The sequence below is a fragment of the Vibrio sp. D431a genome (genome assembly GCF_030248655.1).
Taxonomy (GTDB): domain Bacteria; phylum Pseudomonadota; class Gammaproteobacteria; order Enterobacterales; family Vibrionaceae; genus Vibrio; species Vibrio alginolyticus.
The window spans coordinates 1-46,845 of sequence record NZ_JAHGAP010000022.1; the positions used below are offsets into that span (position 1 = coordinate 1).

Here is a 46,845-nt window from a genome sequence, read left to right on the forward strand (position 1 = left end):
TGCTTTACTCGGTCAGCATCAAAAAGGCGACCTCTAGTCGCCTTTTTAGTATGAGCATAGATGAGCTCTTGCTACCAACCACGTACCTACCAGTCGCTTTCAACGCCTAAATTTTTTCATGTTCGAGCGATCTTACAAGTTTCTCACAATTCACATTTTACCTAATTGTGGCACTATCGTTACGATAAGACATCTTTTGGCGTTGCAATGGCAATACATCTAAGTATAATCGAATTTATAGAGTTGGTTTCTCTTATCTGGTTTTAAAATAATAGGTTAGGTTATGTCCTCAGCACAGACTGAACAAGGTTATATATACTTTACGAAAGGCGGATTTGGTGAATTCATTCGAATCGCGAGATCAATGTGTAACGACTATTTAGATTTCCAATTCGAAACAGCATTACACATTTACCAACAAGCGTTAGATAAAGGCGTTACTACGCCCAAAGATTGCATTCTAAAACTCTTCGACGTAGATCAGGGTGGATTTATACAAGAGTACCGCGCAAAAGGATTCAAAGAGGTTCAGGATATGTTTCTGTCCTATTCTGAACTAACCTTCTTGCTTCATGAGCTCTATAGAGACAAGAACGGCTCTATCTATAAACCCCGTAAGGCTTCATACAAACACATTAAGAAAGCAGACAAGTCTTTTTGCATTCAAATGGCAGAGGGGATGCTTAAATTCAGCCATGACGAGTTAAGAGTGGATTGGTCTGTATCAGAAAACAACCACTCCGTTGAGAGGGCTTATGAACACCCTTTAGCGATCCGAATCTTTGACTTCTTGGAAAATGAATACGTTTGGCGACAGAGAGAGTCTGGCGAATTTCAGCTTTGGCACCAAGGCATGTCAAAGAATTACAACAAGGAGCTCTCCCACTCCCGTCCTGTAGCTGTTAGCAAAAGATTCGGTGAAAGAACTAAGCTGGACGAAAGAGAGCCTACAGCGGCACTGAGCACGTTGTGTGGCCAACTTGGTAAAACTCATTCAATATCCCATCCAGTCACGCATCTCATGTAATCTCGCCCGATTTGAGAGCGTTAAGGCGGACTTACTTTTTAGCATTAAGGAAAATTCGATGATTAATGAAAACATCACCTTGAATTACCAAGATTGGTACGCGATTAAAATTAACAACAAAATAGTCAAAGCACAGTGCATCTTTGCAGGAAAAAACGAGGTTACCTTTGAAGATGTACAGGGCAATGTGTATGAAATCACTGACAACTCGCTAGTAGTTGATATTGCTACTCCCCCTAACGCATTGGAAATGGCAGCTGGAAACCTTCTTGGTATTAATCGCCTAATCAACAAAACGGTTGGTTATCCAATTACTTATATCATCATGTTAGTTGCAGCAACTCTAGTGCTTACGTTTCTTTATATGTAGCAGGAAGCCTTCATGCAAGAAAACAGAACGCCTTACAGGACATCTACAGATTATAAGTGGTTGTATGAGAGGCTAAGTTCCGGTGATACTCTGTTAGGATATATCGATTCACGTATTATTGGTTTTGAAATCCCATTTAGAGATCCATTAATGATTGAACTTCACAATGGCGAGATTAATGGATACGTAAGAGGGAGAACTTACATCAAAATCACTCAGTTGAGCGTTGATTTATACAATTCGTTTAACGAGTGTGGAAAAGTAGACATGAAAACTTTGTTTCTAAAAGAATGCTCATCTCGAAATCTTACTTGGGTCGTTCCATAGTTTTCAATTGTTTTTAAAAACACTTTACTTTGTTCTATTGTCCGGTAAAATAAGCGCTATTGGTTGAGGTGTGGTGCCTCAACTGCTTAACACAGGCAATAAAAGTTATGACAAGTCAAATTCAATTCAGTCTTCCATACAGCACTTTTGGTAGTATGGATTTCACCTTAGAGTCCCCTATCACTCTTAATGATGATGTTGCCAAAAACATTGTCGAGTCTCTTAAAGAACACAAAAAACTGCCTACAGCTGAGTTTTTTGATTGCCATCGTTGGGACTTTGATTACAAGAATGACAAAATCCTGCGCGAAATGATTCTCGCATCAAGAAATGCAGAACAACACTGCCGTGAAAACAATGATATTGCAGTTTTTGCTGAAGTTAATCGTGAATACGTAGCGAGCATCCTTGAAAAACATAGTGTTAACTATTGTTCTCAAGAAGAGTTTTACCGTAACTCCGTTCGAGAGGAAATCGACGGATTGGGTGATGGTGACTTTATTGAGCGCCTTACGGACGAAGGATTAATTGTTATTGAAGAAGAAGGTGATTTTGAAGAAACTCTTTTGGAGATGTTAACCAAAGCAGTTCACGAAGCTGACGACTCATCTATTAGTGATTTGTTTGGTGGTCGCAACTACATCATGGAGCTTATCTACTCACCCACTCTAGATTGGGACAATTGCGAACCTTCGTCTTCAAATTCATTTGTAGAGGTTGATTCAGACGGAAGTTTCACGACCCAAGGTGTGCTTGAGTTATTGATGATGGCGAATGTAAGCTCGGGCGAACTTAAACAACACATCAAAGACAAAGGCTATGACCTTTACGATGGTGAACGCGAATCCATTGAAAAACTTGAGTTTGAAGCCGACCCAAGTAAAAAGAAAGTATCAACAGCTGAATTAGTGTGGGCTACAATCAATAACGCTAGTAATGGTGGTATTCCGGCATTCACCTGCTATGTGAATGTCAATGAACTCCTAAACCGCGACGTAACCAAAGAAATCACCTTCGACAGAGGCGTCTTAGGCTTAGAAGACACTGTATACGGTTCGGGACACAATGAAACAATCGTGGGCAACTTCACAATGCCAATTGGGGCGAATAATTGGTATGTGCTAAGTAGAGAGCAAGCTCTTGACAATGTTTATTTGTTCGCAAGCCAAGCTCTAAAAAGCTCAATTAATCAGTAAAGCCTAACACCTATAATGCGCCACTTAAAACCGCACTTTAAGTGGCTGTTTTATTGGAATAAACAATGCAGAAAACAAAGACGCCTCTCTATCGGAGAGTGAATACAAAAGCGCGTGGCGTTCACCACAAATTTGGTGGAGAGTACCGTTTCACGAGAAACTCAGCAAAACGAAACGCACCAAAAATGAAAAAAGGTGTGCGCCGTGGACTTGATTACACACCTCTGTACAAGTTTTTATTATCGAAAGTCGGGGAACCGTTCGACGCGGTGTATAGTGAGGCAGTCAGTCGTCTTGACAGCCCAGAGCCGATCGCTTCCATGGTTTGCTCATTAGACAATTCTATTCGGAGAGAAGACGCCGATGAACGACCTTATTTCAGATCTGGCGAAAGTACTTATTTCAGCCTTCTGTTTGTTGATGAAAATGGACTTTTGCAGTTTGTTAACCCGACCATAAATGCAGGCAACTTCAAACCCTCTTGCGGATGTTGCACTCATACATTTAATGGAAAAATTGTAAAGAAGAAGCTCCCGCAAGCATAAGCCTTAATTGGTTTAAAAAAGGCGCAGCAACTAGCTACGCCTTTTTTGTTAAAGCATCTTGTTCATTTCAACACATGATTCGTAAATACCATCCAAAATGGTCTCACAATCATCTCTGACAGCCTTTTCAGTGTTCTTTTGTGTCAAGACCTTCTCGCAGAACTCAAGTCTCTTAAGAACCTCGTACAGTTCGCCAGATTCGCTATCAGTAAGTTCGCCAGTGGCGTAGACTGATTTAATTGTCATTTTAGAGAAGGCAATTTTCTTTTCTTTAGTCATGGAGCACCTTATATTTTTAACTTATTGTTGTTTTGCACCTTGTTTTCTTGCGAACCTTTTGCGACAACCTTTGAATCAATAGTTTTTGCAAAAAGTTCATTATTTTCAGCCTGAATACCAACCACTTCCTCAACTTCGGCAGCTGGCGCGTTTAGCTCTTGAGCTCCCATTTGTTGAGATAGAGATTCAGGCTCAGCAATAGCTAAAGTATCATTAGAAACTAATTGGTCGAATGACAAGTCCCCTGCTTCAATTTGAGCTGCGGTCGGAGCTTCTGGAGTTGAAGGCTTTATATGGCTCTCAAATGTCATCCCCTCAGGGATACTATTGTCAACCTTATCTAGCAGTGAATCTAGACCGTCAGGAGTGTTTAATATTGCATTAAACTCATCACCTAGGGACTTCATTATTTCGAAGCGTTTTGATGCATCAACACCAGAATCAGCCAACGTTTCCCCTTGCATCTCAAAAGCCATATCAACAGCATTCATAACAAACAATACAGATTTAGTGCTGTTTTGCATGACCTCCTGAAATCTCGGGTCTGGATTATCTCTTTGATTGTCTATTGCATTCATCAACGGAACTATAAAAGGCAAAGTGTAATGATCTACAAGATTAGGTGGAACTTGGTTGCCAGTCTCTTGAATCATAGGAACAACTGCGGACTCAAAAACCCTTGTCTTTAATTGGGTCGCCTTTAAATACTGCCACTCGTTATCTGACAAAGATGAACCAAGTCTAAGTAAGGCAAAACTATCTGCAACAGTCTCGTCAAATGTAACTTCTGCCCCAGTCTCGATAGAAGACACTGAACCGATCGCCTTGATTTTGTCAGACAATGGCACATCTTCTCCTAATTTCATTTTGTAAAGAGTGCTGTCGACTTCAGTTGCCCCTACTCTGTCTGCTGATGTAGCGCCATAGATTGATTTAACGGCAATCTCACCTGTCTTGTTCAGCATACTTTCTTGAGGGAATGTATGAGCAAGTTCGTGAAGCAAAACCTCCGTCCTGTAGATCCTGTCACCGTCAGCCTGAGATACTTGTGCAACCTTAGCTATGTCGACTCCTGCATCTGACAACAAAGTTCGTAAGTTAGAATTCATTCTCCAACCGAACTCCTCTTGTCTTTCGCTTTTCATGTCATCGATCTTGGATTGAAATCTACCATCAATATCCTTGTAGCTGTCCTTGGGCAGGTAGAGGGCAGATATGGTCACTTCTGACACCTCTCCTGAAGGAGTTTCTACTGAAAAGCTATGGGCGTGACCTGCAACATGAGCACCATGCTCGGTATCAAGTTGTTTGTCTGACACCTTCGATATTTTTTGGAGTATAGGGTCATTGCCTGCATCTAAATCAGTGACTTTGTGCCCTTCTGGCAAAGAGTCCTGCAATGTCTTCATCAATATGTCATGGTAACTCTCACCTCCGTCTGACTGAGGAATCACTGCTACCTTTTGACGTTCTTTAAAACCAAAGGGAGAATCAATTAGCGTAGGTTTTTCGGCGTGCATTATGTCATCAAGTCGGTCAATCAACTCCTCAGATACGACACCTGCTTTTAACCCTGTAGGTGCCGATATGACATTTTGATAACCCTCAAGCTCACCTTGCTTAAAACTCAGATAGTTCTCAATCTTTTGACTAGCAAAGGTCTCTTGCTCAAAAGAATCATATTCTATTTGGGTAGACTGGCAACCAGCCATGCTAGCCACCATTGCTGCGCTAGCTATTATTTTCGCGAACCGACTCATTTTACTTTAAGGATACTTTTTCGCTGTTAATACATCAAAGCGAACAATGGTGTTGCAATGCCAAGCTATTGTGGTATTATGGCTACATGTCGAAGGATGGTTACCTTCAATTCAACATAGGTTAAGGAAATATGTTATGGCTACAACAAACAAACTAGGCAACGTTCAACATTCTGTGGACACTTTCTATCACAGTCTTGAGATCGAAGAGACAAGGTCAGGCGGTCTAATTGTGCATAACAACAAGAACGGCGAAGGTTTCTCTATAAACGGAAATGCGCTTAAGGGACTAATTGCTAATTCCGGAATTGATGCCCTAAAGACTCTTATTTGCCTATTCGGACTCAATGTCCCTAAACTACAAGAAGGTTTGTCAGAGTCTATTTATTCAACAATTGAGCACATTCACACATCATTAAAGCGAGTGTTCGTACTAAATAATCACAGTGATGTTTGTTTGTTAACTGAGTCTCTAACATACGCACGTTAATCTCGCCGCTAAGCGCATCGCTACGGTGCGCTTAAACTTTATCGAAAATATTAACTTTGAAGCATTCTAAGAGGCGTTCTATCATCCAATAAAAATTAGATGAACATACGCTCAAAGACACTTGCTCTAGCACTGCTGCTAGCTCCCAATGCAATATTCGCCGCAACAAAAAGCCTGCCGGAACCGACCCCAGAAATACGAGTTAAATTTGGTGGTTGGTCTAAACACCTTCATGAACTCCCAGACGTTACAAAGCGCAAAATTCAATACAACGAATCCCACAATGGAATTGGCGTAGAATACATACTCAAGAACGCCACCAGCAACACCTATAAAGGCGTTGGCATGATGTATATGAAAGACTCTTTTGATAAGCCAGCTTTCACTCTTGGGGCGAGCTATGGCTTTTATGCAGAACCATTTAAAGACTTATCTGTTGGCTTCGGTGGGATTATTGGGCTCCAAGATCGCTCTTACATAGAAACGGTTGCCCATCACTACATGGACACAAAGAGAACCATCGTACCATTCGTGGCACCGGAGATTACTTTCTCGTATAAAAGCTTGGGGATTTCAACAATCGTATTCCCACACGTAGTTGTTGAAAGTGGAGAATTGGAGTTTAAAAAGCCTGTAATTTTCACTCAAGCATATATCAACTTCTGATACTTGGAATTGCAATGTCAGATGTGTGTGGCATTATTACTATTGAGAGGCATCGTCTTGCCTCTTTGTATCAACTTACAAATTAACGACTAGCAACAAGAGATCAAGATGAAAGAAGTGATCATGAGTGCTCTAAAGTCGCTTTCGGATAATCCAAAATACTACCCGAAGCACGATGCAATAGAGCTTAATGATAAAGCTGAATTTGAAAAACTTTGCCTCAAGGATATTCTGAATTTTATCAAGAATGAGGAAGTGTTAATCAGCGACATTTTGGAAGACAAGAGTCTAGCCAGACTTTTTGTTGAGCATGAATCAGGTAGCATTGATGCATACTTTGATGAAGAGTTTACAGAGTTTGAAAGCAACCTCTCACAAAAGATCGCTGATGCTTGCCGCGCTCTAAATATTGAAGTTGAACCTCCACATAACATTGCTGAAATATACACAGAAACAGCACAAGGGCTTGTGGAGGCAGAACTTATAGAGCTTTGCGAGGTTAACAATGGAATCACCGCCAAGAACATCCCCGTACACGGCGAAGTCCGTAAGTTTGACGACTTCTATGAGGCGTCATCATTCTTAGCGGGGCACCAAGCATTGTTGGTTTTTGCATACGTAAAAAAAGTGAACAACATTTCCACCCGTACAAACAATTATGATGCCTGCGTTCTAGTAAATAATGGTTCTAAGATCTTTGCCATCAACCTTTCACGCTGTGAATGTCGCAAGATTAAATATCTTGCGTCATTTAACGTCAAAGAATGTGATTCGCGCCCTTTAGTCGCAACTGACCTTAATGCAGTTATGATGGCTGCCCTAATCAACCAAACAAACTATTTGACTGGCGGAAAAGACAGTAAGAAAGTTGCATTTGGGTGTCAAAATAAAAAACAACTCCCTAGCGTCTTAAAAACCACTCTTGCGACACTGAATCCCATTAAGACTAACGATGTACTTTACTCGAACTCAAACCCTAAGTATGCATGGTTGGATAACCACATCGATCAGAACAACCTAGAGCAAGTACTGAACTTGCGAAAGAAAAATAGTGAAGATGGTAAATCCGTCACCTACGCAATTAAAGAAGGATCAAACGGTAACCCAAGAGACATAAGTGTCATGGAAATCACCAACTATGATAGTTACAAACATGGACATCACCATTCACTACTAGCACTTGATCCTAGCATCATGGACTCCGAGGAAAATATACGAGAGAGTCAGTTAAAAGTCGCACGCTTTAATAAAGCGGTAGTTGCCGAGCTGTGCCTAAAACATGTGTACAGCACTTGGGAAGGTATTGGGGACGAACTCGAATTAGTGCTTAACACGCTAACCCCGAGTGATGTAGTTTCTGCTCTGTCCCCTATCATAAAGAACGAAGCCTCTCAGAAGCTACATCGTGGACTGAAGCAACAGCTGTACAAACAGTCCGCGCTCCTGTTTCACTACACAGGCTTGGGTATTAATAACCTGATAGAGAGTGCATCAAAATCAAGCGTTGTTAATTATGGAAGTTGGAGAGATACCAAAAAAACACCTCTTCTGACTGTTAATGGAACAAGCCTAAATAAACAATCTGGTGCGGCTTTAAAGTCGGAGAGATGCGCAATCAATGGCAGAAAAGCAACGCAATTCATCGGCGTATCATTAAATGATCATAGGGCGCTATCGGCTCTTGTAGAAGCTCTACCTGAAGAAAGTGGTTTGAAGTTGCCTAATATAGCTAAATTGCTAACAGCAACTAAATACAAACCTAAGTTTGAGAACCAGTCGTTTAACGCTAATAGCATCGTAAGTCTTAGCGACTACCCTACCAACCGAGATGTCGAAGACTATATAAGAAACCCTTTCTTTATCGACTGTATTTTGGTTATCCCGTTATCAAACGCTGGCGGAAAAGAGCTTGGATTGTAATCAGAAGGATGGCACAAATGCCGTCCTTTTTTTTGAAATAAATAAGATTGGTGTTGCAATGCCAAGTGTTTGTGTTAATATACTTAACGTACCAGAGAGGTGGTCTTTCTGGATGAACTCAGGTTAAGGTTAGAACAATGGAACTCTCTCTTCGAGCTACAGATTGCTACAGTTACACAGAGATCAAAGTCCTTCTAGATTCAAAGGTCACTGTACTTTCATTCCGTATCAAACTACTTTTAGGACTAAGCACCGATCTTACTCCGGAACTGGAAACACAAATCCAAGAAACGGCTCAAAACGCACTAGAGAATACAGAACTCAACCTCTCAAAACACTTCACCTCAGAAAGCTTTGCAGAAGAATCTATCCAACTGGTGGAAGATATCCTTCTTAAGCGAAAAGAGAGACAAGACAAGCTCATTAGCATGATTGATGAAGCGCTTGAGGAAGGCTCTTTTAAAACCAAGTCGGCACAAAAAAACATCATTGATTCGACGAATAGGCTGCTAGACAATACAAATCTTACGAAGTCTTTAAGGCTTATCGTTGATTCAGCAAGAAGTGAGAGCAGCTCAACTGTTTTAACTGAACTATACGACAAACTACCTTACAGTATTTATGTGCACCAATTTGAAGGCATCAAAAAGAAACTCGCTGCCTCAAGAAAGAAGGCTGAAAAGAAGAAAGACCAATTAGCCCTAGATGCAATTGATAAAGCGACAGATCTGGCTGCACAATACGATGAACTTATCGCTAAAGCCTTAGAAACAAAAGCTCTTGATGTTATTGCTCGCAAATCTAAGGCGGAGCGTGAAGAAGAAGAACGAGTCGCGGCATGGAAAAAATTACCTGCACCATCCAAAAAGGTTATCCAAACTATCCTAGATTCTTCAAAGGAAGCACTTGAAACTCGAAAGAACGAACGAATCAAGAAACTCACGGAGCTTTCTGAGCAATACAATAACAAATTGAATGCTTTAAGAGAAAAATACAACAACGTGTTAAGTCGAGACATGCGAGCTGAGCGAAAAGAGCTTGATGAGGTCTACGCGAGAACTTTCAACGCAGGAATCCTGATTCTAATTCGCAATGGCGAGAGTGCTATTATTCGCGCAATGGAAGAAGAGTTTAAAATGGAGCTCCTTAAAATTGAGATGAACACGTTGAAATGGGTTCGCGATGTAGAAGTGGAATCAGCTGAATGCATCAGCTTAACTACAGGAATTGACACCCTAGAAGGTTCTTGGAAACTATTTAACAAGAACGGACAATACAGAGTGTTTGAATGGCGCGGTATTTTAGCTGGTGGCTACAACATCCAACGACTGCACGTTCGAGTTCTACACGATATGTCAGACTTAATTGCCGTCAAATAATCAATACTCTAGAGCCAGCTTGGCTGGCTCTAGCTTCAATATTAGGGATTGTGTCTTGCCAATTTTAAACGTTGCTACCAGATTTATCTCTGAAATGCTCAATGCGCCGATCGAGAACGTACAACAACTAGCCATCATCCAGAATCTTTGCTCGACCAAAGGAGAGATAAAGTTCAACTATTCCGCAGTTTTTTGTGTGAATAGCGAATCAGGACGCTCTTATGTACATTGCGATGCTTTTTCACCTTGCTCTACGCGAGACATAACGCAAACTGAGGCTTATGCCATGGTCAGCAAAGCCATTAAACAATCAGAAGGTTTTAAAGGAAAATCTCATATCTGCCCGAATGAATTATGGCTCTCACGAGAGACTTTCATTGAGCTCGGACTTGAGATGAACCCATTCACGACCTTTGTCTTAAAAATGAGTGAATCAGGTGAATTTGAGGGACTAGAATTCGAGTCTGGCGACCTCGTTTACTGTTCGCCGCACCAACACAAAAACGCGTCAAACTTGTTGAAAAATTCAAGCCACATAATGGTAGTCAATAGTTTCATCCCTGAAACAAAACCTCTAAACGCTTGGTGCTTCAATTCACTCAACAAGTCTTGGCGGAAGAAATAAACCACATTTAAGCGTTATAAATGCAAAAACTTGTTGTTGCAATACCAACCCGTTGTGGTATTATATCTCTCGTGGTCAGGGAGGTGGTTCTCTTTGATTTATCTGGCTAAGAAGCCACCACAACAGGTTAAGGTGAAATAAATGTCTATTGAAATTGCAAAAACAATTCTATCCCAAATCAAGAATAGCAAGGATGAAAAAGGTGTCTCTGGCACTCAGCTAATCATGTGTTGGGGAGCACATGATTTTTGTGCCTACCCTCATGAAGAGAATAAACACTACGGCGGTATTACCTTTAAAGTCCAAGGTCACTACCACAGAGGACGTGTTCGAATTACTTTCAATGGTTCTGATACATACGACATCGCTTTTCTAAGTGTGCGCGGCAAGGTTAAACATGAAGCTAATGGTATTTATTGCGATATGCTTTTAGAAGTCATCGATTCCTACGTGGAAACTAATCGAATGAATGACCATAACGAATAAAAAACTCAATGGCGTCTCCTTGTGAGGCGCTATTTTTCATCACTTCGTTTTTTGCTCTTTCAATTTAGATCAGAAACTCTTACCTTATGAGCAAAATAATTTTCAAAAATGAAAAAACTACTACCTTTATCAGTACTGGCATTAACTGTAACAGCAAGCAGCGCGTTCGCAAACACAACAGAAGAGAAGATAGAAAACACACTAGAACCGAGTAGCTTCCTTGTGCTCGGCACGCAATTAGGCGGGGACGCTGGTGATCTAGACAAGTCCTTATCTTCATCAGCTGGTGGAGTAAACAACTTCGGCAAATTTGGGTATCAAATCAGCTCTGTAGGCGCTTCGTACGTTGAAAAATGGGCGCATGGCGGTAATTCTTACGTCGAAAATGTGATGATATTCAAAGGCGGCACAAACTACCGAGTCAATAAATACCTATTCCCATATGCAGAAGCGGGATTTGGTCGCACCTCAACAGAAGGGACAAGAGCTTCAGGCTCGCACTCATACTTTGTTGGTGAAGTCGGCTTGATGGTACGTCCACTAAAATATATCAACATCACTGCTGGATACATGTTTGCAGCAACGCCGGATGAAGTTGAGCCGCTCAACAGTTTTTCGGTAAAAGCAGGTATTTTCTTCTAAAAAACACCCCCAACACATCAGCTTGGTATTGCAATGCCAAGTTGATGTGGTATTATAGCTCTCGTTTAAATCAAACCAAAGGACTCTACGAGATGCCAACAAAACCCCTAAACGAATCTCAACTAGCTGTAGTTAATGAATTCTGCCAAATCGTCTCACAATTAGTCAAAACCGAAGGAATGGAAGCTTATATTGATGATTCACAACCAAGTTCCGTTGGTAATCGTCACATTCGCCTACGCCCTTTGAAGGTATCCGACCTTGTCGTGATTGAGGACGTGATTTACTCGGATAAATTGAAGTCATTAATTGAAGAAAAAACCTCTCACCTTGAGGTATCGCACCTTTACCCTTCAAGCTCTTTGAATGCAAATTGCGTTGTCTACTTCACAAAATGAATCCAATAAAAGGCTTTTATTATTCGGTCGCAGGCGCTTATCTGCTTGCGATCCTCATGTTTTTTGTTAGCACAAACTTGTTTGCCACATGCTGCTTAATGTTTGTTTGCACGATTGTTTTTAAAGAGGCATTCAGGCTATCAGCGCCTTCGCAAGTAAGCGTTCACCTTCAAGTTTTGTTTGCAATACTAACGGTTCCATTCCTAGGATGCTTCGTGGGCATCGTTGTCATTACGTCGGCAATGTTCAGCTTTATCATTATGGTCAGCCTTTGCTCTGTACTCTTTGACACCACGAAATTAAAATTACGCACGATCGTGATTTTTACTTCAGCGATTGCGGTATATATTGCAGCCATTAAAGCCACCCCAATCAACCCAGTAGGCACGATGAAAGCTATCCATGGAGCTTTCTCTCCTGATTTACAAAGATTCACTTTTTGGGAATCTTTGAAATCACTCAAACTATGGTCAGCGTTCTCAATTCTCATTGAGTTAACGGTAATTCTTGTTGAAATGATCACCAAGGTTACGCGCATTGAAAAAAGTTTAGATAAATAACCATTAGGTGTTGCAATGCCAAATGCATGTGGTAGTATGCCTCTCGTGGTTACGGAGGCGGCTTGCAACCGAATAACTACATGATTAATAAACACAAAAAAATCGATCAATGGCACTTATTTGTCTCACAAATCTTAAGGCGTTGACCGATACAATATGTTCAACCTCAACCTAAAGCTAGGTATTTATAGATGTTAAAAAAACGACTGATGTTACCAATTCTTGCACTTCCAGCAGCTCTTACTCTTGTTGGTTGTGGCGACCAAACAAATGCAGGGTTCGGTGAAAACCACAATTACGGCGGCGAAGATATCAACTACGAAGAGTCTCAACTTTTCTATGTTAATGACACAAAAGGAACGCTGTTTGACAATGAAACAGCCGAACACTTCAAGCATCTTGGCGCAAGCTCTTACCTAATCTATGGCGCAAAGAACGCTGAAGATTTTGAACTAGCAAAAACAGAAATCAAAGAGATCCGAGAGGCTCTTAACACTCTACCTGTCCCAGCTGACCTAAAGGAAAAGTACGAGTCTGATCTAACTAAGGCTGAAGAAGTACTACCGAAAATGTTTGAGTACTACAATGGAATGTACACTGGCAGCCTAGACAAAGCCTTCCGCACAATCCACCCAGAATACTTTGTCGAGCTTGATAAAGTTCAAGCCAAGATTGATCAGCGTGTGGCATTTTTAAGCGAAAGCCAAGCGGCGTTAAACAAGGTCTCAAAAGAGCTTAACGCAAAGAAAGATGAACTTAAAAAGCTTGAAACAAAGCACGACGAACAAGCAGCTAAGTGGGTTGTTGATAATTCAATTTTGATCCCTACCTCGGAAATCTCTTTCGACGTATACAACATCTACAACAACTACTCTGACACTAAAGCTGAGTGTGATGGTGTTTGGAACTCAAACGCAAGTGTTTGCTTTAACTACTTTGTGCACGAAGAGAATCTAGGCATTGATTCTGACTACCTTGATGAAATGTCAAAAGAACAGTCAGCTCAATACAAAAAAATGGCAGCTCAGTTCTACGAGGACGGCAAACCACTAGCGACGGCAATCTCAACGCTTAAAAAATCTCTACGTGATGCTGATAACGCCCACGACAAGCAGGTTCTATTAGCCGATAACCGCTTTGGCACCGAGCGACAACTAAACAAAGAGCTGTACGATGCAAAGCGTTCATTACGCTCTAAATCTAAAGGCTCATACAGCCAAAACGGCAAATTAGTCGAACCACGTAAAGGTCGCTACATTCCGACACAGCGCACTGTACTTGATGCTTACGCAGAGCAGCTAGGTATTAAGAAAATGCCAGAAGCTACAACTTTCACCCCAGAAAACGCTTACAAGGTGTTCGAGGCACTGAACAAAGCAACTATGGAGAAAGCTGTAATTCTTGATATGGATGACGAAGGTCAATTCAATATCGAAGATGGTGTTAAACCGGAAAACATGTACCTAGTTATGAGCGTGAGTTCTGGTAAGGTGATCGGCGAAGTTAGCCTTCGCAATAAAGAAGAGAAAACCGTAGCATCAACATACTTTGTGAACTCAGGTGACAGCTTGCTTAATGTCGAGTCTGTATTAAAGATGTTTAACCCCTCTTTTACAGCGCAGATTGAGTCTAAGTACCACAACCTGAAGGCTTATGCACTTCGCAATCTATAACCTAATGACCAACTAAGTATAAGGCTCCTTCGTGGAGCCTTTTTTATATTTTATTTGTTCGATATTTTTTCTCGTACAAGCCTGCTACACGGTACGCAAATTAATTTCAATTTGGTGTTGCAATGCCAAGTGGTTGTGGTAATATATCTCTCGTGGTCAGAGAGGTGGTTCTCTCTGGAATTTTGAGTTCAGCTCAACAAATTAACAGGTTTAGGTGCATTATCATGGCTAAGAAAAAACAACTACTTATCGCTCGTATCTTCTTTGAAAAACCATCAACTCGTTTTTCAAACTCCTTGGCTCGAATCGGCATTCACTTTAGTTACATTGAGAATAAAGAGTTTAATGAAACGCCGTCTTTCCTAACATCTTTTGACTTAAAACCAATTCAACAGGGTTTAACCAATATCATGATCCGCTCAACCTCTAGTACGACTGAAGTGTCGGAACAAGGCTTGAAAGCATTCGAGCATTCGCTTCAATACCGAATGAATAGCACTGAACCTTCTATCAGTGAGGCAGAAAACTTCACAAAAGCAGCTAAGAGTTTGTGGCGTAAAGTCGAGAAACTTGAATCTCCTGCTGTATATAGCGTTACTGGACAGTACGCCAAAATCTTAGAAGCAGCAAAAGTCGATGCCGTTACATTTGAGACTCATGCTGAGAAAACGGAAATGAAACGATTTAAGCTATACACACCAAGCGAACTTGAAGATTTATTAAAAGCAGCTGTTTCATATTTCTAACCAAAAAATCACTGAAGGATGAGCTCGACACTCATCCTTTTTCATCTTCATTAAATGGTTTGTTCTAGGTGGTTTGTGTTGCAATGCCAAGTGGTTGTGGTAATATAGACGTGTTGGCAATGAATGGTTTTTGTCAGCAATCACATGTTAGGAATAAAGAAATTTAATGCCCAAAGCTATACAAGACAAGAATATAAGCCACTTGTTAGCTCTATACCCCTCTCCTCTTGAGAGTGGTAAGTTTGAGTTAGGTCGTGTATCGATAAAACACCCAAGTGGGCGAAACTTCATACTGGACACAGAAAACCCAAGAATTCATGGTGTTCAAGAAAACATAGTTGTTTCCAAGTTTTTACCAGTGCAAGAAGTTAAGAACAAACAACATATGGAGAGGTTTAACTTCGAGATTAGTCTAAAAGATCTGTTATCACGTAAATGCGAAGTTTCAGCCTTTTGTGGAGATCCCGAAATTTTCATCATCCCATTTAGTATTGAAGTTATCTTTGCTGGTGATAGTGGTATGCAGTTTAGCCTAAACGTGCAGCCTGTCACTTAACATTGGCGACCTTGTGTCGCCTCATCTGGAGGTTTAATGGAGTTCCTTAATTTCACAGGCAAAAGCATCAGCTCTGTTATGGTTGGATTTGTTGTGGCACTCTCGCTGCTACATCTTTTTCGTCTAGTTGTTATATCAGTATCCCTGCTCCGTGCAAACTTCAAAGCACAAAAAGCACATCCCGAAGCGGTTATCATCGGCAAAGAAATTCAAGAACGTTTCATGTGGCGCACACAATTGTTTTTCATTACAACATTCAACCTAGTAGCACTTAATAGCGTTAATAACGGATTTATTAGATCTGAGTTCTTCACTATTGATTGCACAAAAACTATTCCAAAAATCACAATAAAATGATCGCTTGGTGTTGCAATACCAAGTGGTTGTGGTATTATACTTCTCGTGGTCAGGAAGATATCCTTCTTGAACAATTCGGGTTGGTAACCCATCACACACACAGGTTAAGGAACAAACATGAAAACTAACTGCCTAAGCGTTCGCTCTGATTACTACAATCCGTATATCTTTGATGGTGTAGATGTTAAAGAGATCTGTTTTTATAAAGATGGTAAGGTGCTAAAAAATTGCTCGCTTAAAGCTGGCTACTTCCCTAGTGCGATTGCAATGAACCGATTGAGCGCACCTGAAATTGAATCAATTAAGATCGTCAAGCAACGTACTGTAGAGGCAGGTCTAAAGTCGGGTAACGCTTTTTTTATCAAAGCCTCTCAAACTGTCTATTTCAACGTAGACTCATTCAAACACTTTGAATTCCTAGGCAAGCAGAAAGCAATCACTGTAAACAACGTCGATCGCTTCGCATACTTCTTTGAGATTGAAACTTCGCTTGATGGCGTTGATGGCATCCATAGAATCCAGTGTAGCTTTTACATCCAATAAGCGATTCCAGTCGGAAAATATGTAGCGTGTATTTCTTAGGTAAATTTTGTTTATCCGAGAAATACCCGTTGATGGTTTAAATTAAGACCAGATTATTCTCAAACGTTCGGCGATAGATCAAATCAACCCAAAAAATGAGCTTGGATTATGAATAACTTGATTAGATTGGCAAAACGATTTGCAAACAAACCAACAGAGTTCAATAAAGTGCAATTTCTTGATGCATTTAACGAGCTTGAAGATGATAACCAAATGGAAGCCGTAAAGAAAGGTTCAGAGCTATCAAGTGTCCTTATTGGTTGGTGTGCTGAGGTTAGAATCGAGATGGGTGCGTCTAGTAAGTGATATGGAGTTTAAACAGCGTTTCAAGGACATACCTGACGATTGCTTGGTTGTTTTTTGTTAGTCTTGTGGCACTATAGCCTTAAGTTATCGAGTTCTCACCCCCCCTATCTGGATGGAGTTTAGTTAAATGCTTAATCGGGATGAAAAAATTTCAGTAAAAGACGTTTTCCTTATGCCTACTGACGGCTTAGAACCTGCAAAGTCCACAACGGGACACTCTATGGTCGTCGTAGAGGGGAAAGATGGTCGATTCTATGGTTACAAAGGCTGCGTAAGTAACAATGCACTAAGCAGTGCTGTTAACTTTGCTAATCGAGTACTAGACTCTGTTGAGGGGATCTCCCTAAAGTGTTGGAACAGGCTTGATTCCAATTGGGTTAAAGCTAGCTACCCTTACTGCGAAATGTCGCAATAAAACGAACAGACCAAGCTTAGTATAATGGCTTGTTTGGTCGTTAAGTATTCAACATCCACCAGCATCACATTTTTAGCTCTAAGTGATCGTACCATCCCTAATCTCAATTGATTGATAACTTGAATGTGGTACTATAGCTACTGGCTTGTAGTTATACACTTTGTTCAATATGTTAGAACTCCAGTTAGATGGTATATATCCTGATCTAGGAAAACCAATGGGCTTTGATGAGTTTAACCGCCTAATAGACGACCTTAGCAAAGAGATCGCAGTGGAGTTAGCCAATAACACTTCAAACCACTCTAGCTTGCTGCCAAGAGGTGACGCTGTCTTATACCAACTTCCAGAACTACCTTTATCGAAATCACCTAGAGTTAGGTTAATACGAAAACAACTTTGTGCTGCATAGTGATATTGCTGTTGCAATGCCAACTTGTTGTGGTATTATAGCTAACAATCAGAGGGCGCGGTCTCCCTATTTCTTCTGTTACAGGTTAAGGATTTTGATATGAACTATGCACACGTAAAAGATGCTTTCGTTATTCCTCAGAGTGGCACTCTCGCAGAAATTGACTTACACACTAAATACTCAGTAATTGCTGAAACTGTTGAAGGTCAATTCTATATGCATAGTACAATCTTCACTGAACAATCGGCTTACGGTTTGGACGCAGCCAATGACTTAGTATCAAAGGTGCTTTCAACAGATAAGATGATTAATCTCTCACTATGGAAAATTGCCAATCCAAGCAAGATTCAGTCATCCCCTGCTTACAAAACTCACCAGAAACTAAATGACAAGTTTCAGCACAAGCCTGAGCAATCAGAAACTAGATTTTACAAAGTAGATAGTTTTAAGTCTATGAACGAGCTGGCTCAACTCCTTTGTCAATCTTGTTTAGGAGATGAACTGGACGATAGCGCCATAACTTATGACTTATATTACGTCGTATACAACAAAGGATTACCGAAGCTTAAGCAGCCAGAGCTTGAGGTAAACAGTGCTGTTGCCTTTCAAAGTTTCCTTAAGCAAGCGATTTACGATTGTGCCCAACAGATAACAGTCAGTATCAGTAACCTAGACACCCTTGAAAGTATCACTTACCAGATAGCCGTTACGTCTTCTGGAATGATCGTGACAGAGATTAGTGAGACAGAGTCTTACATTGATTAAAACCAGTCTCAAGGTTTACTCAGTAAATAGCCTTTAAGGAACAACAATGAGATCTGAAATCTATAAAAAGAATCTACGATTTGTTAAGGCATTGCGATTGCCACACAAGCCTATCTTGGATGATAAAACCAAAGCTCTAGGCAACACAGATAACTTTTGCGAAGATAGCGTAAGAACTAAATTTGGTGACAAAGTAGGTTATCGTCCATTTAACCTTCACAAGCGATCTGACATTCTTCTAATGTATGCACTAGCATACCAAATAGATATTGCTTCAGATGATGATGGTGTACCAACCGCTACAGTAAAATATGGTGATAATCGTGAGCCTGATGTGTTTACCTGCAAAGGGAAAATGCATTACACAGATGTAAACGAGATGCTTCTGGATGCTATCATCTCCTATGCTGAACACAAACAGTTTGAGACGCCACAGATCTTCGAAATGAATCACTACATCAACCTTTTTCACTAACATGAGTTAACCTAACGATCGTTAGACTAAGATTCATTAGATTAGCGAAATTAGGGACTCGGCGTTAAGACTAAAACAATAAAAAATCACTCATTTGGTGTTGCAATGCCAAGTGCGTGTGGTATTATATGCCTCGTAGTCAGGGAGGTGGTCTCCCCGACTTTGGTTATATCAGGTAAGGTACAATGGATAAGACTCAAATCATGTCTCACATCAAAATGCGCAAACTTGAGAAAGAGATTAACGAAACAGCCACTAAGGCAATCAACGCCGCTGGTGGACTTAATGACGTAGTACTTTCAAATCTACTAGCTACTGCTATGAAGCAGACTGAGGGTTTTGATTCTCTATTTAAGAGCGCAGCTGCACTGTATGTTGAGTCAAACTACAATGTCGACTTGCGAATGCAGGCGGGTCTTGAAATGCTAAAGGCTGTTAGCCAAACAGACTTAGATCAAGATGCTCTAGGAGAAGTGGTGCCACTAATCCCGCTGACGACAAAATACGGGAAAGCACAGCTTGGGCAAGCGGAACATATCATCACCCACTTGCAGACCGTAACAGAACACTTCCGAAACGAAGATACGGCAGATATAGCCGCTAAAGCTTTGTTTCTTGCGATGCGACAACAACACCCTACATTGACACAATGCTTCCTGTCTAGCTTCCGTAACGCAGCTCGTAGCATCTCTGAAGACAAACGTTACCTGAATCTAGGTTATGCATTTAACGGAGCCATCCCTTTCATTTAACGTTTCATGAATCAACTCAAGGTGGCGATTGCTGCCTTGATGATTACCATCAAATATTACTCTCGACCGGAACAATAAAAGATCAACAATGTTGGTCTTTTTTTTGAATATTTTTGTATATTGGTGTTGCAATGCCAACTAGCTGTGGTATTATATCTCTCGTGGTCAGGGAGGTGGTTCTCTCAACGACTTAATTGGGCTGGTAGCCCACAACATAGGTTAAAGGTATTAGATTATGAGCAACTCAGTAACTTCAAAAGAAAAAGCACAAGAATTTTTTGACAACCTGTGCCGTGGTGATGAAGCTGTTTCAGCTGAACATGGCTTGGTTTTTGTTGATTCAATTGAAACAGAAGATGGCAAGAAGCGTATTTTCTGCATGACTGACGATGACTGCACTCGTTTTGAAGTAACTGTTGGTCAAGTGTCGTGCCCATTTAAATTCCAACGCGAAGCTGCAATTAGTAACTGTGAATGCAGAATCAAGCGCGGATTAGATGCAGAGGTTTCATTTAAGGAACTTCGTGATGCGCTAGATCTGATTGATTCAGGTGAATGGGTTTACGATTTTTAAGCTAAATTTTGCACCACTTGTCACCTTGTGGCGAGTGGTTAGCAAGATGAGTTACGATCTAAGCTAAAATTTCTACTTATTAAGGAACAGCTATGCCGAAGGTTAATCTGAGTGTCCCGAAGAGCGCATTCGAATCCCGAGTTGCTTTTGCATTCAAAGCGATTGCAAAAAATGACTTGTCCAAGAAAGAGATCGACAACGCTATGGACATCATTCTTTTCGGTCTTGATGGAGGCGAGCCAATTGAGGTTTGGAGTATTACTGAATCATACTGCCTAGAAGGCTCAAAAGTATTGGAACGCACCCAACATCGCCAAACAAAAGAAGATGCAGAGTTATTCTTGTACGCTAACGTAATCGGGTTTGTTGCTGATAACGCCATCAAGGCAGTTAACATGCAGGAGCTTGAGAAGCTGATGTCTGATGCTGGGTTTGATTATATTAAAGAACAACTTCTTGAATTCAAAACTTCGGCTAAAGAGTGTAACGATAACATGAAATACGAAATCCTTGAGTTTTCATTTGAAGAGCCACTTAATGTACAAAAGGTCATCTTTGACTACGTTACGAATCTAGACGTCATCACTGGTTGTCACTCCATTGAGTTAGTCAAGAAGTCTTAATGGCGAGACGTAACAATCAGATAGTTATTCACACTAACGTAAGGCGCAAAAAATAATTAACGCAGGAGTGAATCATGAATAATACACCATCTGAAAGTTACACATCTTATACGGCTTGTGGACAAACCTTAGTGCTTGAAGTATTTGGTGAGGTTGGTTCTGTCCATAAAATGACGCTGGGCAATAGGTTTTTTATCAAAGTTAAGTGCCATCCCCTGAATAGCGACAACGAAGAATTGGTAAGATGGTTTTTTGATTATTACAACAACTTTGCGCCGTTATTGAATTGGGATGAGCTGAAATTTGGCTGGAAGTGTTACCAAAAAGCCAAATGGCAGCGATGTGATAGCCATACAAATGCCTTCTGGAACTATCTTGATGGCAAGCGTTTAAGAATGATTGGACGCAAAGGAGCTGTCATCCAGTGGGTGTAAAGGATTCGGGCAGCGAAAGTTGCCCAAATCGTTTAGAGTATTTATTGAAATTGATGTTGCAATGCCAACTGATTGTGGTATTATTACTGCCGTTGTCCGAGAGGTGGTCTCTCGACAATCTCAAACACAGGTTAATAAGGATTAATTATGAAATTCCACTTGGTAAGCTCAGAGAACGGCGTGTATGACTTTGATGTTACAGACGCAGGTTCAATCAAACGTGTAAAGGTTCCTGAGAGCGTAAAGGCTGGAGATATTATCAATATTTACTCTGGTGAGAGCACAAAAACTGGCGCTGAATGGAAAGGAACCAAAGGTGTTAAAGGATACCTGACGGGCGATCTAGAGTTATCTGTTCGCGCTTCAAACGCCTTCCATGTTGAAATCGTCAACCAAGATGCTCAGTATTGTATTGATAGCGGCTACACGGTTGTTGCCAACAACTCAATGAGCACTGTAGTGATCAGCAACAGTGAAGATGATGAGTCCAGCATTTACTTGGATGGCTCTGATGCAGATGAGTTTATTGAGAAGGCGAAACGCGACTTTGAGTCCTTGGAGTTGATTACAATGGACGAGGCTCTTCTCCATCACGCTAAACCATATATCGAAAACTTATCATAAACTAGATTTTATTAAACCCATCATTTTGATGGGTTTTTTATTGTAAAAAAACAATTATTGTTGTTGCAATGCCAAGTAGTTGTGGTATTATAACGCCAATCCCAGTGAGTGGTTCTCACATTATTCAATAGGAAATCAGGTTATGCATAACTTTACACTAAGTACTCCAATCTCAATCGACCCACAAGATCCTAATGCAAGCTCTTCTGAATTCGAACAACTTCAACTTCTGTTTATTTTGTTAAATCGAATGAACTTTAAAGCAGATTACGAAGTGATCCAATTCTTAAGTCGCTGCAAAGAAACGATTATCGAACAAGGCAATGGTTTTGGTAATTCTGTGAGCATCCAGTTACAGAACAACGAGTTGAACTTAAATCTTAATCTTACTTATGTTGGTCGTCACTATGTACCAGATATCCGTGATGTACCAAAACACTTTGTTGTGCAACTTGAAACTTACTGCTCTACGAATCAAACAACAAAAAGAGCCCTAAGTAGCATGGACAATGTGATTGAGCTTGTTAAGACACATGCCGCTGATATTGTTCTAAAAAAAGAATTTAAGGTTACTGGGAGTGTAGTAGGCTTCACCGAAGGCAAAACATACGAAGGGAAAATTGCTTCGTTTAATGGCTTCTCTTTAGGTTATTACAAAGCCAAAAATGATAAAGGCGAGACAAACCTAATCCCTATCGACTACATTGAAATCATTCAATAAAACAAACAACAGAAGCACACTTATATAGTGTGCTTTGTCTTTGATGATAAGTGAGACTTAGAATGGCAGAAATAGAAGTAGACCTTTTCATGTATTGTGAAAACCCAGAGTGTGAAGGTTCTCCTGATGAGGCAGACTGCTTTAATGGTGATGAATCAGAAACATTCCAATGGCGATGCCCTACTTGCAAAACCGATTATGAATTCGAAGTGGAATTTGAGCCTACTGTCAGCAATTTAAGAAAGGCGAAAAAGAACGGATGACACAGCTATTGGTGTTGCAATGCCAAGTAGTTGTGGTATTATGTACATCATAGTTAGGGAGGTGGTTCTCCCTGCATTAACACAGGTTAAGAAGAAAATATGATTGATTGTACAAAATTACTTGAATGCCTACCTGCTGAATTCAAAGACTTAGATGTCTTTACCATCCAAAACATCACTAACGGCACGATTGAGCGAGTTAACGTTGCGGTTGCTGAAGGTCATGAACTGACACCTGAGTTGTGCCATGCTGCTCTAGTAAACTATTTGGAGTGGAGCATTCAGTACACCCAAAAGGTACTAACCAACGAAAATGGTGAGTGTGACAAGTTAACAAATATGGTTATTGACTTACTTTACCAAAACAAGAACTGATCAATGTTAATAGAGCTGGTGGATGATTGATTCATCAGCTCTTGTGAGGAATGTATGCAGTATTGGAGCTGTCGGTTTAATCGCCCCGACTCATTAAAGAAACATCGCACACTGCAAGCAGCCATTAGGAATGCAGGTAGTTTTGGTTGTATATATGACAAGGCGTCTAAAAAGGTTTATCAGGTGCTGCGCATGGCAGGCAGTGGTGAACTAGAGATTTACGACACTGTCGAACAAGCAGCGTCGTGTTCCCTTAATGGATTCGATATGTTAAGTGCCATGGATTCATTCGGAATTAAGAGGTAAAAATGAAATTCGCAGCAGTACGCGCTTCCGCCCTATTTCGTGATGGAAGTTATAACTTCCAAAGTAACTACATCGGGACGCCAAAAGAAGTTAACTCCGACTTCCAAGATGAAATGCTAAAGCGCGGCGTTTTATGGGCTCGATTGTACGACTGGGCTACCGGAAAGCTCATTTCGTCAATCAGTCCAGAGGTCAACCAATCAACTAAGACGCCTTCGAACTACACTGCCATTTATAATGACGGCAGAAACAGTTTCCAAATCAACTACCCTAATTCCGGAGCAAATAACACTCAGACTTTTAAGGATAAATTCCTTAATGATATGAGCATACGCAATGCTCTATGGGGAAACTTAGTGAACGAGGCAACAGGTGAAAAGGTTCTCTCGTTCCACCGTGGTGACGCCCAAGCGAACAGCCCTAAATAACCCATACACCTTTAGCTAGCCCGAAGTGACGAAACAAGAGAAACCACATGCAAGTAAAACACCCAATTCAACCTTTGCTCAAAGATGAGCAAGCGCTTAATGGCAATCAGGATAGTAGTGAAACGAAAAAAGACTCCCTTAAAACACAAACTGATCAGTGCAATGTTGGCTGTGTATTGATCTCAAGTTACGAAGAATACACAAAAGACGAACTAAGAGAGATCGTAGCGGAAGTTTCCGGAAGAGTGTATATGGAACAAACAAACCTGCCAAGAGCTGTTGAGAAGACAGCTAGCGACTTGTTTATGATGGGAGAATCAATGTCTGAACGCGCCTGCAAAGTCAGAAAGGCTCTTAGTGATTTGCGATCTGATTGTGCATGTTTCAAGTACACAAAAAAAGACTAAGGTAGAATTTCTTCATCGACCAATAGCTGAGCTTGCTCGGCTATTTTTGTATTCGGCAAATGGACTCCGAAACAGGGATCGTTATTAAAGCGCGTCCTTGCACATTGCATCCATTTCTCCAGTCTGGTTCCCCAGACAGAATCAAAGCATAGTATCAGCCAGAAACCTTGCATCGTTCAGCGGAGTGCGGAAGAAATATACTTGAATCGATTCAGCAGATCAATCTATCGAACGCTGTTTTATTGTGTCGAAACTGATACAGATCAATTTTAGAATTGTATCGAAAAATGAAATATCTTAGCTTTCAATGTGTAATGACAGATCTGGGGACGCAAAAAAAATGAAAAAAATTATCATACTGCACGGGTTGTATATGCATGGTGTTGTAATGCAGCCCTTGGCAATGCGGCTACAAAAGTTAGGGTTCGAAACTGAAATCATTAGCTATAACTCATTGTGCATAGATTTAGATTTGATATACGCAAAAATTGATCAATCCTTGTCCAATGATAAGGTGAATGTTCTAGTTGGTCATAGCCTAGGAGGTGTTCTCTCTGTGATGTATGCTGAGTTAAGAAATCTCCCAGAATCTAAACTATCTCACATCGTCACGTTAGGAAGTCCACTCGCAGGAGCCAGTATCGCAGAGCGTATTGTTGAGCTTGGCATAGGAAGTATTCTAGGAAGCTCTTATGATGTCGGATTAAAGGTGTCCCCTAGGAGGTGGAACAGTAAGACAAGGCTAGGTTCTATCTCTGGCTCATTACCACTCGGACTAAGAGGTGTTCTCATACGGGATCGTGAAGCGAGCGATGGCACTATCACTATAGATGAGACCATCATTGACGGCTTGCATGATCACATTGTTCTTAACTCTAGCCATACCAGTCTGGTTTACGCAAAAACAACAGCAACACAAATTTACAACTTTATTAGTGAAAACAGGTTTATAGGAGACTGATTGCTATTGCTGTCATTGCAATGCCAAGTGCGTGTGGTACTATCCCCCTTGTCGAGTAGAAATGCTAGGGATCTCCTCGACTTGCTAAACTGCTTTATCTTTAGCTGGTGAACAAAGGATAATAACCATGATGAATATTGAATCTAATTGCCCCCACTGTAATCGAAATACAGTTTACAGGCGTTGTGGTCGCACCAAATTTGAGCGTAACATTTCAATGCGAAAGTGGCACAAATTCAAATGTTCAAAGTGTAATAACAAAATGCTATTTGATGTAAATAACTACAATATTTCAAAAAAAATCAACTCATTCAGCTTATCAAAAGTATTGAGACGCTTAAATTTTCTAACTCTGGATAGTGCCTGTAGTTCGAAATAATGCACGATAATGAGACAGTCGCATGAATGCGGCTGTTTTTTTTGCCTTTTACTTGTTATTGGTGTTGCAATGGCAAGTGGTTGTGGTACTATAGCTTTGTAGTCAATGAGGTGGTTCTCATTGAATTAAACACAGGTAAGGCAAAATAATGGAAACTTTAGAGCACTCTAAACTCCCGTACACTCATCGAAATGGTAGAACGTTCAAAGAGTTTGTTAGTTCGTATCTTGAGGAGACAACAAAGCAAGCTGTCAACTGGATTGAAATCATCTTCAAGCAACGTTGTTTTACACACAAAGGCTCGAACATCCTTCGTTCCCCATACTGCAATTTAAACAGTGATTGGGAAGGCTTGCTTCAGATTATCACCACGAAGGGTAGCAAAATCGTAATTAAGTTTGGCGATCAAAAAACAACTTTCGATGCAATTGAGTCAAGCCAAGAAAAAATCATCAGTTTGGTAACCGAACTTCTAAAGCAAGAGACTGAAAAAAGAGCTATCTCTACTCAGCGTTACTACAACGAACAACTCGGCTTGTCTCTAATTTAATTCACTTTAATGGTGCGCCCAGTATGGCGCACCTAGGAAGCCCAATGAAAAAGCATACATTAAACATCGACTTTATTTACCGCGCACTAATCATCAAACCACGTTGCCACAAGCCCACTGAAGTAGCCGTACGAGACTCTATCCAAGTGGACATTCCTGAGATTTTGAGCTCAGATGCTCCTGTGGCGTTCCGAAACGGGTCACAAGAGTATCGACTATTCAATGATACCCTTTGGGACTTTGATTACCACACCCCTGCTCGCTCAGAACCTTCAAAGGTCGAATTTGAGACTGTCAAACAGCTAACAGCCGACATTTCAGATTACAAATGGTCATCTTACGGAGCTCAGGCACCATTCCATAACATCTGGCATGAAGTCAGCGCAGCTTGGGATGAACAATCCAAAATTTCACCGTGTAATATGTGGCTCAAAGAAGTTCAGAACACAAAGGATACGACTGAGTACCGTGTATGGTCTCAAGATAACCGCGATGATGTTGTTAAACGTATTATGCGTAAAGTTGACACTATGCTGGTTATCGATGGCTTAATGTTCACAAAAATCAACGAACCACGTTATGTAGTGCAGACATTCGGTCTCTCTGGTGCCCATGGCAGTACAGCTCTTACTGTATCAAACTGGTTTAACATCAATATCCCAAACCGATGCTACTTTCGAGCTGATGAACTTGAGAAAGCAAAAGAATATGCAGAGCAAATCTCAACTAACTTGCGTCATGATGGTTACATCTTTAACGCTGATTCCGTTATTGATGTGCTTATTCCTGAAGCTGTAAAACTTCAACCTAGTACTGATCACCCCGTGAAATAGGCAACATGATGTTAATGACAATCTCTGAACTTAAGGAAGAGTTAGAGTTCCTTGAGTTTGCTATGCAAACTTACCAAAGACCCTTTGGTGCTATCATCCTTATGGATCTATCTAAGCGTAAAAAAGATATTGATAAAGAAGGCGCTATTGCCTACCCAATCACTGGAGAAGATCTAAAATCTGCACTTGATGAATTCAAATCCAGTGACCTTGGGAAATTTCATTTGGAAGAAGACTTTCAAGCTCCTGTACTACAAGTTGTTCTACAAGTTACTCAGTAAGTGAGGCGTTAAGATAATGACCTACAAAGATACAATTATTCAGATCCTTAATAGCATCGAGGTTCCATACTCCGAAAACCGAGTGTGTTTAACCTACAGCTATGACTTTATCAACACCAATGCACTTCCACATAATTGCTCTCGCTCGGCCACTTCGCAATTACTTCAAAAAGGCTTTGAGCTACAAGGTGTTCTACAGGAAGTCGAATACGAAAAAGCAAAGGCTTTGAGTAGCGTATGTTACCTTTTTGATTATATTAAGAGCCACTACAAGTACTCTCAGCTACTTGGGTTTGTTGATAAGGCTTCATCGCTTCTTGATTTAAAAGATTTGAATGGTGGTGAGGATTTCAACTTTGACGATCCTAAACCAGCTTTCCTAAAGGAACTAACAAGATTTGTTTCCTCAGGCGGATATGATGGTCATAACTGGGATTTCTCACTTATGCCACGTAACGGTGACGTGCCGCTAAGCAATCATTTTGCCAACTACTAACGTAGAGGTGGATTTCAGCTCCCAGAAACTGGATTCATCATAGAATTCAAAGAAGGAGAGCCAGTAAGGAAAAACGCTTCTGCGTTTATTATTTCTGCCGAGTAATAGAAACTCCCCCAAAGCTCACTGTTCATAGTGAGCTTTTTGCTTACACCGTAATGAGAAGATCTATGCAAAAAGAACCATCCATCAATAAAGAACATTTTCTTGATTGTCTCACCTACTTCCCTAAAAACTTCCTTCAGATTTTCCCAGACAATTACAAAGAAAGTGATGGCTGGAAGCTCTCTATTCAAGGTCGAAACCTTAGTGATGTGCGTTTCCTGAGTGACCGTCTTTATGATTACCTTTTAAACCGAGATATAAGCTTTAAAGCAATCACAGCAAAAGGCTTAAAGATGACGAAAATCAAAGACACACCGCACAGAAGGGAGCAGATCCACAAAGTGCTAACCATTTACTGCCCAAGAGATACAGATCTAGACGAACTATGCCACTCCGTAAGGGATCGTATTACTGAATATCGCGGACACTGCGGACTTCCAGCTCCAACGGCTTATAAGCACTTCTCTGGTGGCATATTCATTAGAAACGATCGGGGGGAAGATGGTCGTTATGTATCAACGAAACAACACATTACGAATTAGCTGTCTGGTAATGGCAGCAAACGAAAACCATAAAAAGCATTGATGTTACACTAGAAATTCATTAGCTTAGTTGTGGTCTTTGTTACAAACACAGGTAAAAAAATGAAAGATACCGACTTTAATCCCTTTAAGCTTTTTGGCTTTGCCACTATCTTTGCCTTTGTTGCCTATATGTGGCTAATAATGCAGATAACAGGACTCAGTCTTTTTGATTTTATTGTTGATTACTCTGACTCTATGCGATCAATCTACTTAGCGATTGTTGGTGGTGGGTTTTGGCTATTCATCCGAAGAACAACAAACGCTTTGTTGTTTTTTGTCATCCTAGTGATCACTGTAACTTTCACACAGACAGGTGGGATTGTTTACGAGGTACAAGATAGCAACTACATCTTTCAGTTCCTGTCTAACGGATGGGGGTTAGATCTTGTTAGTTTTTGTATGTTCGCATTATTAGCTTATATTGGCTTCAAGAATCTCTCAGAGTAAAAAGTACCTTAATCTTAAAGATGCCCAGATCCCTTCTGGGCTTTTTTGTGTTTACCAATCCAACTTGGTATTGCAATGACATCTGATTGTGGTATTATAGCTCGTACTTTAAGGGGGTTGGTAACCCGCTAAACAAATCACAGGCAAAGGTTAAACTCTATGAGTCGTACATTAAAAGAGCTCCAAGAACTGATTCAAAATGAAACAGAATTTAAAAGAATTGAGGCTATCAAACAAGCTACTCTAGGTTTCGTCGATTCCCCATACCCGATGAAAGAACTGGGCTTAGAACTTGCGACTGCATTTAAGCAGCACGGTGAATTATTGGTTGATGCAATCATGCAAGAGGCAGCAAGAGATATAGCGTCAAAGAAAAAGGAAATTTGCAAAGAGCTTTATGAGTTCGACGGTATCCCTATTAAAAATGTTCATTATGGCAAACCGACTCTACAAGAAATAATTGACGTTCGAAAGACACTTGATGTTAACAGATACAAGCTAATTGCAGGCTCATTCTTTCTTTCTCTCTGCGCATAACAATCAAGTCACCCAATATGGAATTGTGGCTTTTTAGCCGCAATTTCCTATCAATCAAAATAATAGACCGTATGAGAATTCAATTAGGCGTATTGGCTGCATTGGCATGGTCGCTAACAGCCCTACTTCACATTGCTGGCATAATTAGTTTACCTAGTGATGCAAAAGTTTATGAATCGATCGCTGGTAAAAAGTACATAAACTATGCTCCGGCATATGTAATTCGTAAAAACTATTCTGCTGGATACCAAACAACCATTAGCACTTTCACAACAATCAACAAAACTTTGTACCCTCGACAAGTACCCGTAACCTACCCTGCGAGATTCAACGTAGTTATACGTATGACCAATTCAAAGCTAAGGTTCGATTGTGATATTTCCGAGAGTATGTACAATCAGCTTTCCGAAGGGCAGCGAGTTATAGGCAAGGTTGCTGATTATAACAACTTCATCACTAACTCAAGTCAATGTATCGACATTGTGCTACCAGAGCGATAACACCAAACTAGCACTGTTAGGAATCAATAAAATGAATGAGATAAACACTTGTTGTCCTGTTTGTAGTTCAAGAAGAATCACCGTTACGGACATTGCTGAAGTTCACTTCTCTGCTACATTTGAAGATGGTGTATTCACTGGTGAAACTAAGGAAGACGCTATCCCGTCATCACGACAAATTTGCAAATGTTCAGAGTCTGAGTGTGGTCATATATGGGAACCTGATACTTTGATTGACATTAGCTCTATTAAGCAACCAGAACGAGGTATAGGCGATATTGTTGATTTTGAGTGTATTCACTGTCAACAGCCGAGAACCCTGATCATTAACTCAGGAAACATGAACTTCAATCCGAACAAAGACCAATGCATCAACTGTAGTCTAGGTCTTTCCTAAGACATCTTAGACATTAAAAAGACCGGAATCATTCCGGTCTTTTTCTTAAGTGAAAGCTCTAACGTTATATATTGTCGGGCTTCTGTGGTCACGTGAGTACGTGATTGTGAACTTATACTTTGATGCCCTAGTTATATTGATGTAACCCCATCTATTTTTGTCGTTACCATCACCAATGCTGTACGTCTCACCAATCTTCCAATCAGGCAAGTAAACATGCATCGTACTTAGGTAATAACCGGGGTCCGCCCCTATTTTTACTTTAAACATCATCTGCTTTATATCGTCCTTTTTAGAGGCGCGGCTAAAATCAATCTCGCTAGGTGTACCACCCGTGCCTGCATTGTATATAGCAAAGCTTCCGCCACCAGCGTTTGCCTCGTTTTTCTTAGCTAAGTTAAGAGCTTCAACACCTTTGTCATAGGCTGTTTTGGCAGCTCTGGACGAAGCAGCTACAGAACTTGATGTTGAGGTAACAGAGTCCGACAAGGTCACAATACCTGCGGTGCCCGAGGTTGCCCCCTCTACTGTAGCCTTAAGTCTCCCAGAAACACAGCTAAGGATAGTTCCAGATGTTGTCATGGCTATCTGACCTGAATAACATGACTGTCCTGCTGACGCAAACTGACGCATGTATAGCTTATCTGTGTAAGTCAGCCCACTTTCAGCTCGCGGAGTTCTAAGGACTGTACCTGCCTTAAGTTCACCGTTTGCAGAAACGTTTCTAGTCGCCAGTAAATCTCTCGACTTAACATCTTGTGTAACATCCAAATTACCCTTAACAGCCGCGCTATTATCCATGAAGACCTTATCTAAAAATCTACCTTGCTTAGCTGTAAGACCACCATTTAATGTCGTATCGCCACCAACAACGGCATTTCCGTTTATAGTCATAGCTCCTGACACAAGAGCATTCCCTCTAATATCAGCACCTTGCTTGGCGTAAAGAGTTCTTTCAGCAATAAGGTTGTTCTTCGCGGTAATATCCCTCTCTGAAGTAATCCAACCTTTAGTGTAATGGTTCTGGTCTACCGTCAAACTATTCTTGATACGAGCAGACTTGTCGACAACTACGTTACTTTTAAAGGTGGAATCTTGACCTACGACTAAGGTTCTATCGATATTCGTGTTGCCATCAATGTCCACGGCGCTTTTGAATTGTGCATTGCCTGCAACTGTAAGAAGTTTGTTTAAGACAGCATCGTTATTTACAGTGAGTCGCCCTTTTACCGTAGCATTCTTCTCCGCTGTAAAATCACCCTTGGCAACTGTTTTCCCAGCCACTGTTAAGTCTTGACCAACTTCAGCATTACGAGCTGTGTATAAGTCTCCGTCTTTATCAACTTCAAATGCTACACCGGAACCACCACTCTTAGCTAATCTAATGAATTGATCGGCTTTCACTGCATTTACATAAGCTTCCGCAAGGACTGAGCCGCCGGAGTTAATTGCGGTCATCCCACACAGCGTTTGACTTTGATTTCCGCTGTCGTCTGTATCTTGGCAGAATACAGGTGAGAGTGTGTCATCCTTGTTCTCTGCTGTGATATATACCGAACCGACTGAGGCGTCTTTTGCATTCAAAGATAGAGCTTCTGTCGCAATATCGTATTCTAGCCCACAAGTTGATTCTATCTTCTTATTTGATGAGTCATATCGATAACAAACCGCTGGCTTGGCATTACTAGCGAAAGTGAGGCTGTTACGCATTGAGTTTTCACCGTTAACCCTAAGGTGATAATCTTCAGCGATACCTATCTTATTCAAAGTAAAGCTAGCTTCAATTCCGCACTGCTCTCTCAAATTAAAGCATCGACCAATCGAAATCTCTTTACCTGTTCCTCTATCGATGAGTTTGTAGTTATGAGCTCCTGTAACGCGCACAGCATCGTTTAACTTAGCTGAGTTGATAACACGCTCATATTGATCAAACATCTTGTTAAAGTCTTGGTCATCGGCATATAGAGTAAACTTCCACTCTTGAAGTAGCTTGTTCTCTCCTTCGCGTTTGGACTCAAGGTTGAAGCCCCTAAACAAACCTCTATCCATATTGCAGCTAACAAGTGCAACATCTCGGTTTTCATTTAGATTGGGCTCCCAACCGTCAGGTTCGCCACACTCCGGATTGTCCTTGGCTATTAACTCCTTTGTGAAGTTTTCCAAAACCTTGTTAGTGTCGTTCCATTGACCATCCCAAGTTGTACGCCCCTCAATACCATCAAGAAGAACCCGCTTATCTATCGCGGCAACAATATTGGAAATCTCTTTCCCTACAAGCCTGTATTGAGCGATCTCATTCTCTCTCTTTTCGTATTGAGCTCTCAGTAGAACGGAACTAGATACAAGGGATACAGCCAGAATCGCCTCAATGAGAACAAACCCTTTTTTGTATTTCATTTTTTCTTTAAGGATATTAATTCGGGAGCTTGGTATCAATTCAACCGATGAGTGTTATTTAAAGATTTCCTTAAAGATGTATGCAGATAAGTCCTAGTTGCTAAACATTATCGAGTGGCGTCTAAATAGCCATATTTCTCATCGCAGATGCTTAAAAGCTTTTCCCTATCCCAACCAACCATAGAGGCTTGCGCTACCACTGTCAGCTCGTTAAAGGTCGCTGCCGACATCCCCCTCTGCTTAAGTAAGTAGCTCTTAATGTTTTGGGCGTCTTTCAATGCGACGTCATGCTTAAAGCTTTGTCCAGTTGTTTTGTAACGTTGAGCACACAGAGCATATAAGTTTGCCTCAGCGACTCGTTCATTTGGAGTTTTAATCTTATTGCTTTCAACGGTCTTTCTCACAACCGAGTTATTGTTTGTGACATGAACATAAGCACCTAACAAAAGAACAACGAGACCGAACAGAGACAGGACTTTCTCGCTGCGAGTCAATTTACGCATAACTACCACCATAACTAATTTCAATGAAACAAAGAACATCATAAGTAGGCTTATATAAGTAATTAAAATCGTTATTAAAAACCGTGATCAAATCCATGGTTATAACTTATAAAACCACATCTGGTTCTATAGAAAACAGAATAAAAAAAAAGAGCCGGAAGTCCGACTCTTATATGATGTTTGAAAATTATTTCAGCTGAAAAACTGCAATCTTTGACAAGCTACCTCTAGCGCTACCAGCTGCATGTCCGTAGACATCACACCGCAAGAATGGCCCTTTCATGAAGGTGGTGATTTCTCGGCAGTTTGTCGCCCAAAATCCCCATTCCCCTGTATTCGCATTTGCATTCACATTGGAAGTCCTAAACTCAATTCGATATTGGTATTTGCCATGTATCCAACTTGAGATACCCAATCCTTTAAAGGTGATCGTACCACGCTTACCGTTACCAATAGTCATTCCCTGCCCGTCAGAACCAGCAACTTTGACCCATTTCATCCCTTTTGGTGCTTTTAATGCATTGTCAGCTTGCTTCTTAGCCTCTAGAGCTTTGTCGTAAGCCGTCTTAACAGCCCTTGATGTGGCAGCGACAGTTGTTGATGTTGATGTAACCGAGTTTGAAAGAGACACCGTACCAGCTGAGCTGGTGGACGCAGCAGCTGTTCTTGCAACGAACTTACCACTAACACAGTTAAGCATGTGACCTGAACTTGTTACTGCGACTTCACCTGCGTAACACGATTGACCAACAGACTTAAATTGCTTCATGAATAGCCTATCAGTGTAAGTAAGAGAGTTCTCAGAACGCGGCGTTCTTAAAATCTTACCTGCTCTTACCTCGTTACTTGCCACCAAGTCATTTGTAGCAGTTACATTTCTACCTTTAACGTCTCCAGATGCAGTTACATTACCTGTAACAGTTGCACCTTTATCCATAAACACTTGCTCAAGGAATCGCCCCTGTTTTGCTGTGAGAGATCCATTAAGGTTGGTGTTTCGCCCAACGGTCAAGTTGCCAGTTATGCTACCATCACCAAAAATATCGACACCACCTTTCGCTTGGAATCTCTTTTCAACAATCATATTGCTCTTAGCAATAACATCTCGCTCAACCGTCATTGTTCCTCTAGTGTGGATATTGGAATCTACAGTTAAGTTACCTTTTACTCTTGCGCTCTTATCTACAACCAAATTACCCGCTAGCGAAGAGTCTTTAGCTACATTCAACGTACCCTTTAAAGTCGTGTTACCGTCTACATTTGAAGCCCCGTCAACATCAAGAGCACCTTTAAAATGACCATCTCTAGCTACAGTGAGCATTCTGTTAAGAATTGCATCATTATCAACAGTCAGCTTACCTTTAACCCTTGCATCCTTTTCAGCAGTCAACGCCCCTTTAACTAAAGCATTCCCGTTAGTTGTCGTGTTGCCTAGTGTTGTTTGCGAGCCTTTTACAGTAAGGTTTTTTTCTGCTGTAACATCACCTTTGAGAGTTGATGTCCCGTTAGCTACGAGTGCACCATTAATTGTCGCACTTTTGCCGATGTTTGCATTGCCAGCTGTCGTCAAATCACCTTTGTTATCAACCCCAAAGGCTATGCCACTTCCACCCTGTTTAGCTAGGCGAATGTACTGATCAGCTTTCACGGCATTAACGTAAGATTCAGCATATACAGATGCACCTGATTGTACTGCCGTAATCCCACAAAGTACCTTTTTCTGCCTACCACTTGAATCCGTGTCCTGACAGAATACAGGTGAGAGTGTGTCATCCTTATTCTCAGCAGTGATGTGAATTGACCCCGTTGATACCTCTTTAGAGTTTAGTATCAAGTCTTCTGATGCTATGTCGTACTCCAAACCACACGTAGTATCAATTTTCTTATTTGACGAGTCATAACGATAACAAACCGCAGGCTTGGCATTACTAGCGAAAGTAAGGCTGTTACGCATTGAGTTCTCACCATTTACTCGTAGGTGATAGTCTTCAGCAATACCTAGCTTATTAAGCTTAAAGGAGGCTTGAATACCGCAGCGTTCTCGCAGAGTTAAACATCGTTGAGACGTTATCGACTCTTTGGTTACTCGATCTATGAGTCGGTAGTCATGAGCGCCAGTCACACGTACCGCATCTGCAAGCTTCGCCGAATTTAGCACTCTTTGATATTGGTTAAACATCTTGTCGAACCTTTCGTCTTTTGAGTAAAGAGTGAAGTTCCATTCTTGTAGTAGCTTACCACTGCCTACGCGTTCTGATTCAAGGCTGAAGCCTTTAAAAATCCCACGGTTCATCTCGCATGAAATCAATGCGACGTCTTTGTTTTCGTTTAAATTAGGGTGCCAACCATCAGCCGCGCCACACTCAGGGTTATCTTTGGCAATCAACTCTTTAGAAAATGATTCCATAACTGACGAGGTATCATTCCACTGACCATCCCATGTTGTTCTGCCTTCAATCCCATCAAGAAGAACTCTTTTATCTATAGCAGCAACTATATTGGAAACTTCTCTACCGACGAGCCTGTATTGAGCATTGTCATTTTCCCTTTTCTCATATTGCGCTCTCATAAGCACAGAGCCTGATACAAGGGATACAGCCAAGATAGCCTCGATTAGTACAAAACCTTTTTTAGTTCTCACGTTTTTCTTTTAGAGTAAAATTTTAAGGCTCTCTTATCAATTTTGGGCTAATAAACAACCGTCATATAGAAGAGAAAAAATAAATCCTCATTTGGTGTTGCAATGCCAAATGGTTGTGGTATTATACTTTCGTACTCAGGGGTAAGACCCAATAAATTAATTATTATTCAGTGGTATAGGATATATTATGCAAAAGCTAGACTTTAAAACTCTAATCTCATCAATCGACAAAAATACTCCTGCAAAACTTTTAGAATACGCTAAACAAAACCCTCTAAAAGCAATTCCCGTTGCAGCTGTTGTGGCATTGACACCTGTAGTTTTACTTTCTGGTGGTGGTATCTCTCCAGATGAAGATAAAGTAGAAGCTCAGATTATTGCTGACTACAAGGACACAAACGTTATTCCTCACGTTGAATCTTTAAGCATTGGTGACTGTGAGCAAAACAGCAAAAACTCTTACACATGCCTTGTTAGCGCTTCTATTGAGTTTGAAAGCAAGAAAAATGGCGAGATCGTTGTGGCATCAGAGATTGAAGATGCCAAGGTTACTTACAAATACCTAAACGAAGAATTCCAAAATGTGCGCGTTACACACTACCTTTCTAAAAAAGCTCTTAACGATGTAGGTTCTTACATCGTATTTGGCTCAATTTAACTTAACGCGTAATTAAACACACAAGCCAAGGTAGAAACCTTGGCTTATTGTTTTCGAAAAAATGTTCGTATTATTGCCATTTTTGTGGCGCTATAGCTAAAACTGATGGCAGTGGTTCTGCCCCAAAAAAACATAGGTTAGAGAAGTCATGGAATCAAAATCGAAAATCGATATGCTCATTAAACAACTCAACGCAAGTGACGAGCCATTCCTTAAAGAGCTTGCACACAAAGTTCATGAACAACGATTGGCTAGCGAGAGCCAATATGCTGTAGAAGTGCTGATTGACACCGACTTTGATGTGCAAATTAACGGACAATTCACCTTTAAGCGTCGTTTCACAGGCTCATCTCGTGAGCAGGCGGTGGATAACTGCATCAACTACCTGCTAAATGAAGCTAAATACAAGCTCAATGCTGCTAAAGTATCGAATTTCAAAACACATAGAGTACCCGAAATCGCTAAGTTAAAAGATGTCGATCAGGTTTCAACAGGTGCAAACTGGGAAATTTCTGGTCGCGTGATTAAACCCGTTAAAACCGATTCATTTTTTATTCAAGTCGGCGGTGTCCAAGTTACACCTTAGTGTTTAAGTTGCAAAAAAGGTTGATGTACGCGAGCATCAACCTTTTGTAGTTTGCATTACTTAAGCAGCTTTCTAGCTCCCTTTTTGTTGCCATAAGAATTGACAAGCTTAAACCAATTCTGGTGTGACAAGTCGTGTTGCTTGTACTCATAGACAGAATCGTTCGTATTCATCTTGAGCTCCGCTCTCCACTTCGTCAACATCATCATGTAACAAGCTTCTGCGTATTCCCACGGGCTTTCTTCACCAATCATAGTGAACATCAAGATGTACGCTGTAAGTTCAGCACTGGCATTGAATAGCCCTCTATAAGATGTGAACTTAATTTGACGGCGGATTTTGAGCCCTTCATAAGGGTTATCAATACTAAGAGACAGAGAAAGGCTACCAGAAGGTTTGGCTTTATGTAGCTTGATTGAGCGTAAAACAAGGTCATAATCAAGGAAGCTATAGTGCATCTTTACATCTTCGCGAGATATGCCCTTCTGCTTAATCAGACACTCTAGCTCCGAGGTAATTGATTCTGCTGCCTCTTGGCTAAGCGCCCACTGTAAACCTTCCTTTAGAGCGCTTTTGGAGTCTCTATAATTACTCTTGGCGTGTGACTTTCTTACTGCGTCACTAAGCCAGTCAGCGACATTATAGTAATTACCGAGTGAAGCTGTTGTATGGGACTGCCCTAGGTCGCTTTTTTGAGCAATACTAAGTACAAGACGGTAATATTTTACAGAGCCTTTTGACTTTTCAAGGCGCAAATACACACCATTGACGCCTATATCATAACCCTTGCCATATTGATTATGAGGGTGAACGAAATTCAGGTTGTAGTTTGTGATTGGGTGTTTCATGTCAAGCAGCAAGCCTAACTCTGCGTCACGTTCCTCAGCGACTTCTTTTGACCTATAGTATTCTTGATACTCAACCCCATCAATCCTCCTGTACACACGGAAGCACTCTACTACTTGCTTAGGGTTATAAACCTTACTACTTGTAACACTCATATAACGCTCTCAATACGGCTCAACACACAAATCATAATCCAAGATTTAGTATTGTCAATTGAATCAAGAGGAAACGAAAGAAAAATTAGTGTTGCAATGCCAAGTGGTTGTGGTAATATATCTCTCGTGGTCAGGGAGGTGGTCTCCCAAGTTTCACCAATAGGGCTAAGTGCCCATCACAGGTTAAGGTACAGAAAATGAACAACTTTGAAGAACTAAAGGCTGAAGCAGCTGCACGAAATAGCGCTAACCTAAACGAACATGTAGCACTACACAATCGTTTGGTTGAAGCTCTCAATACCTACCTTCCAAAAGTGGTAAGTGAGTTTGAAAAAGGCTTCAAGGTGAAGGAAAACAACTGTTTTTATAAGAAAGACCAAGAACGCTTCGATTCGCTTTTGGACGAACTTTGTAAAGAGTTTGGCTTCAATGATCGCTCAGACGCTTCTCTAAAAAGGACAGGTTCAAACTATGAACTCGTAGTTCGTGGCTCATACTTTGTTTTCCATGATGGCGAAAACGTACAGCGCCCTTACTCTCTCTCTGAATTTGTTTGGGATGCAAATGCTCAGTGCGCACCTGAAACGACGCTAAAAGAAATCTTGTCGACTGAAGAAGTGCGCAAGGCTTCACATGAGGCGGCAGAAATTGAGCAGCAGATTGCCGAACTTCAATCCAAGCTTTATGCATTAAACCTTCAAACCAAGCCGTTCTCATCTCACTTAGATTAAGAACTCTTAGAACGTTAGCGCACTAAAAATAGTGCGCTATTGGTGTTGCAATGCCAAGTAGTTGTGGTATTATACTTGTTATGCAGAGATGTAAACTCTTGCTGATAATGGGTTGGTAACCCGTATTAACACAGGTAAGGTAATAATCATGACTAAGAACTATAGCAATATCTTGGAGCAAGTAGACTTCAACTTGTTTCCACTAGTAAACAACCAAAGCTATTTCTCATATGCACTAAACAAAAACACTTCCCTAAGAGACAAGACTATCATCCTAAGCGTGAGCGGAGGTGAAACGTCTATGATGATGGCTGCATTCATCAAGAAATTACTACCATTCCATAATGTTTTATGCATTTACTCGAACACTGGATGTGAGAACGACGAGACATTAGATTTTATCCATAAATGTGACATTGCTTTCGGGCTTAACGTCGTATGGATCGAAGCAGTAACACATCCAGAGCACGGCAAAGGAGTTACACACCGAGTCACTGATTACACCAACGCTTACCGAAGTCATCAGTACAAAGACCCTAAACACCCATTTCATGCACATATTGCCAAGAACGGCATCCCCAATATGGCTCGCCCACATTGTTCTGATCGTCTCAAAGAACATGCTATCGAGCACTATAAAAAAGTAAATAACCTGAAGGGCTGTTCGCACTCACTCGGGATGCGTTCTGACGAACCCAATCGTACGATGCCAAAAAACATTCGCAAGCTGTTAGCTGAAACTGACATGACACCTGATATGTTCAAAAGAATGGAGCATCAACACCGTATTAATGGCTTCACTAGCTCAGGCTATGATTACACAGATAAGGAATTATCAACGCTTACGAACTACAGCAAAAAACTAGAGAGATATAACTTAGTGTATGTCCTTGCTGATGCTTGGCGAGCTGATAAACAAGATGTGAATACGTTTTGGGAGATGATGCCCTTCAGACTCATGCTTAAAGATTATGAAGGCAACTGCCAAACGTGTTGGAAAAAATCTGAGACAAAACTAAAACTACTTGCCACTGAGAAACCTATGTTGTTTGAGGCGTTCGACTGGTTCGAAAAAACTTACGCTCATGTTAAACCTCTAAGTATTGGCAATTACTTTTTCAGAGGAATGAAGAGTGCAGCGATGATCCTTGGTGAAGCTGATGCACTCGATAAGTTTATGCTTCAGAAATTATCCTCTCGCGATAATGATAGTAACGAAGGCTGTGGTAGCTCTTGTGAAAGTTACTTATTAGTTTAATGCAATTTGGTGTTGCAATACCAAGTATTTGTGGTACTATATGTCTCGTGGTGTGAGATGGTCTCGCACCCGTTATGGGTTGGTAACCCGATAAAACACAGGCAAGGAACTGAAATGAAAGCAATCCGAGATCTTCAAGGTGCAAATTACTACACTGTCGCTGGTCATGAAGTAAAAAACATCCAATTTTACGCAGAGAACAATATTCTTGAAGGGTGCTTCGTTGGTAAGGGGTGGTTTGGTGACAACCATGCAGAGTGCGCCGAAGTTGCTAATATGACAGTTAGCTTCCGCAACACTGAGCAATCAGGAATTAAAGCTGGTGGCGCGTTCTTTATTCGCAAGAATGCAACCCTTTATCTTGATGCGGACGACTTTGAATCCTTCGAGTACTTAGGCGAACAAGAATACGCTCGGACAAGTACTGAAGTGTACTTTGGTACGTACTTTGAAATTACCATGACATTGAATGGCGAAAAGAAACGCTACAAAATCATGCAGAATCAATCGTCAAAACGAGTACCTTTAACATCTCAGAAAATTAAAGAAAATCTACTATCTGAAATGAAAGACGTTAAGGATGACAAAGAACAAGTGATTGATCATTTGGTGAATAACCCTGACCTTATTGAACTACTCAAAAAATTAGCCTCTAGCAAGTAATTCCTCGAAAGGATTTACAGGCTTTAATCGATAATTCCAATTAGAAATGACGCTCTGAACTAGAGCGTCTTAAGAACCGCAAGTAAGAAGATGCAACAAGCAATGACACATGAAGAATTCAACAAGGAATATCCTGTTGGGAAACACTTCATCTATCAAGTATCAAGATTTTTACGTGGTGGCACCCCTGTCCGCTCAATCAGCAAAGCCAAAGTGATTGATGGTGAAGTGGTTATCCAAATCGATAACGAAAGTAAATCTTGGGTGCCAGTTAAAACCTTAACACCAGCTGGTTAAATAATTCTTTGGGTTGGTAACCCGCATAACACAGGTAAAAAAAAATGGATCTAAATGCAAAATGGGTTTCAGTATGGGACACGACTGAGATTGAAACAAACTGTACAGTATGTAGTGAATCAGGAGTCATCTCGAACATTGAAGCGGTTGATACTGATGTGAATGAAACATTAGAGCGTGAATACATTAAAGTTGATGTTGAAAACCGTGAAATCAGCCTGTCATTAGAACTAGATGACACAGTACCAAGCATTTGTGAAAAGAGCCTTGAGACTCTCCAAGAAGTGATTGAGTCAGAGGGTCTGATGCAGAAAAACAAAGACCTGAATACAAACGAAACCATCACACCAACCATGGTATATAAACGAGTTCTAGAGTCCGAGAATTTGCTTACCAAAATCCGTGAGATTGATGAAGAAACACCCAATTCAAAGTGGAATGTTATTGATATTGCAGACTTAATTGAATCAGAGCTTAGCATTTCAATTAACGACGATGATCCGAAAATGTGTGGGCTTCTTTTAGATTACTTCAATGGTCGACGCGCTGAATCCCTTATGCATCTAAAAATGCTCGAATTGATCAAGTAGGTATCTATGACAGTGCCCGTATTTTATCACTTTTGTGAACTGGCGATGGTGAGGGAGCGTAAGAAGTTTCTGCTCTACTTTAAACTGAAAGCAAGCAACCTCACAGATGCTTGTTGTAAGTCTCTTCAAGTCCAGTATCTACTTGAAGGTCTTGGCTTCAACCTAATGGAAGACGGTTGCACAATTAAAGAGAGAGCCTTCGGACTTTCTGACTTTGCGGCATTTTTCCCTGAGGTTAAATACAATGAACGGGGGATCTCATGGATTAATGGTGATCTAATCGGATACACCTCATCGCATTTAGGTCTTTATAGAAGCCAAGTGTGTGCATCCATCTACAACTCAAGCATTGAATTCAGAATGTAAGCAAAAACTCCCAGCTTAAGCCTCATGTTTCCATGGGGCTTTTTTTTTGTTTCCAGACCTCTGGAAAAAACTGAACATCCACCAGCATCAAACTGATGATTCCATATTGGAATGTAATTGTGCAAATATTGAGCTGTTGGTTTAATAAGGCGTATTTCTTTAGTTTTGGTGTTGCAATGCCAAGTGGTTGTGGTAATATACACACATCGCTTAAGGGGTGGTTCCCAAAGCAAGCATTTTTTAGAGTTGGGTGGTTCCAGCTCAAATCACACAGGTTGAGGATTTTATTATGTCTACTATTTCTATTCCACACATGATTCCACGTAAAGCTCAGAACAAAATCGCTAAACTACATTTAGCATTTAAAGCTGGTCTTAAAGTAAGCCAAATCACTAAAAACGCTAATCGTGACATTAAGATCTTGAGTGATAGTTTAACGAACGACGTAATTACATTCTCAGAAGAAATTGAAACAACTCGCGTTAAGTCTCTAAACGAAATGATTGAGACCCTTAAGGCTGACTTGGCAAACAAAACATCCTCACACATCTCTTTGCACAAAGAATTAGTAGATTCAAAGTTTGATTGGAATGCACCGTCTTCTGCGTATGCCTCTGTATATGAAAGCATCATTGAAGAAGCTAACTTGGAAGGCGCAGAAATTATCGATGCTTGTGTTAGCTACACATACAAGTACGGCGTGTGCCAAATTGACAAGGTAATGCACAAAGCAATTGAAGAGTGTGAAGCTAAAGGAATTCTTGTTAAAACTGTCTGCGCTTACGACGAGTCACGCGAAGAGTTTCAAGGAAAAGTGTTCTTCTTTACCACAACCAAAGGTGCGACTTTAATTCGTAAAGTTATCAAGAGTATTAAAACCGACTGGACTCTTGAATCAACAGAAACGTACTTCTTTGCGATGCCTATGAACGCAAACCCGTTCAATGAATTAGTCACCAAATCAGAGCCTTGGTCTGCACGCCTAGATTTGGGCAACGAAGCATTAATTGCTGTTAAATCAACAGACATGTTATTGAGTGAGAACGATCACTTAGATGAAGTTGGCTACTTCTTCTCTATGCGAGGCGGAAAGCGAGTAAATGGCGTATCCATTAACTACGTGACTTTTGATAAAGAACAATCCCCTTACTACCCTATCAATGAAATCACAGACGCACCTGATACGTTTGGATTGGTAAAGGAAGTTGAAGCTCTACTAGCATAACTCACAGAGCATAATCGATTCTGTATAGGGCATATATGCTATGCCCTTAATTAACTACTATAGCTTTTACAAAGGATCGACTCTATTAATGATCATTAAGATGCTGTGCTCTTGAATATCTCCCTGAGTAAATCACCCAACTGGGAATGAATTGCGGTTCGAGCCGTAACAAAAATGGCTGTGGTATTATAACTGCCAACAGTTAAAATCGGACGTTCAAAACATTTGGGCGTTAAGAACTTAGATTTCAGAGTTACATCTCTACATGAAACCCGAGAACACAGAGGGATAAGAACCATGAGTATTTCATTAGCAATCACTCAAGTAATAAAAGAAAACCTGAGAACCGACCTATTTCCGTTGATGGACGAAACACAGTTCTCAAAGAAAATTAATCTAGACCACAACTTAGTGGCAGAAATCGAATTCACATACCACTTAAGTGAAATCGCAGTATACATTACTAATGAGTACGACTGTTTCATGCTACGTGTTTGGAACTCGTTCAGTTTTGGAGATGAACTTCCTAAGTTTCTTGATCCCGAAGCAGCTAAACCACGACTTTGCGCAACAAACGAAAGCCCAGTCATTCCTTACTACGGTTACGGCGGTAATGGTATGACAGATAGCATGAAGAGTGCTTTTGATCTTCGTGATTACATTAACCAGATGGAGCGCGAACTGGTTGACTTCTTTATCACTATTAAAGATGAACACCTAGAGAAGCACATCACCCGCTGGAATGAAAAAGAAAAGGCAATGGATGCATTGCGCAAAGAGCGCCGTGCAGAACGCAAGAAGCAGAGCGAAGAATCAAAATAAATTCTAATTTGGTGTTGCAATGCCAAGTGATTGTGGTATTATAACCGTCATCAGCTAAGGCGAGAACCTAAACTGATTTTAGATTGAGAGTTAATTCTCTTCGTTGTACTCACTAGAGAGATTCGGTAACTATGAAAATGTTTAAGTTAGACGCGATTAATAGAATCTGTGCCCTGCAAATCGGATACGAAGCTGGTTTACAGATAAATAAAGCTGAATCTCTATTAGCTAAAGACGAGCTTTTAAACATGGTTGACAGTGCAATTGGCTCTTCTACCGATTGGTCACCCGACGCTACCGCATTTGCAAAGTGTTATGAAGAAATTGTCGATGAAGCCAATCGCAAGGGAGGTGAAATCTATGACACATGCGTAACTTGGTTTCACAACAATAATGGCGTCGAAATCCTGTCTGTAATCAGAGATTTAGCAAGAACCCTAAAAGGTCACAAGGTTAAGTTTAAAATTGCGTACGGACATAGCAATGAAATTAAAAATGGCACTGTGATACCAGTCATTGACGAAATAATGTGTAGCAACTGGACGGTAGACCGAATCCACTTTTACACAACAACAAAGGGCGCTGAAATCACAAAGCGCGTCTTTAATGATTCGTTTATTGGCAGTCCATACTTCATCACTTATCACGCATTAGAGATGAATTCGGAATCTATTCTAGACCTTGCTCTAGCGCACGCTAACAAAGGTATCGACATCCTTAGCAAGCAGAGCCTTGTGTCTATCACAGATAAAAGCTGTTCGCTCTATATCAATGACGAACAATACAAACTAATTGGCCGCATCTTCTCAAAGCGAGAAAAGATGGATGATGAATCGATTCATGTAGTAAAGGATACAAGTGGTGCTGCTTACCTCCCTATTCATGAGGCACTGGAAAGAACAAACATCAAAAGAATGCAACCTAACTGCCTTCTTTAATTAAACGCTTACTGCGTTAGCTCTTTAATTAAACGCTTACTGCGTTAGCTCTTTAAAAATTCGGGTCACTGTGTAATAAGGTCAGTCTGCTATCCACCAAGACCAAAACTACACTACCATGTTTGGCAATTAATCAATGTGATTTTTTTAAATAAAACCCAAATTGGCGTTGCAATGCCAAGTGGTTGTGGTAGTATATCTCTCGTGGTCATGAGACGGTTCCCATGACAATTTTATGTCAACACAGGTTGAGGATTTCAAAATGACTTCTATGTTTCCCAAAGATGTCCAAAACAAAATTGCTAAATTGCATATCCTTGCTGGTTCAGCCTCTGTACTGAATAAGTTAAAGAGTAAATTCAAAAACGACCTTAATGCCGTTAATGAGTTATCAAACTGCAAAACAATTACATCTTGCCCCTCTATCGAATCGAAACGCAAGGAAGGAATCCAAGGTCTTATCGCAAGTCTACAAAACGACTTATTGATTAAGAACGAAGAGGAAGTGAAGAGTCATCTTGAAATCCTTAAAACTCACATCGATGATAGCTATTTCATGAATGGACAGGTTCCTTCAACCTTTGCTGAGCAGTATGAAAATATTATTCACAAAGCTAATCTAGCTGGCGCTGACATCTATGATGCTTGCGTTGTGTATGGATACAACCAAAAACCCACTACTGACATCATTAGTAAGGTTGAGGAAGTCTCCAAAGAACATGAATTCAAAACAAAAGTCGTCACTACAAAAAACACCTTCGGTGGTGGTTTGAAAATTTTCGTCTACACCACTACAAAAGGTGCAGATTTTTTGAATAAAGCCATCAACGGGTACTCTGGGGATGAGTGGGGATACTCAAAGAAGCAAGTTCTTCTATACGCAATGCAATTACAAAGCCGTTCAATAGATGAAATCTTGGAATTGAGCTTTGACCATAACCATCATGAGTACAGTGCTCTAGCTCGATCATCGTTCATCCAAAACGAATCTTACTGTACAGGTAAAAGCAATGAGCATCTGATGGAGCTAGAGAAGATTTTCTCTCTCAGTTCATCAAACTTAATGCAAACAGCATATCGGTTTAAGCTAAAAACATTCTTCGTTAATGACGATAAGCTTTGTAGCACCTATTTGCCTATCGATGAAATTAAAGAGTTTTTCGAAAAATTCGACATCTCTACAGAGCTTGTTGAAGCGATAAAAGAATAACCTTAACCAACGGCTAACCACCGTATCCGAGCATGACCTCCTGTTGGGGGTCGAGCTCAACCAAATAATGAACAATAAATAAATGGTTTGATGCTGGTGGATGTTAGTTTAAAAAAGAATATCGAGGCAAACGCCTCACAAGAACAACCTTAACTATGCGACTTACCATCGCGGGATCAGCAGTCCACATAAGTGGCTGCTGACTTAACCCCAAAGCGGTTCAAGAATCCTTACCCTAGCACCTAACCAGTGCATTTGGAGAGAGCTCTCGCTCTTGGGCGCTCTCTCATTCTTTTGGGGTTACGGTAATGTGGTTCGTTATCAAAGAACAACTTAACCTGTCGCCTAACCAGCGAGCTTGGAAGCCCATCCTTCGGGATGGGCGACTAAGACCTAGCGACAGAGTGTAATACAGAACAACTTAACCT

The 46,845-nt window shown here is 40.7% G+C and carries 60 protein-coding genes; 54 read left to right on the top strand and 6 right to left on the bottom strand.

Annotated elements, in window-relative coordinates; genetic code table 11:
* The first annotated feature begins 283 nt into the window (after positions 1 to 283).
* From KJB35_RS18180 to KJB35_RS18195, 4 genes are all read left to right on the top strand, one after another.
* Complete coding sequence (locus tag KJB35_RS18180) at positions 284 to 1,027, top strand: hypothetical protein (RefSeq protein ID WP_285469525.1); 744 nt, start codon at positions 284 to 286, stop codon at positions 1,025 to 1,027.
* A 58-nt stretch (positions 1,028 to 1,085) separates the two neighbouring features.
* Positions 1,086 to 1,397 carry a hypothetical protein gene (locus tag KJB35_RS18185; protein ID WP_285469526.1) on the top strand — a complete coding sequence of 104 codons (312 nt, stop codon included), beginning with the start codon at positions 1,086 to 1,088 and terminating at the stop codon, positions 1,395 to 1,397.
* 434 nt (positions 1,398 to 1,831) lie between these two features.
* Positions 1,832 to 2,920 carry a hypothetical protein gene (locus KJB35_RS18190; protein ID WP_285469527.1) on the top strand — a complete coding sequence of 363 codons (1,089 nt, stop codon included), beginning with the start codon at positions 1,832 to 1,834 and terminating at the stop codon, positions 2,918 to 2,920.
* A 65-nt stretch (positions 2,921 to 2,985) separates the two neighbouring features.
* Positions 2,986 to 3,465, top strand: coding sequence for a hypothetical protein (locus tag KJB35_RS18195; RefSeq protein WP_285469528.1), 480 nt, complete (start codon positions 2,986 to 2,988; stop codon positions 3,463 to 3,465).
* A 48-nt stretch (positions 3,466 to 3,513) separates the two neighbouring features.
* On the opposite strand, the gene KJB35_RS18200 is transcribed toward KJB35_RS18195, so the two are convergent.
* Together KJB35_RS18200 and KJB35_RS18205 are read right to left on the bottom strand one after the other, a co-directional pair.
* Positions 3,514 to 3,744, bottom strand: a complete 231-nt coding sequence (locus KJB35_RS18200) for a hypothetical protein (protein WP_285469529.1) — start codon at positions 3,742 to 3,744, stop codon at positions 3,514 to 3,516.
* An 8-nt stretch (positions 3,745 to 3,752) separates the two neighbouring features.
* A complete protein-coding gene (locus tag KJB35_RS18205) occupies positions 3,753 to 5,456 on the bottom strand; it encodes a hypothetical protein (RefSeq protein WP_285469530.1) in 1,704 nt (567 codons plus the stop codon).
* Between the two features lie 184 nt (positions 5,457 to 5,640).
* On the opposite strand from KJB35_RS18205, the gene KJB35_RS18210 reads away from it, so the two are divergent.
* From KJB35_RS18210 to KJB35_RS18395, 38 genes are all read left to right on the top strand, one after another.
* Positions 5,641 to 5,994 carry a hypothetical protein gene (locus tag KJB35_RS18210; RefSeq protein ID WP_285469531.1) on the top strand — a complete coding sequence of 118 codons (354 nt, stop codon included), beginning with the start codon at positions 5,641 to 5,643 and terminating at the stop codon, positions 5,992 to 5,994.
* 99 nt (positions 5,995 to 6,093) lie between these two features.
* Entirely contained in the window at positions 6,094 to 6,660 is a 567-nt protein-coding gene (locus KJB35_RS18215; RefSeq protein ID WP_285469532.1) for a hypothetical protein, read from the top strand.
* 108 nt (positions 6,661 to 6,768) lie between these two features.
* Positions 6,769 to 8,580: a hypothetical protein gene (locus tag KJB35_RS18220; protein ID WP_285469533.1), complete on the top strand. Its 1,812-nt coding sequence runs from the start codon at positions 6,769 to 6,771 to the stop codon at positions 8,578 to 8,580.
* 137 nt (positions 8,581 to 8,717) lie between these two features.
* The gene (locus KJB35_RS18225) at positions 8,718 to 9,959 is read left to right on the top strand and encodes a hypothetical protein (protein WP_285469534.1); all 1,242 of its coding nucleotides are present in this window, start codon (positions 8,718 to 8,720) and stop codon (positions 9,957 to 9,959) included.
* 766 nt (positions 9,960 to 10,725) lie between these two features.
* Positions 10,726 to 11,070: a hypothetical protein gene (locus tag KJB35_RS18230; RefSeq protein WP_285469535.1), complete on the top strand. Its 345-nt coding sequence runs from the start codon at positions 10,726 to 10,728 to the stop codon at positions 11,068 to 11,070.
* A 108-nt stretch (positions 11,071 to 11,178) separates the two neighbouring features.
* Positions 11,179 to 11,712 carry a hypothetical protein gene (locus KJB35_RS18235; protein WP_285469536.1) on the top strand — a complete coding sequence of 178 codons (534 nt, stop codon included), beginning with the start codon at positions 11,179 to 11,181 and terminating at the stop codon, positions 11,710 to 11,712.
* Positions 11,713 to 11,804: 92 nt separating this feature from the next.
* The gene (locus KJB35_RS18240) at positions 11,805 to 12,110 is read left to right on the top strand and encodes a hypothetical protein (RefSeq protein ID WP_285469537.1); all 306 of its coding nucleotides are present in this window, start codon (positions 11,805 to 11,807) and stop codon (positions 12,108 to 12,110) included.
* A 215-nt stretch (positions 12,111 to 12,325) separates the two neighbouring features.
* Positions 12,326 to 12,670 (top strand): hypothetical protein, encoded by a 345-nt coding sequence (locus KJB35_RS18245; RefSeq protein WP_285469538.1) that lies wholly within the window; start codon positions 12,326 to 12,328, stop codon positions 12,668 to 12,670.
* A 191-nt stretch (positions 12,671 to 12,861) separates the two neighbouring features.
* Complete coding sequence (locus KJB35_RS18250; protein ID WP_285469539.1) at positions 12,862 to 14,343, top strand: hypothetical protein; 1,482 nt, start codon at positions 12,862 to 12,864, stop codon at positions 14,341 to 14,343.
* Between the two features lie 224 nt (positions 14,344 to 14,567).
* Positions 14,568 to 15,089 (top strand): hypothetical protein, encoded by a 522-nt coding sequence (locus KJB35_RS18255; RefSeq protein ID WP_285469540.1) that lies wholly within the window; start codon positions 14,568 to 14,570, stop codon positions 15,087 to 15,089.
* Positions 15,090 to 15,255: 166 nt separating this feature from the next.
* The gene (locus KJB35_RS18260) at positions 15,256 to 15,645 is read left to right on the top strand and encodes a hypothetical protein (protein WP_285469541.1); all 390 of its coding nucleotides are present in this window, start codon (positions 15,256 to 15,258) and stop codon (positions 15,643 to 15,645) included.
* A gap of 36 nt (positions 15,646 to 15,681) precedes the next feature.
* On the top strand, positions 15,682 to 16,002 hold the full coding sequence (locus tag KJB35_RS18265; RefSeq protein WP_285469542.1) for a hypothetical protein: 321 nt from the start codon (positions 15,682 to 15,684) through the stop codon (positions 16,000 to 16,002).
* Between the two features lie 117 nt (positions 16,003 to 16,119).
* Positions 16,120 to 16,545 carry a hypothetical protein gene (locus tag KJB35_RS18270; RefSeq protein ID WP_285469543.1) on the top strand — a complete coding sequence of 142 codons (426 nt, stop codon included), beginning with the start codon at positions 16,120 to 16,122 and terminating at the stop codon, positions 16,543 to 16,545.
* A gap of 147 nt (positions 16,546 to 16,692) precedes the next feature.
* Positions 16,693 to 16,890: a hypothetical protein gene (locus tag KJB35_RS18275; RefSeq protein WP_285469544.1), complete on the top strand. Its 198-nt coding sequence runs from the start codon at positions 16,693 to 16,695 to the stop codon at positions 16,888 to 16,890.
* A 127-nt stretch (positions 16,891 to 17,017) separates the two neighbouring features.
* Positions 17,018 to 17,305, top strand: coding sequence for a hypothetical protein (locus tag KJB35_RS18280; RefSeq protein ID WP_285469545.1), 288 nt, complete (start codon positions 17,018 to 17,020; stop codon positions 17,303 to 17,305).
* 508 nt (positions 17,306 to 17,813) lie between these two features.
* Positions 17,814 to 18,479 carry a hypothetical protein gene (locus KJB35_RS18285; RefSeq protein ID WP_285469546.1) on the top strand — a complete coding sequence of 222 codons (666 nt, stop codon included), beginning with the start codon at positions 17,814 to 17,816 and terminating at the stop codon, positions 18,477 to 18,479.
* Between the two features lie 46 nt (positions 18,480 to 18,525).
* Positions 18,526 to 18,954: a hypothetical protein gene (locus KJB35_RS18290; protein ID WP_285469547.1), complete on the top strand. Its 429-nt coding sequence runs from the start codon at positions 18,526 to 18,528 to the stop codon at positions 18,952 to 18,954.
* A gap of 185 nt (positions 18,955 to 19,139) precedes the next feature.
* On the top strand, positions 19,140 to 19,706 hold the full coding sequence (locus KJB35_RS18295; protein ID WP_285469548.1) for a hypothetical protein: 567 nt from the start codon (positions 19,140 to 19,142) through the stop codon (positions 19,704 to 19,706).
* Between the two features lie 235 nt (positions 19,707 to 19,941).
* On the top strand, positions 19,942 to 20,280 hold the full coding sequence (locus KJB35_RS18300) for a hypothetical protein (protein ID WP_285469549.1): 339 nt from the start codon (positions 19,942 to 19,944) through the stop codon (positions 20,278 to 20,280).
* 92 nt (positions 20,281 to 20,372) lie between these two features.
* A complete protein-coding gene (locus tag KJB35_RS18305; protein ID WP_285469550.1) occupies positions 20,373 to 20,903 on the top strand; it encodes a hypothetical protein in 531 nt (176 codons plus the stop codon).
* 74 nt (positions 20,904 to 20,977) lie between these two features.
* The gene (locus KJB35_RS18310) at positions 20,978 to 21,337 is read left to right on the top strand and encodes a hypothetical protein (protein ID WP_285469551.1); all 360 of its coding nucleotides are present in this window, start codon (positions 20,978 to 20,980) and stop codon (positions 21,335 to 21,337) included.
* 147 nt (positions 21,338 to 21,484) lie between these two features.
* Entirely contained in the window at positions 21,485 to 21,961 is a 477-nt protein-coding gene (locus tag KJB35_RS18315) for a hypothetical protein (protein ID WP_285469552.1), read from the top strand.
* 142 nt (positions 21,962 to 22,103) lie between these two features.
* On the top strand, positions 22,104 to 22,682 hold the full coding sequence (locus KJB35_RS18320) for a hypothetical protein (RefSeq protein ID WP_285469553.1): 579 nt from the start codon (positions 22,104 to 22,106) through the stop codon (positions 22,680 to 22,682).
* Between the two features lie 62 nt (positions 22,683 to 22,744).
* The gene (locus tag KJB35_RS18325) at positions 22,745 to 22,945 is read left to right on the top strand and encodes a hypothetical protein (protein WP_285469555.1); all 201 of its coding nucleotides are present in this window, start codon (positions 22,745 to 22,747) and stop codon (positions 22,943 to 22,945) included.
* A gap of 99 nt (positions 22,946 to 23,044) precedes the next feature.
* On the top strand, positions 23,045 to 23,320 hold the full coding sequence (locus tag KJB35_RS18330; protein ID WP_285469556.1) for a hypothetical protein: 276 nt from the start codon (positions 23,045 to 23,047) through the stop codon (positions 23,318 to 23,320).
* Between the two features lie 54 nt (positions 23,321 to 23,374).
* On the top strand, positions 23,375 to 23,626 hold the full coding sequence (locus KJB35_RS18335) for a hypothetical protein (RefSeq protein WP_285469557.1): 252 nt from the start codon (positions 23,375 to 23,377) through the stop codon (positions 23,624 to 23,626).
* 2 nt (positions 23,627 to 23,628) lie between these two features.
* The gene (locus KJB35_RS18340) at positions 23,629 to 24,054 is read left to right on the top strand and encodes a hypothetical protein (protein WP_285469558.1); all 426 of its coding nucleotides are present in this window, start codon (positions 23,629 to 23,631) and stop codon (positions 24,052 to 24,054) included.
* Positions 24,055 to 24,101: 47 nt separating this feature from the next.
* The gene (locus KJB35_RS18345; RefSeq protein ID WP_285469559.1) at positions 24,102 to 24,461 is read left to right on the top strand and encodes a hypothetical protein; all 360 of its coding nucleotides are present in this window, start codon (positions 24,102 to 24,104) and stop codon (positions 24,459 to 24,461) included.
* 340 nt (positions 24,462 to 24,801) lie between these two features.
* Complete coding sequence (locus tag KJB35_RS18350; RefSeq protein ID WP_285469560.1) at positions 24,802 to 25,422, top strand: alpha/beta fold hydrolase; 621 nt, start codon at positions 24,802 to 24,804, stop codon at positions 25,420 to 25,422.
* Between the two features lie 527 nt (positions 25,423 to 25,949).
* Complete coding sequence (locus KJB35_RS18355; protein WP_285469561.1) at positions 25,950 to 26,351, top strand: hypothetical protein; 402 nt, start codon at positions 25,950 to 25,952, stop codon at positions 26,349 to 26,351.
* Between the two features lie 44 nt (positions 26,352 to 26,395).
* Positions 26,396 to 27,184 carry a hypothetical protein gene (locus KJB35_RS18360; protein WP_285469562.1) on the top strand — a complete coding sequence of 263 codons (789 nt, stop codon included), beginning with the start codon at positions 26,396 to 26,398 and terminating at the stop codon, positions 27,182 to 27,184.
* A gap of 5 nt (positions 27,185 to 27,189) precedes the next feature.
* Positions 27,190 to 27,465 (top strand): hypothetical protein, encoded by a 276-nt coding sequence (locus KJB35_RS18365; protein ID WP_285469563.1) that lies wholly within the window; start codon positions 27,190 to 27,192, stop codon positions 27,463 to 27,465.
* 16 nt (positions 27,466 to 27,481) lie between these two features.
* Entirely contained in the window at positions 27,482 to 27,961 is a 480-nt protein-coding gene (locus KJB35_RS18370) for a hypothetical protein (protein ID WP_285469564.1), read from the top strand.
* Positions 27,962 to 28,131: 170 nt separating this feature from the next.
* On the top strand, positions 28,132 to 28,608 hold the full coding sequence (locus KJB35_RS18375) for a hypothetical protein (protein WP_285469565.1): 477 nt from the start codon (positions 28,132 to 28,134) through the stop codon (positions 28,606 to 28,608).
* A 102-nt stretch (positions 28,609 to 28,710) separates the two neighbouring features.
* Positions 28,711 to 29,097 (top strand): hypothetical protein, encoded by a 387-nt coding sequence (locus tag KJB35_RS18380; RefSeq protein ID WP_285469567.1) that lies wholly within the window; start codon positions 28,711 to 28,713, stop codon positions 29,095 to 29,097.
* Positions 29,098 to 29,256: 159 nt separating this feature from the next.
* Positions 29,257 to 29,634 (top strand): hypothetical protein, encoded by a 378-nt coding sequence (locus tag KJB35_RS18385; RefSeq protein ID WP_285469568.1) that lies wholly within the window; start codon positions 29,257 to 29,259, stop codon positions 29,632 to 29,634.
* Positions 29,635 to 29,705: 71 nt separating this feature from the next.
* Positions 29,706 to 30,134 (top strand): hypothetical protein, encoded by a 429-nt coding sequence (locus KJB35_RS18390; RefSeq protein ID WP_285469569.1) that lies wholly within the window; start codon positions 29,706 to 29,708, stop codon positions 30,132 to 30,134.
* A 31-nt stretch (positions 30,135 to 30,165) separates the two neighbouring features.
* On the top strand, positions 30,166 to 30,531 hold the full coding sequence (locus KJB35_RS18395; RefSeq protein WP_285469570.1) for a hypothetical protein: 366 nt from the start codon (positions 30,166 to 30,168) through the stop codon (positions 30,529 to 30,531).
* A gap of 45 nt (positions 30,532 to 30,576) precedes the next feature.
* Here KJB35_RS18395 and KJB35_RS18400 read toward each other — a convergent pair whose 3' ends face one another.
* The 3 genes from KJB35_RS18400 to KJB35_RS18410 form a co-directional block, all read right to left on the bottom strand.
* Positions 30,577 to 32,928, bottom strand: coding sequence for a tail fiber protein (locus KJB35_RS18400; protein ID WP_285469571.1), 2,352 nt, complete (start codon positions 32,926 to 32,928; stop codon positions 30,577 to 30,579).
* Positions 32,929 to 33,035: 107 nt separating this feature from the next.
* The gene (locus KJB35_RS18405; protein WP_285469572.1) at positions 33,036 to 33,431 is read right to left on the bottom strand and encodes a hypothetical protein; all 396 of its coding nucleotides are present in this window, start codon (positions 33,429 to 33,431) and stop codon (positions 33,036 to 33,038) included.
* A 187-nt stretch (positions 33,432 to 33,618) separates the two neighbouring features.
* Positions 33,619 to 36,072 (bottom strand): tail fiber protein, encoded by a 2,454-nt coding sequence (locus KJB35_RS18410; RefSeq protein ID WP_285469573.1) that lies wholly within the window; start codon positions 36,070 to 36,072, stop codon positions 33,619 to 33,621.
* 187 nt (positions 36,073 to 36,259) lie between these two features.
* Between KJB35_RS18410 and KJB35_RS18415 the strand changes: the two genes are divergently transcribed.
* Both KJB35_RS18415 and KJB35_RS18420 read left to right on the top strand, forming a co-directional pair.
* On the top strand, positions 36,260 to 36,730 hold the full coding sequence (locus KJB35_RS18415; RefSeq protein ID WP_285469575.1) for a hypothetical protein: 471 nt from the start codon (positions 36,260 to 36,262) through the stop codon (positions 36,728 to 36,730).
* Positions 36,731 to 36,878: 148 nt separating this feature from the next.
* Positions 36,879 to 37,316 carry a hypothetical protein gene (locus KJB35_RS18420; protein WP_285469576.1) on the top strand — a complete coding sequence of 146 codons (438 nt, stop codon included), beginning with the start codon at positions 36,879 to 36,881 and terminating at the stop codon, positions 37,314 to 37,316.
* A gap of 56 nt (positions 37,317 to 37,372) precedes the next feature.
* On the opposite strand, the gene KJB35_RS18425 is transcribed toward KJB35_RS18420, so the two are convergent.
* Positions 37,373 to 38,317 (bottom strand): hypothetical protein, encoded by a 945-nt coding sequence (locus KJB35_RS18425; protein ID WP_285469577.1) that lies wholly within the window; start codon positions 38,315 to 38,317, stop codon positions 37,373 to 37,375.
* Positions 38,318 to 38,514: 197 nt separating this feature from the next.
* Between KJB35_RS18425 and KJB35_RS18430 the strand changes: the two genes are divergently transcribed.
* From KJB35_RS18430 to KJB35_RS18475, 10 genes are all read left to right on the top strand, one after another.
* Entirely contained in the window at positions 38,515 to 39,048 is a 534-nt protein-coding gene (locus KJB35_RS18430; RefSeq protein ID WP_285469578.1) for a hypothetical protein, read from the top strand.
* Positions 39,049 to 39,196: 148 nt separating this feature from the next.
* Complete coding sequence (locus KJB35_RS18435) at positions 39,197 to 40,306, top strand: hypothetical protein (protein ID WP_285469579.1); 1,110 nt, start codon at positions 39,197 to 39,199, stop codon at positions 40,304 to 40,306.
* 114 nt (positions 40,307 to 40,420) lie between these two features.
* Positions 40,421 to 40,969, top strand: coding sequence for a hypothetical protein (locus KJB35_RS18440; protein ID WP_285469580.1), 549 nt, complete (start codon positions 40,421 to 40,423; stop codon positions 40,967 to 40,969).
* Positions 40,970 to 41,059: 90 nt separating this feature from the next.
* Positions 41,060 to 41,266 carry a hypothetical protein gene (locus KJB35_RS18445; protein ID WP_285469581.1) on the top strand — a complete coding sequence of 69 codons (207 nt, stop codon included), beginning with the start codon at positions 41,060 to 41,062 and terminating at the stop codon, positions 41,264 to 41,266.
* Between the two features lie 44 nt (positions 41,267 to 41,310).
* Positions 41,311 to 41,856, top strand: a complete 546-nt coding sequence (locus tag KJB35_RS18450) for a hypothetical protein (protein ID WP_285469582.1) — start codon at positions 41,311 to 41,313, stop codon at positions 41,854 to 41,856.
* A gap of 6 nt (positions 41,857 to 41,862) precedes the next feature.
* Positions 41,863 to 42,222 carry a hypothetical protein gene (locus tag KJB35_RS18455; protein ID WP_285469583.1) on the top strand — a complete coding sequence of 120 codons (360 nt, stop codon included), beginning with the start codon at positions 41,863 to 41,865 and terminating at the stop codon, positions 42,220 to 42,222.
* Positions 42,223 to 42,511: 289 nt separating this feature from the next.
* A complete protein-coding gene (locus KJB35_RS18460) occupies positions 42,512 to 43,447 on the top strand; it encodes a hypothetical protein (protein ID WP_285469584.1) in 936 nt (311 codons plus the stop codon).
* Between the two features lie 297 nt (positions 43,448 to 43,744).
* On the top strand, positions 43,745 to 44,269 hold the full coding sequence (locus tag KJB35_RS18465) for a hypothetical protein (RefSeq protein WP_285469585.1): 525 nt from the start codon (positions 43,745 to 43,747) through the stop codon (positions 44,267 to 44,269).
* A 137-nt stretch (positions 44,270 to 44,406) separates the two neighbouring features.
* The gene (locus tag KJB35_RS18470; RefSeq protein WP_285469586.1) at positions 44,407 to 45,207 is read left to right on the top strand and encodes a hypothetical protein; all 801 of its coding nucleotides are present in this window, start codon (positions 44,407 to 44,409) and stop codon (positions 45,205 to 45,207) included.
* Between the two features lie 262 nt (positions 45,208 to 45,469).
* A complete protein-coding gene (locus KJB35_RS18475; RefSeq protein WP_285469587.1) occupies positions 45,470 to 46,417 on the top strand; it encodes a hypothetical protein in 948 nt (315 codons plus the stop codon).
* The last annotated feature ends 428 nt before the right edge of the window (positions 46,418 to 46,845 follow it).

Coding starts and splice junctions, on each gene's coding strand:
- KJB35_RS18180 (WP_285469525.1), top strand. CDS start 284: ATGTCCTCAGCACAGACTGAACAAGGTTATATATACTTTACGAAAGGC.
- KJB35_RS18185 (WP_285469526.1), top strand. CDS start 1,086: ATGATTAATGAAAACATCACCTTGAATTACCAAGATTGGTACGCGATT.
- KJB35_RS18190 (WP_285469527.1), top strand. CDS start 1,832: ATGACAAGTCAAATTCAATTCAGTCTTCCATACAGCACTTTTGGTAGT.
- KJB35_RS18195 (WP_285469528.1), top strand. CDS start 2,986: ATGCAGAAAACAAAGACGCCTCTCTATCGGAGAGTGAATACAAAAGCG.
- KJB35_RS18200 (WP_285469529.1), bottom strand. CDS start 3,744: ATGACTAAAGAAAAGAAAATTGCCTTCTCTAAAATGACAATTAAATCA.
- KJB35_RS18205 (WP_285469530.1), bottom strand. CDS start 5,456: ATGGCTGGTTGCCAGTCTACCCAAATAGAATATGATTCTTTTGAGCAA.
- KJB35_RS18210 (WP_285469531.1), top strand. CDS start 5,641: ATGGCTACAACAAACAAACTAGGCAACGTTCAACATTCTGTGGACACT.
- KJB35_RS18215 (WP_285469532.1), top strand. CDS start 6,094: ATGAACATACGCTCAAAGACACTTGCTCTAGCACTGCTGCTAGCTCCC.
- KJB35_RS18220 (WP_285469533.1), top strand. CDS start 6,769: ATGAAAGAAGTGATCATGAGTGCTCTAAAGTCGCTTTCGGATAATCCA.
- KJB35_RS18225 (WP_285469534.1), top strand. CDS start 8,718: ATGGAACTCTCTCTTCGAGCTACAGATTGCTACAGTTACACAGAGATC.
- KJB35_RS18230 (WP_285469535.1), top strand. CDS start 10,726: ATGTCTATTGAAATTGCAAAAACAATTCTATCCCAAATCAAGAATAGC.
- KJB35_RS18235 (WP_285469536.1), top strand. CDS start 11,179: ATGAAAAAACTACTACCTTTATCAGTACTGGCATTAACTGTAACAGCA.
- KJB35_RS18240 (WP_285469537.1), top strand. CDS start 11,805: ATGCCAACAAAACCCCTAAACGAATCTCAACTAGCTGTAGTTAATGAA.
- KJB35_RS18250 (WP_285469539.1), top strand. CDS start 12,862: ATGTTAAAAAAACGACTGATGTTACCAATTCTTGCACTTCCAGCAGCT.
- KJB35_RS18255 (WP_285469540.1), top strand. CDS start 14,568: ATGGCTAAGAAAAAACAACTACTTATCGCTCGTATCTTCTTTGAAAAA.
- KJB35_RS18260 (WP_285469541.1), top strand. CDS start 15,256: ATGCCCAAAGCTATACAAGACAAGAATATAAGCCACTTGTTAGCTCTA.
- KJB35_RS18265 (WP_285469542.1), top strand. CDS start 15,682: ATGGAGTTCCTTAATTTCACAGGCAAAAGCATCAGCTCTGTTATGGTT.
- KJB35_RS18270 (WP_285469543.1), top strand. CDS start 16,120: ATGAAAACTAACTGCCTAAGCGTTCGCTCTGATTACTACAATCCGTAT.
- KJB35_RS18275 (WP_285469544.1), top strand. CDS start 16,693: ATGAATAACTTGATTAGATTGGCAAAACGATTTGCAAACAAACCAACA.
- KJB35_RS18280 (WP_285469545.1), top strand. CDS start 17,018: ATGCTTAATCGGGATGAAAAAATTTCAGTAAAAGACGTTTTCCTTATG.
- KJB35_RS18285 (WP_285469546.1), top strand. CDS start 17,814: ATGAACTATGCACACGTAAAAGATGCTTTCGTTATTCCTCAGAGTGGC.
- KJB35_RS18290 (WP_285469547.1), top strand. CDS start 18,526: ATGAGATCTGAAATCTATAAAAAGAATCTACGATTTGTTAAGGCATTG.
- KJB35_RS18295 (WP_285469548.1), top strand. CDS start 19,140: ATGGATAAGACTCAAATCATGTCTCACATCAAAATGCGCAAACTTGAG.
- KJB35_RS18300 (WP_285469549.1), top strand. CDS start 19,942: ATGAGCAACTCAGTAACTTCAAAAGAAAAAGCACAAGAATTTTTTGAC.
- KJB35_RS18305 (WP_285469550.1), top strand. CDS start 20,373: ATGCCGAAGGTTAATCTGAGTGTCCCGAAGAGCGCATTCGAATCCCGA.
- KJB35_RS18310 (WP_285469551.1), top strand. CDS start 20,978: ATGAATAATACACCATCTGAAAGTTACACATCTTATACGGCTTGTGGA.
- KJB35_RS18315 (WP_285469552.1), top strand. CDS start 21,485: ATGAAATTCCACTTGGTAAGCTCAGAGAACGGCGTGTATGACTTTGAT.
- KJB35_RS18320 (WP_285469553.1), top strand. CDS start 22,104: ATGCATAACTTTACACTAAGTACTCCAATCTCAATCGACCCACAAGAT.
- KJB35_RS18325 (WP_285469555.1), top strand. CDS start 22,745: ATGGCAGAAATAGAAGTAGACCTTTTCATGTATTGTGAAAACCCAGAG.
- KJB35_RS18330 (WP_285469556.1), top strand. CDS start 23,045: ATGATTGATTGTACAAAATTACTTGAATGCCTACCTGCTGAATTCAAA.
- KJB35_RS18335 (WP_285469557.1), top strand. CDS start 23,375: ATGCAGTATTGGAGCTGTCGGTTTAATCGCCCCGACTCATTAAAGAAA.
- KJB35_RS18340 (WP_285469558.1), top strand. CDS start 23,629: ATGAAATTCGCAGCAGTACGCGCTTCCGCCCTATTTCGTGATGGAAGT.
- KJB35_RS18345 (WP_285469559.1), top strand. CDS start 24,102: ATGCAAGTAAAACACCCAATTCAACCTTTGCTCAAAGATGAGCAAGCG.
- KJB35_RS18350 (WP_285469560.1), top strand. CDS start 24,802: ATGAAAAAAATTATCATACTGCACGGGTTGTATATGCATGGTGTTGTA.
- KJB35_RS18355 (WP_285469561.1), top strand. CDS start 25,950: ATGGAAACTTTAGAGCACTCTAAACTCCCGTACACTCATCGAAATGGT.
- KJB35_RS18360 (WP_285469562.1), top strand. CDS start 26,396: ATGAAAAAGCATACATTAAACATCGACTTTATTTACCGCGCACTAATC.
- KJB35_RS18365 (WP_285469563.1), top strand. CDS start 27,190: ATGATGTTAATGACAATCTCTGAACTTAAGGAAGAGTTAGAGTTCCTT.
- KJB35_RS18370 (WP_285469564.1), top strand. CDS start 27,482: ATGACCTACAAAGATACAATTATTCAGATCCTTAATAGCATCGAGGTT.
- KJB35_RS18375 (WP_285469565.1), top strand. CDS start 28,132: ATGCAAAAAGAACCATCCATCAATAAAGAACATTTTCTTGATTGTCTC.
- KJB35_RS18380 (WP_285469567.1), top strand. CDS start 28,711: ATGAAAGATACCGACTTTAATCCCTTTAAGCTTTTTGGCTTTGCCACT.
- KJB35_RS18385 (WP_285469568.1), top strand. CDS start 29,257: ATGAGTCGTACATTAAAAGAGCTCCAAGAACTGATTCAAAATGAAACA.
- KJB35_RS18390 (WP_285469569.1), top strand. CDS start 29,706: ATGAGAATTCAATTAGGCGTATTGGCTGCATTGGCATGGTCGCTAACA.
- KJB35_RS18395 (WP_285469570.1), top strand. CDS start 30,166: ATGAATGAGATAAACACTTGTTGTCCTGTTTGTAGTTCAAGAAGAATC.
- KJB35_RS18400 (WP_285469571.1), bottom strand. CDS start 32,928: ATGAAATACAAAAAAGGGTTTGTTCTCATTGAGGCGATTCTGGCTGTA.
- KJB35_RS18405 (WP_285469572.1), bottom strand. CDS start 33,431: ATGCGTAAATTGACTCGCAGCGAGAAAGTCCTGTCTCTGTTCGGTCTC.
- KJB35_RS18415 (WP_285469575.1), top strand. CDS start 36,260: ATGCAAAAGCTAGACTTTAAAACTCTAATCTCATCAATCGACAAAAAT.
- KJB35_RS18420 (WP_285469576.1), top strand. CDS start 36,879: ATGGAATCAAAATCGAAAATCGATATGCTCATTAAACAACTCAACGCA.
- KJB35_RS18425 (WP_285469577.1), bottom strand. CDS start 38,317: ATGAGTGTTACAAGTAGTAAGGTTTATAACCCTAAGCAAGTAGTAGAG.
- KJB35_RS18430 (WP_285469578.1), top strand. CDS start 38,515: ATGAACAACTTTGAAGAACTAAAGGCTGAAGCAGCTGCACGAAATAGC.
- KJB35_RS18435 (WP_285469579.1), top strand. CDS start 39,197: ATGACTAAGAACTATAGCAATATCTTGGAGCAAGTAGACTTCAACTTG.
- KJB35_RS18440 (WP_285469580.1), top strand. CDS start 40,421: ATGAAAGCAATCCGAGATCTTCAAGGTGCAAATTACTACACTGTCGCT.
- KJB35_RS18445 (WP_285469581.1), top strand. CDS start 41,060: ATGCAACAAGCAATGACACATGAAGAATTCAACAAGGAATATCCTGTT.
- KJB35_RS18450 (WP_285469582.1), top strand. CDS start 41,311: ATGGATCTAAATGCAAAATGGGTTTCAGTATGGGACACGACTGAGATT.
- KJB35_RS18455 (WP_285469583.1), top strand. CDS start 41,863: ATGACAGTGCCCGTATTTTATCACTTTTGTGAACTGGCGATGGTGAGG.
- KJB35_RS18460 (WP_285469584.1), top strand. CDS start 42,512: ATGTCTACTATTTCTATTCCACACATGATTCCACGTAAAGCTCAGAAC.
- KJB35_RS18465 (WP_285469585.1), top strand. CDS start 43,745: ATGAGTATTTCATTAGCAATCACTCAAGTAATAAAAGAAAACCTGAGA.
- KJB35_RS18470 (WP_285469586.1), top strand. CDS start 44,407: ATGTTTAAGTTAGACGCGATTAATAGAATCTGTGCCCTGCAAATCGGA.
- KJB35_RS18475 (WP_285469587.1), top strand. CDS start 45,470: ATGACTTCTATGTTTCCCAAAGATGTCCAAAACAAAATTGCTAAATTG.